Origin of the sequence: Thermanaerothrix sp. (assembly GCA_026417795.1) — a bacterium.
Taxonomy (GTDB): Bacteria; Synergistota; Synergistia; order Synergistales; family Synergistaceae; genus Thermanaerovibrio.
In genome coordinates, this window is sequence record JAOACP010000017.1 from 1 (window position 1) to 40,731 (window position 40,731).

The following is a 40,731-nucleotide window of genomic DNA, read 5'->3' on the forward strand; positions in this document are numbered from 1 at the left end:
TAGGGGATCATATTTCGTTTGGATTCTTAGGTGAGGCAACGTTCCCCTTTCGTTTAGATTTTACGTGAGGCAATTCGCACGCTTGACAACGAAAACACCGAACCCTAAAATCCCCTCCAACATCCAGGTCCAAGGAGGATTAACCTAAGATGCTTTTTCTAAGACTTCAAAACTGGTGGTGGCGGACTCCCTGAGTCCGCCACCAAGGGCCGTATAAATCGCCGACGTCCAAATCAGCGATGGGCCTTGGAGGTGGATCCCTACCGGAACCGCTTCCAAGGCCCCTTGCCTTTCTTCAGCTGATAAAACCGCCAAGCCGGGGGCCTTACCACAAGGACCCCGGCTTTTTAATTTTTAATTTCCAACGAGGAGGATCAAGACATGGGAGTTCACGAAATCAGGCAAAATGAAAATCTTACGCCCATTGAGGATTTCATGCGGCTCTGCTCTCACTTCGAAAGAGTACCGGTGATAATGGAACTAAGCCTCCAGGGACGGGACCCCCTCATGATCTACGAAAGCCTCAAAAGGCCTTCCCAAGGAAGCTTACTCATGGAGACCCCGGACCCACAGGGCAGGTGGGGCAGGTATTCATTCATAGGAACCGAGCCGGACGGGATCTTCACATTTTCCAGCGAAACCTGCATCAAAACCGCCCCCCAGAGCAGGACCTTGGCAGAGTTCCAAGGCAGGGATGGGCTTAAAAAAGCCCTGGAAAACTACCTGGCCGGCACATACCCTCCAGCCAGAGATGACCTTCCACCGTTCCTTGGAGGAGTAGCGGGATACTTCACATACGACATAATAAGCGCCTTAGAGGATCTGTTCCACTCAGACGAAGGCAAAACCCTGCCCTGCTCCTATCTCCCAACGGCGTCACTAATGGGGTTCTCCTCCGTGATAGCCATAGACCGCCTACGGGACAAGATGTTCCTGACGGTTAACCAACACATCCCAAGGAACATGGGAAAGGAAGAGCTGGAGGGCCTATACCGCATGGCCTGTTTAAAACTGGTCGGCCTAAGGGAATCCCTAGAGCCACCCCTAGACCATAAAACGCCCCTTAGTACCTCCTTTTTCCTCTCCCCTCCAAAGCCGTTCATTAAGAAAGAGGACTTCCTTGACATGGTACGAAAGGGCCGGGAACACATAATGGCGGGGGACATATGTCAGGTGGTCCTCTCCCAAAGGTTCTCCGCCAAAACCAACCTTCCCGCCACGCTGATCTACCGAGCCCTCAAAGAATGCAACCCCTCCCCTTATCACTTCCTGCTGGAACTGCCGGACATCACCCTCATAGGCTCGTCGCCGGAGCTTATGGTGAAACTCACGGGATCCAAGGCCGTCACCCGCCCGCTAGCAGGAACCCGTAAAAGGGGAGATACGGAAGAGGAGGACAGGCGCGCCGCCCTGGAACTGCTGGGGAACGAAAAGGAAAGGGCGGAGCACGTAATGCTGGTGGACCTGGCCCGCAACGACCTTGGAAGGGTATGCCAGCCCGGAAGCGTAAGGGTCACGGAGCTCATGGGTATAGAGCGGTACTCCCAGGTGATGCACATCGTGTCTCAGGTGGAAGGGCAAAAAAGACCGGAGGCTACACCGCTGGACCTTCTGATCTCCTCCTTCCCGGCGGGTACCGTATCGGGGGCCCCCAAGATCCGGGCGATGGAGATCATAGGAGAGCTGGAAGGCACCCCAAGGGGACCATACGCAGGAGCGGTGGGGTACCTGGGATTCCAGGGGGACATGGACACCTGCATCACCATAAGGACCATCGTCAAAGAAGGCGACACGGTACACATCCAGGCCGGGGCGGGCATAGTTTACGACTCTGACCCAGAGGCGGAGTACCAGGAAACCCTAAACAAGGCGGGGGCCCTGTTCAAAGCCCTGGAAAGGGCCGTGCAGATAGCGGAGAAAGGAGAAGACACCCGATGATCCTGATGATAGACAACTACGACTCATTCACCTGGAACCTGGTGCAGTACCTCTCGGAACTGGACGAGGTACGGACGGTCCGAAATGACCGGATCACACCTTCAAAGATCAAGGCCATGAACCCCTCCCACATCGTCATATCCCCGGGACCTGGGATCCCAGAGGACGCGGGGGTGTCCATGGAAGTGATCCGGACCTTCATGGAGCGGATCCCCATCCTGGGGGTCTGTCTTGGGCACCAGGCGATAGGCTGCGCCATGGGTGGACGCCTGGTTCGATCGGCCAAGCCGTGCCACGGCAAGACCTCCTCAATCCACCACAGCGGAGAGGGCATCTTCTCCGGACTGCCCACCCCCTTCAAGGCCACCCGCTACCACTCGCTGGTGTTGGAAGAAAGCTCCCTTCCCGAGGAGTTAAAGGTCACCGCCAGGACGGATGACGGAACCATCATGGCGCTTCAGCACCTGAGCCTTCCCCTCTTCGGGGTCCAGTTTCATCCCGAATCGGTACTCACCCAAGGGGGCATGAGGATCATCAGGAACTTCTACCACACAAAACCCACCAGGAAGGAGCTGAGACACCAATGTTAAGGGAGCACCTTGAAAAGATCCTATCGGGAACCAACCTTACACCCCAAGAGATGGCGGACGCCATGGAAAGCATCTTGTCCGGCGGTGAACCCCAAGCCCTGGTGGGGGCCTTCCTGGCGGGGCTTCGCGCAAAGGGGGAGACCGTGGAGGAGATAGCCTCCGCAGCCTCGGTGATTAGGAGCAAAGCCGTCCCCGTGAATCTAAAGTGTAAAACCCTCCTTGACATCGTAGGGACCGGCGGAGACCGGGCGGGAACCATCAACATATCTACCGGCGCATCGTTCATAGCCGCCGCGGCGGGGTCTTCGGTGGCCAAACACGGGAACCGATCCGTATCCAGCCGATGCGGAAGCGCCGATATCCTGGAAGCCCTAGGGATACCGCTTTTGGATAAGCCCCAGGACGTGGAAGCCTGCATCAGCAACACTGGCTACGGCTTCATCTTCGCCCCCCACTTCAACGGATCCATGAAAAACGTCGCCCCAGTACGGAAGGCCATAGGGCTTCGAACGGTCTTCAACATATTAGGCCCCCTCTCAAACCCAGCAAAGCCAACCCACCAGCTGGTGGGGGTCTTCTCCCCTAAGCTGGTCCGGCCCATAACGGAGGTCCTGGCCATACTCGGGGTCAGTAGGGCAATGGTGTTTCACGGACATGGCGGATTGGACGAGCTTTCGCTTAGCGGCCCCAACAGGGTGTGCCTGCTGGACCGGGGGAAGATCCAGGACATGGAGATACTCCCCGAGGACGCGGGGCTGTCCAGAGCACCCCTGGGGTNCGCCTCGGGGGGCGGCCCAGATGAGAACCGCCAGATCTTGCTGGACATATTCAGCGGCATGAGGGGCCCCATGAGAGACGTGGTGGTTCTCAACGCCGCCGCAGCCCTCTACGTGGACGGACTGGCCGCCGGGATATTCGAAGGAGCCCGCATGGCAGAACAGATCATAGACCGCGGCCTTGCCATGAAAAAGCTTGAAGAGGTGGCTCGATTCTCCAGGTCAATAACAGGAAAGGAGGAGGCAGTGTGATACTGGATCGCATAGTGGCTGAGAAAAACCGCCATGTTCGAGAGCTAAAAAGTCCCAAGCTGTCGCTGAAGGCCCGTCTGGCCGCGCCGGGGATCTCCATAATAGGGGAGATAAAGAAGGCCAGCCCCAGCAAGGGCATCTTGGCGGACACATTTGAACCGGATAAACTGCTTGAAGCCTACATCAAAGGCGGGGCTGACTGCGTCTCAATAGTTACCGACCAGCCCTTCTTTCAAGGAAGCCCGGACCTGATGAGGCAGCTCCGCCCTAAGGCAGATATACCTTTTCTTAGGAAGGACTTCCTCGTGGACCCGGTACAGGTTTATGAAAGCCTCTTCCTTGGGGCCGACGCGGTGCTTCTAATAGCCGCCATACTACCTGGCAAGAGGCTACAGAGCATGTTGAAAACCGCAAGGTCCATCGGCCTGGAGGCGGTGGTGGAGGTGCACGACCCAGAGGACCTCCGAAGAGCCTTGGCGTCTGAAGCGGACATCATGGGCATCAACAACCGAAACCTGCGGGACTTCTCCGTAAACCTTAACACCACGTGCCGGATCATGGAGGAACTAAGACGCCTTGAGCCCTCAAGCCGCCGGTATGTGATAGCCGAAAGCGGGATTTCCTGCCGGGAAGACGTGGTCCTCCTCGAGAAGGCGGGGGTTCACGGGATCCTTGTGGGGGAAAGCCTCATGGTCTCCAAGGACCCCTCCGCCCACATAAAAAGGCTTAAGGGGTTGATACGGTGATCCGGGTAAAGGTTTGCGGGATCACCAATGAGGCAGATGCCTTGGAGGCCGCTAAGCTTGGCGCCGACGCGGTGGGCTTCATCCTTACTCAAAGCCCCCGAAGGGTCAGCCTTGAGCGGGCAGCTTCCATAATCCAACGGCTTCCACCGTTCCTCTCCGTGGTGGGGGTGATGGCGGACCCCACCGAAGAGGAGCTGCGGGAAGCCGTCGAAAGCCGCCTGTTCGACTACCTCCAGTTCCACGGAAGCGAACCCCCTTCGCTTCTTGCGAATCTTCCCATCAAAACCATAAAGGCCCTAGGGGTCTCCCGCAGGGAAGACCTTGAAGCCCTGGAAAGATACAAGGAAGCGGCTCACTTCTTCCTATTGGACACGAAGGTAAGGGGCTTTTCCGGGGGCACGGGGCAGCCCTTCGACTGGTCGCTGCTGCAGGGGGTCCGTTTTACCCGCCCCTTCATCCTGGCCGGCGGGTTGGGGCCCCAAAACATAACCAAGGCCATAGGGCAAGCAAGCCCCCATGGGGTGGACATAAACAGCGCCATCGAAACATCCTCGGGAATAAAAGACCACCGCCTCATGGGGATGACGATCATGGCGGCCAAAGGCTGAACCAAAAAACAAGAGAGGTGATCATCCATGATACGAAGTGGATACTTCGGCCCTTTCGGCGGGAGGTTCGTACCGGAAACCCTGATCCCCGCTTTGGATGAACTGGAAAGGGCCTACAATGAGATAAAGGAGGATCGGGCCTTTCAAGAGGAGCTGAAGGAACTGCTCCACCGGTACGGAGGACGGCCTACACCCTTGACCTTTGCGGAGAGGCTGACACGCCACGCCGGAGGGGCAAAGATATATCTAAAGAGAGAGGACCTCAACCATACGGGGGCGCACAAGATAAACAACGCCCTGGGGCAAGCGCTCTTGGCCCGCCGCCTAGGAAAGCGCAGGGTCATCGCGGAGACCGGCGCGGGGCAGCATGGGGTTGCGGTGGCCAGCGCGGCAGCCCAGCTGGGACTTGAATGCCACGTGTTCATGGGGGCTGAGGACATGAAACGGCAGTCCCTTAACGTGGAAAGGATCTGCATCCTGGGAGCTAAGGTCATCCCCGTCTCATCGGGGAGCATGACGCTGAAGGACGCCACAAACGAGGCCATCCGGCACTGGGTGGCTAACGTGGAGGACACCCACTACATAATCGGCTCCGCCGTAGGGCCGCACCCATATCCATCGCTGGTAAGGGGTTTTCAGCGAGTCATAGGGGATGAGACCCGCCAGCAGATCCTGCAATACGAGGGACGCCTTCCCGACGCCCTCATAGCCTGCGTTGGGGGCGGAAGCAACGCCATAGGCCTGTTCTACCCATTCATCCCGGACAAATCCGTCCGCCTAATCGGCGTTGAGGCCGCAGGCAAGGGGCTTCAAACGGGGCTTCACGCCGCATCCTTAACCGGGGGGCGCCCCGGCGTGTTCCACGGCTGCCGCTCCTACCTTCTTCAGGACCAGGACGGCCAGATAATAGAGGCCTATTCCATCTCCGCCGGCCTAGATTACCCCGGCGTGGGTCCCGAACACAGCTTCCTCATGGAAACTCAAAGGGCTGAATACACATCCGTAACAGACCAGGACGCCCTTGAAGCTTTCTTCACCCTATCCCGCCTTGAGGGGATCATACCGGCCCTGGAAAGCGCCCATGCGGTGGCCCATGGAATCCGTCATGCCTCTGCTCTCCAGAAGGACCAGGTGGTAGTCGTAAACCTCTCCGGGAGGGGAGATAAGGACTTGCATACAGTGAAATTCATCATCGGAGGCGATAACATATGAACCGCCTTAAGGAAATATTCGAAAGCCGCAAGGCCCTCATCGCCTTCGTGATGGCCGGGGACCCGGACATCAACACATCCGCGGATATCTGCTCCACACTGGAAAGTTCTGGAGCCGACATACTGGAGCTGGGGATACCGTTCTCTGACCCGCTGGCTGACGGGCCGATCATACAGGCCTCGGGACAGCGATCCCTGAGGACGGGAACCACCCTATCATCGGTGCTGGATTTGGCTGAAACCCTAAGGAACACCGTTAAGGTGCCGCTGCTTCTCATGGGATACCTGAACCCCATCCTGCAATGCGGGGAGGAGCGGTTTGCCCGCCGGGCCGCGGAAGCCGGGATCGACGGGGTCATCGTGGCAGACCTCCCGTTCGACGAAGGGGAAAGCCTACGGGCTGCCCTGGATCGCGAGGGGCTCATAAACATCCCCATGGTATCCCCCAATTCGCCGGAGAAACGCCTCCAAGAGATGGGAAGAGAGGCCAGGGGGTTCGTGTATTGCGTCTCAATGCTGGGGACCACCGGATCCCGCAAGGACCTTCACGGGGACATGGAGGGCTACCTTCGGCGGGTCAGGAGGCATTTCAGCATACCTACGGTGGTGGGCTTCGGCATCAGCACCCCCGAACGAGCCAAGAGGGCGGGGGCGTTGGCGGACGGAGTTGTGGTTGGAAGCGCCATAATGGACCTGGTGGGGAAGCACCTGGAGGACAAGGAGCGACTACTTGATGGAATACGGGATCTTACTATCAAACTCAGGTCAGTCCTAGGGCCTTGAGGACCTAAAGCCCTGAGCAAACCCATGGCTTTTGCAACTTTGTCCACGACAAACCTCAAAAAGCAAGAAGGGGGTCATCCCAAGGGATGCCCCCCTTCTTTTAGTCCTCGTCCTTTTGTAGATTAAAAACCAAAGTAGCGAAGTAGTTTATCTTCTCCCCGTCCCTGTCGGATTTATCCGGGTTTTCCACGTTCACCTTTGAGCCTATCACGTTTAGCCCCGCGGATGGAACTCTTATGATGGCGTAACCATCATCGTCGGTCTTAACCGACATATCCACATCTCCGATAAAATCCGGGTACAGGGAGGCACCCTTAACCGGCTTCCCATGGAGCAGGACTCTTACTTTGAGGCTGTCCCCCTTTTTGAGGGACAGCGGGTTTACCGACGGAACCACCTGCAGGTCAAGGTCAGGCATGACGGCGGGGGATGCGGAAGGGTCGACGTAGGATGTGGAGAACTTAAGGGCCTTCATGCCAGATCCTACGGGGTTGTTGATTTGTGACTTGGGTTTGTTGTGCCACTTGCCGGAACTGTCCTGGGACCAGTATCCGTGGTCGAAGGCCAGGGTGATTATCTGAGCTCCAGGGGCTTTAGTTATTACCACGTGGTCCTGGAGCCTCTGAATTTCCACAGGTACTTGGCCTGCACCGTCTCCATACGCCCTGACCCATTTGACCTTTGACGGATCGTAAGCGTCGTTTGCAGCGCCCTCCCCAAGGATTATGGTCATCTTCGACTGCTGCTCCCCTATCCAAACACCGTGGGCGCTGGCAATGGATGGGACCGTCATGGCGACGGTTATGGCCAATAGTCCGCATAAGCGGCGTGCGGTACGGAACATCTATTGAACACCTCCTTGATCTTGGGACAGCATATGTTTGAGGCCTCAAACAATGGTTAACTTAGCATAAAAGTATCATCCCTGCAACGCTCCCATGAAGGTCTGTATTTTTTAATCATCTAATCAAATCTTCCACGCCGATGCGGTGTCGCTTTAATCACCATGGGAGGCCCATAGCCAAGAAATAAAAAGCAAGCGTCCCACCCCGATCCCGGCGGGGTGGGACGCTTGCTTCGAACCGCCAAAAGCCCTTGGCAATCGGCAAAAGGCTAGAACTCCCGGCGCTCCTTTATCCTGGCCGCCTTGCCGGACAGCTTCCGCAGGTAGTAGAGCTTCGCCCTGCGCACCCGGCCGCGGCGCACCACCTCAACCTTGTCGATGGTGGGACAGTGGATAGGGAATATCCTCTCCACACCCACGCCGTTGGAGACCTTCCTCACCACGAAGTTCTCCCTTATGCCTCCGTGCTGCCGGGCTATCACCACGCCCTCAAACACCTGAATCCTCTCCCGGTTGCCCTCCTTAACCTTCACGTGCACCTTCACGGTGTCGCCGGGCCTGAAAGGGGGCACGGGATCGGCCTTGGAATACCTCTTCTCCACCAAGGCGATGCGCGGATCTATCATCTTCTTTCCCTCCTCGCTGACATTTGTCTCTTCTGTTATGAGCCCAAGGGGCTCCCATAAGACCGGATAAACCACCGATCTTCCGGATCAGATGCCCACACACTGAACCTGTAATCCCCCTGGAAGGTCTCAGCCCTCCTGGGATCTAGGATCATCCACCTGGAAGAACCGGGTGAGCCAGTGGCACAAGGTCTCACCCAAACTCGCCGGCCCCCGCGGGGACCTCAGCGACCCGAGCAGCACGTCTCCTTCAAACCGCCCTCCCAGGGCCATCACCGAGGGGCCTTGATACTCAAGAACCCTCCTCTTGGCGGAAAGCCACCGGAAGTCCCCGTCCTCCGAGACGGCCAACACAAGGGGCTTGGTCTTCTCCCTGGAGGTTATCCACCTCAAGGCGGCCCCGAAGGAGGGGAAGAACTTTACCCCCTCTCCGCCCAGGTCCCCCTTAAGGGACCGGTGGGCCAGAAGCCGCAAGCCGCCGAAGGCGCCGCAAAGCGGAAGCAGCTTGAAGGGGTCGCACCCATCCTCCCCAACGTACACGTAGAAGCCCCCGTTGAGGTGTCCGTTAAGACCGGTCCTAGCCAACAGGTCCGGCCTCCTCTCAAGGGTCCTTCGAACCCTCTCCCCACGGCGGAACTCCTCGATGACCCCATGGTCTCCCCCAAGCAGCTCCTCCGGGGCTTTAATACCCCGCCAGGCCGCGGGCCTCGTGTAGTGGGGATGGTCCAGGAAGCCCCTGTAGAACGAGTCCTCCCTAACCGCCTCCATGCGGCCCACCACGCCGGGTACCAATCGGGCCACCGCGTCCAACACCGCCATGGCTGGCAGCTCCCCGCCGGTTAGCACGAAGTCCCCAAGGGATACCTCCAGGTCCACGTGCTCCCCCACAAACCGCTCGTCCACCCCTTCGTAGTGGCCGCAAACAAGCAAGAGATGCTCCTTGCGGGCCAGCTCCTCCACCAGCTCCTGGTGAAGGTGAACCCCCTGGGGGCTTGGGTATACCACGAAGGGCTCGCAACCGGCGCTCACGGACTCAACCGCCCGGGAAAGGGGCTCCGCCATGAGCACCATTCCCCCGCCGCCGAAGCTGTAATCGTCCACCTGGCGGTAACTTCCGTCGGCAAAGTCCCTAAGATCCAGCACCTGAACGTCCAAAACCCCGGAGGACACCGCCCGACCGATGACGCTGAAGCTCAGGTAACCCCTTATGAGATCCGGAAAGGCGGTAACGACGGTTATCCTCATCCCCTCAAAGCCTCAATCCCAGAGGCCCTCCAGCAGATGGACCCTCATAACCCGAGCCTCAAGGTCCACCTGGATCACCACGTCCTTGATGGCGGGGATCATCTTGAGGGCCCCGTCGGGGGTGCGGACCTCGTAGACGTCGTTGCTGCCGGTGGGAAGAACCCCTTCCACCAGACCCAGCACTTCGCCGCTGTCATTGTCAACCACCTGAAGGCCCAGGATGTCGTCTATCCAGTAGACCCCCTCCTCCAGGGGCACCCGCTCCTCGGGGGCCACGGTGACCATAGCTCCCTTGAGCTCCTCCGCCTCCTCCATGCTGTCCACCCCCTCAAGGGTGACTATGAAGAGGTCCCTCCCGTCCTGGAAGCGAATATCCAGCACCGGCAGCTCCCTGGGAGGGCGCCTGCGGCCCCGGATCTCCGGCAGCTCAAGGTAGAGGCTATCCATGTCCAGGAACCGGTCCGGGTAGTCCGTGAGGGGCTTGAGTTTCAAGGCCCCCTTCACACCGTGGGTACCCACTATCCGTCCCACTATCACCCGGGACCTAGAGCTCTTCTCCATCGACAGGGCCTTCCTCCTCGTCCACCTCAACGTCCACCCGTTCCTTGGCCTTCACCGCCGCCGCCTTGGCTATCAGCCTTATGGCGTTTATGGTGGACCCACGTCTTCCTATCACCCGCCCCATGTCCTGATCCGCCACCTTTATGGTCACCAGGACCGAACCGGAGCCGTTCCTGACCTCGGACACCCGCACCTGATCGGGCAAGTCCACCAGCCCCTTCACTATGCCTTCCACCAGAGCGGCGTAGTCGGGCATGGCAGTCCAAACCCTCTTACGCCTTCTCGGCGGTGAACTTGTCCCAGACGCCGGTCTTCTTGAGAACCGCCCTGGCGGTGTCGGAAGGGGTAGCCCCCTGCTTAAGCCAGTACAGGGCCCTCTCCTCGTTCACCTTGAGATCCGCAGGATCCGTCATGGGGTTGTAGGTGCCGATTAGCTCGATGAACTTACCATCCCTGGGGGAGCGGGAATCCGCCACCACCAAACGATAAAAGGGACTCTTCTTCCTCCCCTGACGGGTAAAACGTATGCGAACCGCCATGGATTTACACACCTCCTGTTTAAATGGGTCTGCGCCCCCGGTGGGGACGAACCTTATCTGAAAAGACCCTTAAGGCCCTGGGGGATCCTAAATCCCTTCTTAGGACCCTTGCCGAAGGCCTTCATCAGGTCCTTCATCTGCTCGTACTGATGCAAAAGCTGGTTCACCATCTGAACCGACGTGCCGGAGCCCTGGGCTATGCGGCGCCGCCTGGAACCCTTTATTATCTCCGGCCTGCGCCTCTCCGCGGGGGTCATGGAGAGGATTATGGCCTCCATGTGCTTTATCCTCTTAGGATCCACCTGGGCGTCCTTGAGGGCCTTCGACGCCCCCGGCACGGGGAGCATCTCGATCACCTTCTCCAAGGGCCCCATCTTCTGAACCTGCCGAAGCTGAATCAGCATGTCCTCCAGGGTGAACCGGTTCTTCTTTAGGCTCTCGGAAAGGCGCTCCACGTCCTCCTCGGAGGCGGCCTGCTGGACCCGCTCCAGAAGACCCATCACGTCCCCCATGCCAAGTATCCGCTGGGCCATGCGGCTGGGGTCGAAGGCCTCCAGGTCCTCCACCCGCTCGCCAACCCCCGCGAGCCTCACGGGAGTGCCGGTGACCGCCTTTATGGTGAGCGCCGCGCCGCCCCTGGCGTCGCCGTCCAGCTTCGTGAGCACCACGCCGGTAAGTCCAAGGCGATCGTTAAAAACCTGGGCCACGGACACCGCTTCCTGACCGGTCATGGAGTCCACCACCAAAAGCACCTCGTGGGGGTTCACCGACTCCTTGAGGACCCGAACCTCCTCCATGAGCTCCTCGTCTATCTGGAACCTTCCGGCGGTGTCGACGATCACCAGGTCCACCAGGCTCTCGGAACACCTCTCCATGGCCCTCCTGGCCACCTTAACCGGGTCGGTCTCCCCCTCCTCGGGCCCAACGAAGGGAACCCCTATGGAAGAAGCCAACACCCTCAACTGCTCCACCGCGGCAGGACGCCGAAGGTCGCAGGCCACCAGCATGGGCCTGTGGGACCGCTTCATCTTGAGGGCTATCTTGGCGGCGGTGGTGGTCTTACCGGATCCCTGAAGCCCCACCATCATGTACACCGTGGGGGGCTTGGAAGCTATGGACAGGGGCTTCACGTCCCGGCCCATGAGGTCCAGCAGCTCCTCAAAGACGATGGCGTAAACCTGCTGGGCGGGGGTTATGGAGGAAAGCACCTCCTGACCGGTGGCCCGAACCCTTACTCGGTCCACGAAGTCCTTTACCACCTTGTAGTTCACGTCCGCCTCAAGAAGCGCAAGCCTGACCTCCCGAAGCGCCAGGTTCACGTCCTCCTCGGTCAGCTTTCCCTTGCCCCTAAGGGAGGTGAAGACCTTCTCAAACCTATCCTTCAGGGAGTCGAACATCTACCTGTCCCTCCTTGCGCCCCAAGATACCCAACAGCTCATCCGCAAAGCCGGAAGGCAGATCCCGCCGGTAACGATCCAGCAGTTTCTCGATCTCCTCCCGCAGGCGCTCCCTCTCCGCAAGAAGCCCCATGGACTCCTCGGCGGACAAAAGGTGCTCCCTGGAACGCTGCACCAGATCGTGCGCCCCCTGACGGCTCACGTTGAGCTCCGCCGCCGCCTCGGAAAGGGAGCAGTCCTCCAGGACCACCAGCTCAAAGGCCCGCCTCTGCTTAGGCGTCAAAAGCCCCCCGTAGAGGTCGTAAAGGTCGCAAAGCCTCAACCGCTGGTCCAAAAGGTCGTCCATGAAGAGAACCTCCCCGCCACAAAGCAGCCAGTGTACTCTAACACCCACCGCAACATCCGTCAAGACATTTACCTTGACAGGCTCCGGATGCTTGTAAAAAGACCAAAAAACGAAACGGGCCGGGGCAAAACCCCGGCCCTTGCATATCAAACCACGCCGCAGAACTCCCCCAAAAGCGCGGGAATACGCCGCCCCTCAAGGGGCTGCAGCTGCCAGAGGGCCTTAAAGCCTTCCGCAGTCGCACTCCCCGCAGCCGGAGAATATGCCCTCGTCCATCTCCTGCAAGGCGGTCCAGAGCTCGAACAGGGCCTGCCTCTTGCAGGCCAGCGCATGGGCTATGGCAAACCTCACCCCCGGCTCCCTGGAGGAGGCCATGCTCCTCAAAAGGCCGTCAATGGACATGAGCTCCTCCGCCACCGCCTTGCGAAGCACCGACGATTCCTCTACCAAATCCGGCAAATCACGACCTTCCGGCAAGGCCATCAGCCCTCCTGGCCATCACAGTGGCACTGGCTCTCGATGTAGTCCTTCAGCTCGTCCATGAGGAACTCCCTTAGGATCTCGCAGGCCTCCTTGCGGACCTCATGGCCCCTCTCCTTGATGAACTTCTCCCGGACCTCCTCAGGCGCCACGTCGATGCCCTCCCAGTCGATCTCCTCCATGAGACCCTCCACGAAGGACTCGTTCACGTCCGGCACCTGCACACCCCAGTCCTGCACCTTGCCCTTAATCTCCTCCCTCCCCACGAGGACCGAAGGAACCACCACCACGGTGGGGCAACAGGATGAGCAGGAGCACACCCCCTCGCCGCCCAGCCTCTCGTTGGCGTAGTGCTCCGCATCGCTCCGGCTGGTGAAGACGTGGGCGTCGTACCTGTCCCCGTCAACCTCTATGACAACCCATACCTTGTCGCTCATGCCCATCCCCCCTGGAGAAAAGGTTGAATTTGACGGAAACCAAAAGGATAAAGGGAAATAAGGTAGATCCCCAAAACCGCCAAACCCGGTTAGATATTACCCCCTAAGGGGCCCCAGTTCAACGGCCAAAGGCATCAGCAACCCTCACAGTAGTTAACAAGACATCCTATGCCCTCCACGGACACCTCCACCCGGTCGCCGGGCCTTAAGGGGCCCACCCCAGCGGGAGTGCCGGTGGCTATCACGTCCCCGGGCATAAGGGTGGCAAAGCGGCTTATGTGGGATATTATCCTGCCCACCGAGAAGACCATGTCCGCCAAACGCCCCCGCTGCACCTCCACCCCGTTCACCCTGGTCACAAGATCTCCAAGGCCCTCCATGGAGGACCCAAGAAGCAGCCAGGGGCCCAAGGGGGCAAAGGTGTCAAAGCCCTTGGCCCTGGTCCACTGCCCGTCCTTCCGCTGCAGGTCCCTGGCGGTAACGTCGTTGAAACAGGTGTAACCCAACACCGCATCCAAAGCCTCATCCTCCGACAGGTTCCTGCAGCTTCTTCGGATCACCACCGCAAGCTCCCCCTCGTAGTCGATCCTACCAGCCCAGGACGGCAGCCCTATGGCGTCCCCATGGCCTATCAGGGCGGTGACGGGTTTGAGAAAGACCAGCGGCTCCAATGGAACCTGGTTCCCCAGCTCCGAAGCGTGCTCCACGTAGTTGCGCCCAACGCAGTATATGGACCCAGGCTTAACGGGGGGAAGAAGCCGCACCTCTCCAAGGCCGAAACTCGATCCGGTCCTCTCGAAAGGCCCAAAGGGCCCGGCGGACACCTCCTCCAGAAGCATCCGCTCCTTTCCACCATAGCCCTTGAGCACCCCGAAACGCTCCCCGCCATCACCGGGGAGACAAAACCTGCAGAACCGCTCTAATTCCATCCGCAAGACCCAACACCTCCTCCAAAGGGGTGACGCCGAAGGCCGGATATTTTAGTTCTTGCCGTAACAAGATCAAAGGAGCCCAAGCTCTTCCGCCCTGCCGCGGATCCGCATGAGCCCCTCTACCAGCATGGACCTGGAACAGCCGAAGTTCAGCCTGCCGTAAAGCTCAAATCCCTCCCCAAAGGACTCACCCTTGTTCAACGCCACCCCAGCGCCCTTCAGGAACTCACCGGCGGTGAGATCCGTATCCCTCAGCATGGAGCTGAAATCTATCCACATGAGGAAAGTCCCCTCCGGGACTGTCACCCGCACCCCCTTCATGGCGCCCAACGCATCCGCGGCAAACCTCCGATTGCCGTCAAGGTACCTTACAAGATCCTCCAGCCAGCCCTCCCCCTTAAGGTAGGCGGCCTTCATGGCCACCTGCCCCAGCTCGTTGCCCTGGTCCATGAAAAGACGGTTCAACTCGCTCTCATAGGCCTTCCTCATGGCGCCGTTTGGGATTATGGCGTAGGCGGTGTAGAACCCCGCCAGGTTGAAGGACTTGCTCGGGGACCCGAAGACCAGGGAGTTTTCAAGACACCACTTGGAAACCGATGGGAAGGGGGTGTGTGAATTGGAACTAGGATAAACAAGATCCGAATGGATCTCGTCGGATACGACCAAAACCCGGTAACGCTCCGCAAGCTCCGCCAGGGCCCATAGCTCGTCCCTGGTCCAAACCCTTCCCACCGGGTTGTGGGGGCTGCAAAGGAGCATGGCCTTGGCTCCACCCTTAAAGGCCCTCTCGAGCCCCTCAAGGTCCATCCGGTACACCCCGTCCTCTTCCCTCAAGGGGTTCTCCACCAGCCGCCGGTGGTTGGTCTCCACCACCCACCTGAAAGGAGGGTAGATAGGGGTCTGCACCACCACCGGGTCCCCTGGGGAGGTGAAAACCCTAAGGGCCACCGCTATACCCCCCATGACCCCGTGGCTGTGGCATACCCAGCGGGGAGCCACGTCGAAACGGTGCCGCCTGCTCCACCAGGCCGCCACCGCCTCGGGAACTGATGGATCCCTCATGGGATAGCCGAACACGGCGTGCTCAACCCGCTCCTTAAGCGCCCCTACGACCCCCTGGTAAGACCTGAACTCCGTGTCGGCTATCCAGAACGGCAGCATGCCAAGGGGATGTTCCCCGAATATCTTGTCCAGCAGGTCCCACTTCTTGCACCCCGTACCCCTTCTCTCCACCGGGCGGTGGAAATCGTACGGGGACCAATCATCCAAGCTCTCCATTCGTCGCACCCCCTCTTCAATCCCATTATCCAATTGATCCAATATCCAGGTTACCCCAGGTTGCAAAGGCCCATGATATGAGAATATCATTTACGGGAGTCCCAGAGACCAGGAATACAACACCAAAGGACGGTGACATGGATTGTACAAGATAGTTCTCGTAAGGCACGGTGAGAGCCAGTGGAACCAGGAAAACCGTTTCACCGGCTGGACCGACGTGGACCTCTCCCCCAAGGGCATCGAGGAGGCCCGGCGGGCGGGCAGGACCCTTAAGGAGGAGGGGTTCACCTTCGACTTGGCTTACACGTCGGTGCTCAAGAGGGCCATAAGGACCCTCTGGCTCATCCAGGAGGAGATGGACCTAATGTGGATACCCGCCAAGCCCTGCTGGCGGCTCAACGCGCGCCACTACGGGACCCTGCAGGGGCTGAACAAGGCGGAGACCGCCGCCAAGTACGGGGATGAGCAGGTGAAGATATGGAGGCGCAGCTACGACGTAAGGCCCCCCATGCTGGACGAGGGGGACGAGAGGGACCCCATCCTGGATCCCCGCTACTCGGGTCTTCCAAGGGACCTAGTGCCCCTGGGCGAGTGTCTTAAGGACACGGTGGCCCGGGTGCTGCCCTGCTGGAACGACGAGATAGTGCCGTCCCTCAAGGAGGGAAAGAAGGTCATCCTGGTGGCCCACGGCAACAGCATACGGGCCCTGGTTAAGTACCTGGACCAGGTCTCCGACCAGGACATACTGGAGCTCAACATACCTACCGGCATACCGCTACTCTACGAGCTAGACGAGAACTTCAAGCCCATATCCCACCGTTACCTTGGAGACCCCGACGAGATCGCCAAGGCCCAGGAGGCGGTGGCCAACCAGGGCAAGGCTAAGAAGTAAAGACCTTCAAGCCCCATCCAACGGGGGAAATGGGACGGGGGGTAAGCCTCATCCCCCCTTACCCATTCCCCCGTTAAGCCGCCATCCAGGGCTACGAGACCTCTCCGAGGTAGGCCCGCCGCACATCCGGGTCTTCCATCATGCAGCCGGAGGGGCCTTCCTTTACCACCTTCCCACCCTCAAGCACGTAGGCCCTTTGGGTTACCTCAAGGGCCCTGGCCACGTTCTGCTCCACCAAAAGCACCGACACCCCCCGGCGGTTCACCTCCGCCACCGCCTCCATCACCCGGTCCGCCATAAGCGGAGACAAACCAAGGGTGGGCTCATCCAGCAAGAGCAGCGCCGGATCGGACATGAGGGCCCTTCCTATGGCCACCATCTGCTGCTCCCCTCCGGACAGAGAGCCGGCCCTTACGGACAGCTTGTCCCATATGGGGGGGAAGAGCTCCAGCACCTCCTCCATGGAGGCCTTGGCCTGTTGACGGGTCCTGGCGTAGGCCCCCATTAGCAGGTTCTCCTGGACCGTGAGGTCCTGGAAGAGCCTTCGGCGCTCCGGAACCAGGGCTATGCCAAGGCGGGACACCAGGGACGCCTTGGGCGGTACCGGGCGGCGCCGGAACGACACCTCCCCCTCCGAAGGGGACAGCACCCCCGCCAGGGTCCATATGAGGGTGGACTTGCCGGCCCCGTTTGAGCCCACCACCGCCACCGCCTCGCCGTCTCCAACCGCCAGGGAGACCCCCCTTAGGGCCTGTATCTTGCCGTAGCTCACCCAAAGCCCTTTAACTTCAAGCATGGCAAAGCACCCCGGACTTCCCAAGGTAGGCCTCCATCACCAGCTCCGAACGGACCACCTCGGAAGGGGTTCCCTCGAAGAGGGTGGAGCCGAAGTTCATCACCGTTATACCGTCGCATATCCGCATGACCACGTCCATGTGGTGTTCTATGAGCACCACCGTAAGCCCAAAGTCATCCCGCACCCGGGCGATGAAGTCTGCAAGGTTCCTGGACTCCTCGGGGTTCATCCCCGCCGCGGGCTCGTCCAGGAGCAGCAGCTTGGGGGACGACGCCAGGGCCCTTGCTATCTCAAGCTTGCGCTGCAGACCGTAGGGCAAGGTCCCGGCGGGACGGTCCGCCAGGCTCCCAAGGCCAACCCTTTCAAGAAGCGCCATCCCCCGGCGGTCCCGGTCCCTATCGGCGGAGAACCCCCAAATGGACCTTAAGGGCCCTGCGTAAGGCAGCATGGGGATGCACACGTTCTCAAGGCAGGACAGGCGCTGGAAGAGCCGTATGTTCTGAAAGGTTCTGGACACCCCCAGGCGGACTATCCGGTGTGGCATGAGGCCGGTTATGTCGCGGCCCTCGAAGGTTACCCTTCCGGAGTCCGGGCGCACCGCCCCGGTCACAACGTTGAACACCGTGGTCTTCCCAGCCCCGTTGGGGCCTATGAGCCCCCTTATGGAGCCCTTAGGGACCAAAAGGGACAGGTCGTTGAGGGCCTTGAGCCCCCCGAAGCTCTTGGAAACTACCTTAAGCTCCAGCACCGGGAATGCGCCTCCTTCCCTTAAAAGCCCCGGGCAGCAGGTCCCACAGCTCCCGGTAGCCCATAAGGCCCGAGGGCCTTAGCACCATCATCACCACCAGCACCAACCCGTAAGCCGCAAGGCGCCATATCTGGGCCACCCTCAAGGCCTCCGGCAGGGCCACGAAGACGAAGGACATTATCATGGGGCCCGTGAGGCTTCCCATTCCCCCCGCTATGACCGCCGCCAGCAGCATGGTGGACTGGGTGAGGGTGAACATGGAGGGCTGCACGAAGGATAGGTAATGGGCCATGAGACCCCCGGAGAGGCCGCAAAGCAGGGCGCTCACCACAAGGGACCCAAGGCGCGCGCGGAAAAGGCTCACCCCCGCCATCTGGGCCGCCACCGGGTCCTCCCGCACCGCGGCACAGCATCGGCCCAGGGGGGAGCGGACGAAGTTCACCGCCAGGACAAGACACACCCCAAGGGAACCGAAGATCCAAAGGGGGGTGGACAGGGGGTCCAGGCCGGGGAGCCCCCTGGCGCCGTTGGTTATGTCCAGGTTCTCCACCGCCACCCGGAAGGCCTCCCCGAAGCCCAGTATGGCTATGGCGAAGTAGTCGCTCCTAAGGTCGGCCCTCAGCGCCGGGGCCCCAACCAGACAGGCCACCAGCCCGGCGGAAAGGCTCCCCGCCAAAAGGGCCAGCGGGAAGGGGACGAACCAGTAGTAGGTGAGCACCGCGGACACGTAGGCCCCTATGCCCACGAAGGCGGAGTGCCCCAGGGAGAACATGCCGGTGAAGCCGGTGAATATGGAAAGCCCCAGCACCGCTATGGCGTTTATGGCCCCAAGGGACAGTACCGACAGCAGGTAGTCCATGGCCTATATCCTCTCCGCGGAGCGGCGGCCCATAAGGCCGTTGGGCATCAAGAGGAGCAGCAAGACCAGAAGCCCGAAGCTGAATATGTCCCGCATCACGCTTGATACGTAGACGGACACCAGCGTCTCCAGCACCCCCAGGATAACCCCCCCTAGAAGGGCCCCCGGCAGGCTCCCAAGGCCGCCTATGACCGCCGCTATGTAGGCCTTGTTGGTTATCCAGCCCATGGTGGGGTAGACAAGATACCTCATGCCAAGGAAAACGCCGGACAGGCCGCCGAAGAGGCCCGCCATGAAGAAGACCAGGGATATCACCCGATCCACGTCAACCCCCATTACGGAGCACATGGTCATGTCCTGCACCGCCGCCCTCACCGCCATGCCGGTCCTCGAACGGGTGAGGAAGAGGTGAAGGGCCACGATGGCAAGGATTGAGAAGCCGAAGGCCCAAAGGTCCATGAGGCTAACCGAGGCTCCGAAAACCCTTACCACCCGGCGGACGAAGAACTCCGGGTACGAGTGAAACCTTGAGCCTATGAGGGCGTATACCAGGTTCTCAAGGAGCACCGCGCACCCCATGGCGGATATCATGAGGTACAGAGGCTGAGAGCCCTTGCGTCTTATGGCGGAGTAGGCCAGCTTCTCGTTCGCCACCGCGATGAGCCCAGCGCCAAGGGCGCTGGCGCAGAGCATCATTCCAAGGCCGAAGTTGAGCCTCACCGCCGCCCCAAGGCCTATGTAGGCCCCAAGCATGATGACCGCCCCGTGGGCGAAGTTGCTGAAGTTAAGAACGCTGAAGACCAAAGAGTATCCAAGGGCCATCAGGGCGTATACGCTCCCAACCGAAAGGCCCGTAATAAGCGTCTGAAGCAACAAGGATTCATCACTGCCTCTCGAGCTGCTAAATTAATGACTTTAAGTTTTAAAATCTCAAAAAAAGAACCAAGCCCTCCCCGGGAGTGGGTCCTCCCGGGGAGGTTTAAGCGTTGCACGTACTTCCTTCGCCAAAGCTCAGCGCTGGCGCGGATCGAACTTCTTCACGAACACGAAGGCCTTTGCCTTGGCGTCCACCTTCTGGATAACCGCCGGCTTGTCCTGCGGGTCGTGGGTCTTGGGGTCGATGGTCAAAACGCCGCTGGTGACCTTGAGGTTCCGGGTGGACTCCATGGCCCTTACGAGGGCCTCCCCGTCCAGGCTCTTGGAGGTCTTCATGGCGTTCACCAGCAAAAGCAGGGCGTCCTGGGCCATCACCGGGTTGGGGAGCACCGGATCCGCCCCGTAGGCCTTCCTGTACTCCTTGACGAAGCCCACTATGTCCGGGTCCGACAGGTCCGTCAGGTTGACGAAGTAGCTCCCGTGGACGGCGCTGCCCCCAAGGTCCATAAGGTCCGGGCTTCCCCAGTTGTCGGTGCCAAGGAGCCGGGCCTTTATGCCAAGGTCCCTGGCCTGCTTGGCCGCCATGGCGGCCTCCTTCTGGCTGGTGGGGATGAAGATCACGTCCGGGTTAAGCTGCTTTATCTTGCCGAGCTGGGCCCGGTAATCGAGCTCGTCGGTCCTGAAGGCCTCCTTGGCCACCACCTTTCCGCCCTCCTTGGCGAAGGCCTCCTCGAAGTACTTGGCAAGCCACTGGCCGTAATCGGAGCCCACGTCGTAAAGTACCGCCGCCCGCCGGGCCTTGAGGTCCCGGTAGGCGAAGCGGGCCGCCACGGTGCCCTGGAAGGGGTCTATGAAACAGGGGCGGAAGACGAACCTACGGGTCTTGCCGGTCCTCTTGTCCACCGTGACGTATGGGTTGGTGGCGGTGGTGACCACCATGGGCACCTTGCCCCTCTCCACCACCGGGGCGGCGGCGATGGCGTTGCCGCTCTGGGCGGGGCCTATTATGGCCACCACTCCCTCGTCCACAAGCCGTCGGGCCACGTTGACCGACTCCACCGGGTCGTTGCGGTTGTCATAGCTTATCAGCTTCAGCTTCTTGCCCATGACCCCACCCTGTGCGTTTATCTTCTTCACCAAAAGCTCAAGGGCCAGCTTCTCCGACTGCCCCCACATGGAGGCCCCGCCCGTGAGGGACACCGAGTGGCCTATCTTTATCTCCCCTCCCGCCATGGCACAGGAGGCCCCAATACCCAAAGCCAACAAAGCGGCGGCAACGCTCCTTAGAATCCTCAACGAAATCCCCTCCTTATTTACGATTTTGCAGGTAAATTACCCCACATGGACCCCGGCGCCTAAGGAAATCGATGTATCTATCCCGTCAGCTCCCCGACTCGGCGGTCTTGGTCCCTATAAGCGCCCTGCAGTCCGCCACCAGGTTGTCTATGTGGCGGCGCATGGCCATCTCCGCTTCGTCGGGGTCGTGGTTTGACACCGCCTCCATTATGGACCGGTGGTCCGAGTTGGAGAGCCTCCCAGCCTTCCGGCGCACCATCTCAAGCTCCCTGGCCTCAAAGGGGTTCTGCCGAAGAAGCTCCACCACCGACACCAAAAGCCGGTTCCCCGACGCCATGGCCAGCATCCGGTGGAACCTGGAGTCCTCCTCCCACACGGGGTTTCCCATGCGGACCGCCTCCTCCATGCACTCCACCGAGGACCACAGGGCACTTATCTGGTCCGGAGTTCCCCTCAAGGCCGCAAGGCGGGCCACCTCCTGCTCCACCGCCCGCCGGGCCTCAAGGAGCTCCAAAATCCGCTCCCCCTCCCTGGACAGGATCGAATCCACCAGGCCCATGGCCATGGCGCTGCTCAGGCTGTTTCTCTCCAGAAGCGCAAGACGGTTGAGCCCAAGCTCCGTCATGTGGCGGCCTTTGTTCCTGTCCTTCCGGAGCATCCCCCTCACCTCAAGGTCCGTAAGCAGCCGCCCCACCGTGGCCTCGGAAAGGAACATGCCCCTGCGCTCAAGCTCGCGCCTTATGGCCCCAGCCCCCATGGGAACCGGTGAGTCCCTTATGATCATCAAAACCTTGAGCTCCACGTCCAAAGCCCTGTCCATCCAAAAACCAGCCCCTCGAACTTAATCTCAATCGTGATGATTGATGAGTGATGAGTGACAAGAACTCCGAAGAAGTTACCCCCTAAGGGCCGGTATGTCAACCTTCCAAACCTAAGCTGTACCCGGCCAGTGATATTGTCACCCTATAAGGGGACGGGGAAAATGTCACCATGAGAAAGGATGGCGTTTTCTTGAGTGAGAAGGGATCCGGTGAGGATACGGCGGCCGGGGCAGCCGGATGCCGGGAGGGAAAGCGAAAGGCCGCAAAGTTTAAGGGCCCCTCTCAAGAAGGGCCCTAGGAGTCCGCGGAAATCTGATTCAACCTTGTCATCACCATCTCACATTTTATTTACAGGGAAAGGGGCGCCATGACTATGAATGACACGCACAGACTTATGGCTCCGAAGAGGGCGTGGCGGATCCTGGGGGGCACCAGCATTGACAATCCCATCCCCCCAAGGTCCAGCAGCTCGAAAAGCCCGAACACCGAAAGGCAGAACACCAACACCGACAGGTAAGCCATCATCCTAATCTACCTCCTCTTCCCAAGCTCATCTTTTGCCAGATACTTTACAGCCTCCAACCTTGAGCGTATGTTACGCAAACCCCAACAAAAGAAAAAGATTTACAACCATTTCTGACAATAAAAGCCATAAAAACCACCATAGGAGGTCAAATCCTAAAAAAATAAGCCTCCCGGTTCCCTTGCTGGGGGGTACGACCGGGAGGCGGACCTACGTTTTTAAATCAAAACACCTCAACCGGGGAGGGCCAGCGAGACCCCCGACGAACAGGTCCTGCTCAGCTGCGTAAGAAGCGATATAAGCCTTGAGCTCACGTCCTGAGCCCTCCTGTAGAGTTCCTGGACCAAGTGGGACTCCTTGGACTCCACGGCGTTCTGGATCTGATGGCCTATGCGGTGGAGCTCCTCATGAAGGCTCAAAACCTCGCCCCAGCGGCCCTTCACCGACCCCGGGGGCTCCGCCACGGACACGAAGACCCCAAAACGGCACCTGGTGGGGTCAACCTCTATGGAGAAGTCCCCTCTGTCGATGTACTTCTTAAGGTTCTCCATCCACATCCTGTGGCCCGCCACAGCGGCGTCGCACATGGAGGCGAAGTCTTCGCAGGTGGTGTACTTGAGCCTCGATAGGTCGTTCAACACGTTCTTCCCCATCTCCAACGCGTCGCCGAGTCCCGACACCACGGACCTCATGCCCTCCCCAAGAAGCACCGCCACCTGGTCCGTCTTAGCCACCAGGGACGTGAGCTCAGCCACGTACTGGGACACCCTCTCCGCCCCGGCGGCCATCTCCTGGGAAGAGGCGCTCAGCTCCTCCGCCCCGGCGGCCACGCTCTGGGAGGCATCGTTCACCGAGCTCATCCCGTCCAATATCTGGGACATGTAGGAGGCCACGCTAGATATGCCGCCCGCCACCCGGTCCATCTCCTCCGACATGACGGATATGTCCTTGGACGTATCCCCTATCCCTCCCACTATCTGGCCCAACCTCTCCTCTATCTTGGACGCCGCCCCCTTGCTCTCCTCCGCAAGCTTGCGGACCTCCTCCGCCACCACCGCGAAGCCCCGGCCCGCCTCTCCCGCCCGGGCGGCCTCTATGGCGGCGTTCAGCGCCAAAAGGTTGGTCTGCTCCGCTATGCCGGTGATCACCTGGACCACCGAGTTTATCACCTTTGCCTGCTCCGCCAGGGAAGAGGCCCTCTGGGACACGTTGGACACCCGGTCCTCCATGCCCTTTATCAAATCCACCGCATCCTTGAGCCTCTCCTCCCCGTCCCTGGCCCGGGAGACCACCATGGACACCGCCTCATTAAGCTGCTCCGCCGAGTGGGCCAAGGCCTGGGCAGTGGAGGCTATCTCCTCGGAGCTGGCGTACTGCTGCACCACCGCATGGTTTATGTTCTCCGCCGCCCGGGAACCTTCGGAGGCCTTAGTGCGCACGGCGTCAAGCTCCTTGGAAAAGGCGTCCAAAGACCGCTGCACTCCGTAAAAGGCCGCCATGAAGTCCTGGAAGGCCTTAGAAAAGGCGTAGAACTTGGAGCGGGCAAACTCGGCAAAGCGGTTGAGCCCCTCCGCAAGGGCGCCGGTCTCATCGATGGACTCCACCGGCACCCTTACTGTGAGGTCCCCGTCGGTGGATCCCATCTTGGAGGCCCTTTCCGCCATCCTTCTTATGGGGGACACCATCCGCCGGAAGTAAAGGATCCCCACCACCAGGGTAAGTAGGCTCAGGAGAAGGGAGATCTCCTGAATACGGATTACCCGACGAACCCTTGCCTCCGAGTCCTTTTGAAGAGCCCCGGTGGCCTGGTCCATCGCCTTAACAACTTGAGGGGTCATGTCCATGACCTCCTTAAGGGCCCCCTGGTCCCCTTGGGCCAACCTCCCCAGGGCCCCCTTCAGGGCATCCCAAAGTCTTAGGCCCTCCTCAAGGTAGGACCGGACGTTGCCTGAAACAGGCGGGATCTCCACGGAGGAGGAGCCGTCCAGGGTCAAGGGGACCCTACCGCCCTTTAGCAGGGCATTAAGAGTGACCTCAAAGACCTCCCCGGTGCTCCGCGCTTGGTCCCAAAAGGAGGTATCCTGGGAGACGCTGTACATAGCCACTTCCTTGGCCATCTTCTGGGCCAACATCCTCTGACGTCCCGCGAGATTTATCAAAACCCCGTCCTCCGAGCTGTCCTGGGCAGATTTGAGGGTAAGCCAAATGGAAAGTGCAAAGAGGGAAAAAACCGCCAACAAGGGCAACATCATGCGATAGATCATGCTCCTCTTCAAAGTCCATTCCTCCTCCCCCATCTGAAAACCTGGAATCCCCACTTGCTAGAAAAAATCCCTTTAGATTATACACCAAAAACACAAAGAGCGGGACCTAAGGTATCCGCCTATGGGTCCCGCTGCTCCATCAAGCTGCTCCATTAAACCGGGTAGGCCGCTTCCTCCTTGAGCTCCCCGAGCCCCACGTCCCTCAGGGTGACCCGGGCGTACTTGCGGGGCAGGAAGTCCTTGGCCACCTGGGGGAAAAGAACGTAGGACAACACGTCCTCCGGTTGAAGTATCCAGGGCTCCACCTCTTTCCTGGCCTTATCAAGCTCCGGTTCCAGGAGCTCCCCTGGGCGGCAGGTTATGGGTTCCTCGTCTCCCAGAACCTTCTTCAGTATCTCCGGGTCAACCGGGGCGGGAGTCCTGCCGTAGTAGCCCTGGAACACCTGACGCACCTCCTTGGGAACCACCTTCCACCTCTCCCCCACAAGCACGTTGGCCGCCGCCTGACTTCCCACTATCTGGCTGGTAGGCGTCACCAGGGGAGGATACCCCATCTCCTTCCTCACCCTGGGAACCTCTTCAAGGACCTCCTTGAGCTTGTGAAGGGCCCCCTGTTCCTTGAGCTGGCTCTGCAGGTTGGAGTACATCCCCCCCGGGACCTGGTAGATGAGGATGTTTATGTCCACCCCTTGAACTCCCATTATGAGCTTGGAGTACTTCTCCCTAAGCTTTGAGAAGTGCTCCGCCACGGGAAGCAGCTTCTCCAGGGAAAGGCCCGTGTCATAGGGTCCTCCCGCAAGGGCCGCCACCATGGTCTCCGTGGCGGGCTGGCTGGTGCCCATGGAGAAGGGGGATATGGCACAGTCCACCACGTCCGCCCCGGCCATTATGGAGGCAAGGTACGTCATGGCGGCAAAACCGCTGGTGTAGTGGCTGTGAACCTGCAGTGGCACCTTGCCTATCCGGGACTTTATGGCGTGCACGAGCCGCCCCGCCTCGGTGGGGGACAAAAGCCCCGCCATGTCCTTGATGCATATGGAGTCCGCCCCCATGGACACCATGTCCTCCGCCTGCTTGACGAAGGCCTCCAGGGTGTGGACCGGGGATATGGTGTAGGAGATGGCCATCTGAAGATGCGCTCCCTCTCGCTTCACCTGGTCCGCCGCCACCTCCATGTTCCTCAAGTCGTTCAGAGCGTCGAATACCCTTATGATGTCTATGCCGTTGCCTATGGCGCGCTTGACGAACTCCCGAACCACGTCGTCCGCGTAGTGCCTGTAGCCCACCAGGTTCTGACCCCTAAGGAGCATCTGGAGCTTGGTGTTGGGCATCCGGCGGCGGATCTCCCGGAGCCTCTCCCAGGGGTCCTCATCCAGGAACCTCATGCAGGCGTCAAAGGTGGCCCCTCCCCACACCTCCATGGAGTGGTAACCCACCTGGTCCATGGCCTCCGCTATGGGTATCATGTCCTCGGTCCTAAGACGGGTGGCCATTATGGACTGATGGGCGTCCCTGAAGGCGGTCTCGGTTATCCCGACGGTCCGTTTGGGCACGTCAAAGGGGTCCTTGAAGCTACCCACTTCCCTCTTGTCCTCCCGAGGGGCCTCCGCCACCTTCACATAGGCCCTACGCTGTCCGTTGCCGTTAATCCTGTTCTCATCCGACAACTCAAAACACCTCCAGGGTGGTTAAGCTTCTTTGGATATCTTTTGAACTTTCCGCAAACTTAAAGGGCGGGGGGAACCTTCCCCCCGCCCGGCATACCATCAGGGCCTTTAAAACCTAGCCCTCCACCGGCATCTCCGCCAGGTGCTTGTAGAGGCGCCAGCGCTGACGAAGCTCCCTCTCCTCCTCCGCCAAGAGGGCCTCCGCCACCTCGGGATGCATCTTCTTGAGCACGTTGTAACGGGTCTCGTTGTAAACGTACTCCTTGAGCGGCAGGGTGGGCTCCTTGCTGTCCAATATTAGTGGGTTCTTCCCCTCTTTGGCAAGCTCCGGGTTGTACCGCATCAAGATCCAGTGCCCGGACTCCACCGCCCGCTTCTGCTGCTCGAAACCGTACCTCAGGTCGAAGCCGTGGTTGATGCAGTGGCTGTAGGCGATGATTATGGAGGGTCCGTCGTAGGCCTCCGCCTCAAGGAAGGCCTTCACGCACTGGCTGTCGTTGGCCCCCATGGCCACCCGGGCCACGTAGACGTGGCCGTAGGTCATGGCCATGAGCGCCAGATCCTTCTTGCCGGTCCTCTTGCCGCCGGCGGTGAACTTGGCCACGGCGCCCCGCGGGGTAGCCTTGGACATCTGGCCTCCGGTGTTGGAGTAGACCTCCGTGTCCAGCACCAGGATGTTGACGTTCTTGTCCATGGATATCACGTGGTCCAGCCCACCGTAGCCTATGTCGTAGGCCCAGCCGTCGCCGCCGACTATCCACACGCTCTTCTTCACCAGCGCGTAGGCCACGGAGAGCAGCTCCACCGCCTCGGCGGTGCCTATCTCGCAGAGCTTGTCCTCCAGGATGGCCACCCTCTCCCGCTGGGCCTCTATCTCCTCCTCGGTCACCTGCCTAGCCTCCAGTATGGCGGTCACAAGGTCGTCCCCTATCTGGAGGGCCAGCTTCTTAAGCAGCACCTTTGCGTAGTCCGCCTTCTGATCCAGCGCCAACCTGAACCCAAGGCCGAACTCCGCGCAGTCCTCAAAGAGGGAGTTGCTCCAGGTGGGGCCCCTGCCGAAGTCGTTGTAGGTCCAGGGGGTGGTGGGCAGGTTGCCGCAGTATATGGAGGAGCAGCCCGTGGCGTTGGCCACCATCATCCTGTCTCCGAAGAGGGCGGAGGCCAGCTTCAGGTACGGGGTCTCGCCGCAGCCGCCGCAGGCCCCGGAGAACTCGAAGAGGGGGCGCAGGAGCTGGATGTCCTTAACGGTGGACTTGTTCAGCTTGCTCCTGTCCACGTCCGGAAGGGCCAGGAAGTAGTCCCAGTTCTCCGCCTCCTGGTCCCTCAAGGGCAGCTTGAACTCCATGTTTATGGCCTTCCACTCCGGGTTGGCCTTGTTCTTGGCGGGGCAGTTCTGTACGCAAAGCCCGCAGCCTATGCAGTCCTCCGGCGCCACCTGCACGGTGTACTTCATGCCCTGGAAGTCCTTCCACTTGGCGTCCGCGGACTTGAAGGTCTTAGGGGCCCCCTCCAGGAACTTGGGATCGTACACCTTGGCCCTTATGGCCGCGTGGGGGCACGCCAGGGAGCACTTGCCGCACTGGACGCACACCTCGGGGTCCCACACGGGAATGTCTATGGCTATGTTGCGCTTCTCGTACTGAGAAGTGCCGGTGGGGTAGGTCCCGTCGGGGGGCAGGGCGGAAACGGGGACCGAGTCCGCCTCGTCTATGAGCATGGGCCCCAGGACCTCCTTCACGAAGCAGGGGGCCCACTCGGACATGGGGGGCTTAAGGTCGAAGGTGCTGGTAACCTTGTCGGGCACCTTCACCTCGTGCAGGTGGGCAAGGGTGGCATCCACCGCCTCGATGTTCTTCTGTACCACCGCGTCGCCCTTCTTGCCGTAGGTCTTCTTGATGGACTTCTTTATCTGCTCTATGGCCTCGTCCTTGGGGAGCACCCCGCTTATGGCGAAGAAGCAGGTCTGCATGATGGTGTTGATGCGGCCTCCCATGCCGGTCTCCTTGGCGATGGAAACCGCATCTATCACGTAGAACTTGAGCTGCTTCTCTATGATCTCCCTCTGAATGGTCTTGGGCAGGTGGTCCCAGACCTCATCGGGCCCGTAGGGGCTGTTGAGCAGGAACACCCCACCCTTGGCGGCCCTCTTCAGCACGTTAAGCCGCTCTATGAAGGAGAACTGATGACACGCCACGAAGTTGGCGCTGCCCACCAGGTAGGAGCCCCTGATGGGCTTGGGTCCAAACCGGAGATGGCTTATGGTAAGGCCGCCGGACTTCTTGGAGTCGTAGACGAAGTAGCCCTGGGCGTTGTAGTCGGTCTCCTCGCCTATGATCTTTATGGAGTTCTTGTTGGCCCCCACGGTCCCGTCGGAGCCAAGGCCGTAGAACAGGCACCTGACGGTCTTGGGATCCTCGGTGACGAAGGAGGGATCGTAGTCGATGGAGAGGTAGGTCACGTCGTCCTCTATGCCCACGGTGAAGCCGTTCCGGGGCTCCAGACGATCCAGCTCGTCGAAGACCCCCTTCACCATGGCGGGGGTGAAGTCCTTGGAGGACAGCCCGTAACGGCCGCCCACCACCATTATCTCCGGCCGGTTGGCGAGGGCCTCCACCACGTCCTTGTACAGGGGCTCGCCGCCGGCGCCGGGCTCCTTGCAGCGGTCCAAAACCGCCACAGACCTCACGGTGGCGGGCAGAGCCCTAAGCAGGTGCTCCACGCTGAAGGGCCTGAAGAGGCGGACCTTGATGAGCCCAACCTTCTCGCCCCTCTCCACCAGGTACTCCACGCACTCGTGGGCCACCTCGGCGCCGGAGCCCATCATGATTATGACCTTCTCGGCGTCCCTAGCCCCCACGTAATCGAACAGATGATATCGACGCCCCACTATCTTGGCGAACTTGTCCATGGCCCGCTGCACCGCGTCGGGCATGGCCATGTAGTAGGGGTTCCTGGACTCCATGGACTGGAAGAAGGTGTCCGGGTTCTGGGCGGTGCCGCGGATTATGGGGTCGTCGGGGTTAAGAGCCCTCTCCCGGTGGGCGCGCACCAGGTCCTCGTCTATCATGGCCCTCATGTCGTCGTAGGTGACCTGCTCAACCTTTGACACCTCGTGGCTGATCCTGAAACCGTCGAAGAAGTGGAGGATGGGAATCCTACCCTCCAGGGTGGCCGCCTGGGCTATGAGGGCAAGGTCCATGACCTCCTGGACGGAGCCGGAGCACAGAAGGGCCCACCCGGTGGAACGGGCGGCCATAACGTCCGCGTGGTCGCCGAATATGGAAAGGGCGTGGGCCGCCACGGACCGGGCGGACACGTGCATAACCGTGCTGGTGAGCTCACCGGCTATCTTGTACATGTTGGGGATCATGAGCAGAAGCCCCTGGGAAGCGGTGAAGGTGGTGCCCAAAGCTCCCGCCTGAAGGGCCCCGTGATAGGCGCCGCTGGCCCCCGCCTCGCTCTGCATCTCCACTACCGTGGGAACCGCACCCCATATGTTGGTCCTTCCCTCGGCGCTCCACTGATCCGCCCACTCCCCCATGTTGGAAGATGGGGTTATTGGGTAGATGGCGATGACCTCGCTGGTCGCATGGGCCACGTAGGCCGCCGCTTCGTTGCCATCCAACGTAACCTTCGGTCGCATCCTATCCTACCTCCTTAATTTCCTCCGTCCCAAGGGGCCAGGGACGAGGTTAACGTCTCTCCCCCGCCTCCGCATCCTGCCCCATTGGGATTATTATAACAAACTCACAAAAAAAAGTACCACCCGGAGGAGCTCCCTAAACCGCCGGTTCATGTTGCATTTGCAAGTCAAAAAACCTCAAAACTCGCATAAAAAGTCGGCAAAAAAGGGAATTGCCCCTTACCGGCGCACCGATACAAGATAGCACATATTCGAAAAAAGGGGGAGCCCCGGCTCCCCCAAGAAAATTATCAGATTCACTATGCTGCCGCCCCAAGGGGCCCTAGATCTCCTCCTGGGCGGTCCTGGCTATTATCTCCTCCTGATGGTAACGGTCCAGGTCCACGAAGTAGTCGCTGTACCCCGCCACCCGCACCAGCAGCCCCCGGTAGTTCTCCGGGTTCTCCTGGGCGTCCCTAAGGGTCTTGGAATCCACCACGTTGAACTGTATGTGGTGGCCGCCGAGCCTGAAGTAGGTCCTTATGAGGCGGCAAAGCTTCTCAAGCCCCTCCTCGCCGGCCAACACCGAGGGAAGGAACCGCTGGTTGAGCAGGGTGCCCCCGGACTTCACCTGGTCCATCTTGGACAGGGACTTTATGACCGCCGTGGGCCCGTTCCTGTCCGCCCCGTGGGAAGGAGACGTGCCGTCGGACTCAGGCATGTGGGCGAAACGGCCATTGGGGGTGGCCCCTAGCTTCTTGCCGAAGTACACATGACACGTGGTGGACAGCATGTTTATGTGATACGTGGGCCCCTTGGGGGAGTTCTTGCCCTCTATGGCCCCCACCAGGGACTCGTAGACCCGCCTCATTATCTGGTCCGCGTAATCGTCGTCGTTGCCGAAGAAGGGGGTGCGGTTCCACAGGTACTGGCGCATCTCATCGTACCCCATCCAGTTGCTGTTGCAGGCGGAAACCATCTCCTCCAGGCTGTAGCGGCCATCGTCGAACACGTGCTTCTTGATGGACGATAGGCTGTCGGTGACGGTGCCTATGCCGCAGCACTGGATGTAGTCGGTGTTGTACTTGGCCCCCCCGTCGTAGTAGTCCCTTCCGCTCTCTATGCAGCCCTCTATGAGCACCGACAGGAACGGTGCTGGGGCATATTCGGCGAACATGGCGCTCAGGTAGTTGTCCACCCGGATCTTCACGTCCACCACGTACCGAAGCTGCCTCTCGAAGGCCTCGTAGAGCTCGTCGAAGCTCCTGAAGGCCGAAGGACCGCCGGTGGGGATGCCTATCCTCTTGCCCGTTAAGGGGTCTACCCCGTCGTTAAGGGTTATCTCCAATATCTTTGGCACGTTGAGGTAGCCGTGCAGTATGTAGGCCTCCCTGCCGAAGCACCCGGTCTCTATGCACCCGCTGGTGCCCCCCTCCCGGGCGTCCTCCACGGACTTGCCCATCCGCACCTGCTGCTGCACCACAAGATCCGAGTTGAACACCGACGGATAGCCGGAGCCTCGGCGGATGACCCTGGCGGCGGCCTTCAAGAACCTGTCGGGGGTCCTCTGGGATACGTGGACGCTCACCTGCGGCTGCAGGAGCTGCAGCTCGTCCAGCACCTCCAGTATAAGGTAGGAAGCCTCGCTGGTCCCGTCGGAACCGTCCCGCCTCACCCCCCCCAGGTTTATCTGGGTGAAGTCGTTGTAGGTGCCACTCTCCTGGGCGGTCACGCCGACCTTAGGCGGCGCCGGGGTGTTGTTCACTTTTATCCAGAAACAGGACAGGAGCTCCTTGGCGGCCTCCCGGGTAAGGGTCCCCTCCTCAAGCCCCTTGCGGTAGAAGGGCTCAAGGTGCTGGTCCAGGTGCCCCGGGGACATGGCGTCCCAGCCGTTTAGCTCCGTTATGGTGCCCAAGTGGCAGAACCAGTACATCTGAAGGGCCTCCCAGAAGTCCCTGGGGCTCTTGGCGGGAACCCTCCTGCACACCTCCGCTATCCTCAAAAGCTCCCGCCGCCTTTGGGGGTCCTCCTCTGCGGAGGCCATCCGTTCCGCCTCCTCCGCGTGCCTTAGGGCGAAGATGATGGCCCCGTCGCAGGCTATCTCCATGGCCTTGAGCTCCTCGTCCTTGGCCATGGCGTGGGGGTCGTTGAGCCAATCTATGGAGCTCCTGGCGGACCTTATCCTCTCCTTGAAGTCCTCAAGCCCCATCTGGTAGATGTTGCCCCCAAGGGCGGTGTGCCCCGGGGCCCGCTGCTCCATGAACTCGGTGAAGCAGCCCGCCTCGTACAGGTCCAGCCACTCCCTGGGCATCCGCTCAAAGGCCTTGTCCCGCAGGGACCTTCCCCTCCAGTAGGGGATCACCCGCTCCTCGTAAACTTTTATGTCCTCCTCGGACACGGAGTAGCTGGTCATGGGGCGGGAGTTGAGTATGCGCAGGTCCTCCGCGGAGTGGCAGTTGAGCTCCGGGAAGGTGGACACCGCCTTGGGCCTTGGCCCCCTCTCCCCCACTATGAGCTCAAGGGGGCCTATGTAGATGGTCTTCTTCTCGCACAGGTTCTTGAAGTTCATGGCCCTCATGACCGGGGTGGAGTACTTGCCGTAGTTCTCCCGGTAGAAGTCCGTCACGATGAGCGCCCGCTCAATGGAGACGCTGGGCTTCGTGGAAAAACTCTCCTCCCTCAACCTTGCTATCCGCTCGTTCATCCTCATCACCCTCCCACCTTGACTTCCAAGCCCATCTCTTCAAGGATCCCCGCCACCTCCCACATCAAATCGGCGGACGGGGGGGCCACCTCCGGCATTTCCGCAAGCCCATACTCCAGCCCACAGCGGCGGTACTTCTGCATCCCCGCGGAGTGATACGGAAGCACGTGAATCCTTTTAAGCCCAAGCTCCAACATGGTCTTCCCCATGAGGCTTACGTTGGAAGGTTGATCGTTCAGCGATGGTATGAGGGGGAACCTTATCCATATCTTCCCGCCGCAGCCCCCTTCAACGAGGGCCCTAAGGTTCTCCAGCACCGGGCCGTTGCCAACGCCTGTGAGGCGCCGGTGCTGCTCGTCGTCCATGTGTTTAAGGTCGTAGAGGATTAGGTCCGATGCCCTGCCGGCCGCAAGGGCCCCCTCAAGGGGGGCGTAGCCGCTGGTGTCCAAGGCCACGTGGACCCCCGCGTCTTTGAGAAGCCCCATGCAGGCCAGGAGGAACTCCATCTGCGAGAGGGGCTCCCCGCCGGAGAAGGTGACCCCTCCGCCGGACTCGTCGAAGAAGATCTCGTCATCAAGGGCCTTGCGCAGCACCTCCTCGGGGGTCATCTGAAACCCCACTTTCTTGAGGGCCTCGGTTGGGCATTGATCGGCGCACGTGCCGCAAAGATCGCAGACAGCGCGGTCTATCAGCAATCTCTCCGCGATCTTAAGGGCCCCCTTAGGGCAGGCCCCTACGCACCGCCCGCAGGCCACGCACCTCTCCACGGAGTAGGAGAGGGAGGGGCCGAACTCCCAGCTCTCCGGGTTGTGGCACCAAAGGCATCTCAAGGGACACCCCTTGAGGTGGAACGTGGTCCTTATGCCGGGACCGTCGTGGATGGAGTAGCGCTTTACGTCGTAAACTAAACCCTTCACGCGGCACACCGCCCCCCTTGGGCGGTCGCCAAGGGCCGCCCGTCGTTACATGGAACCTTCTTCCTTGGTCTCCTTTATAGGGTCCAGCTCCCATTGACTTGCGAAGTAGTACTTTCTTATGAACCGCTCCTGCACCTCAAAGGACCAGTGCACGTCCCGTATGTACTCCGCGGCTCCGTTGAAGTCCTTCCTCCCAAGGAGGTTCACTATCTCCTGGTGCTCCTTAACTGAGTTGAGCTCCCATTCCTTCACGAACCCCTTGCTCCTTGGGAAGTCATAGAGCCGTTCCTTGAGTATCCTCACCGTGTGGAGCAGGTCCTGGTTCTCCGAGAGCCCAAGGTAGGTGTTGTGGAAGTCCAGGTTCAACCGGTAGAAACGATTGAAGTCGTCGTCCCCAAGGGCCTCCTCCATCTCAAGGTTCAAGGCCTCCATGCGCTTTACATGCTGATCCGTGATCTTGAGGGCCTCGTTGACCACCACCGCCCCCTCCAGGGCTCCCAGGATCTCGTAGATGTTCTTTATCTTCTTGAGATCCAGAGGGTTCACCATGATGCCCCGCCTTGGGTATATGGTCACGAAACCCTCCGCCTCCAGCTGGAAAAGGGCGTCCCGCAAAGGGGTCTTGCTCATGCCAAGGTTCCTGCTTATCTCGTTGAGGTCGAGAAACGAGCCCTGTTTAAGCCGCCCCTCGTTCATCTCCCTTTTCAAGTACTCGTACACCTGCTCGCGGAGCGACTTGAGGTTAAGCTCCAATGGAAAGCCCCCCTTGTGTATTCTAACACAGATATATCAGATATCAAGCACCATGGGATCCACAAAAGGCGGGGCCCCCTCCATGGCCGGCACGCCAGCGTGGAAACCCAAGTTATCCCGCTAAAACCGGGGCTCCAACGGGGAAAGCCGAGGGGTCTGCTGATACATCAGTAGCCACAAGATCAAGCCCCCTCCCGCCTTAGGATTATAGGATTATAAATTTAGCGGTCAGGGGCTTCAAGTTTGAGTTAGCTCGCTCCGGGGGAGCAAAAGATCAAAGCCCTCTCTTCTTAAGAACCCTCGACAGGGCCCCCGCCCCGGCGGACAGGGCGTAGAACCCCGGAAGGTCCGTGAGCGCCGCCGCTCCCAGGAGGATAAGGCAGGCAAGCCCCACCAAGGTGGAGGCGGAGGGCCTCACGGCGGTCATCACCAGGGCACCCCCAGCAGGACGTGGGGTAGGAAAAGCACAAGCTTGGGCACGTAGGCGGTGAAGAGCAGGACTGGCACCCAGCACAGGAGCATGAACTTAAGGGCCGGCCCCATCATCTCGTTTATTGGGGCCCTGGCAAGACGCCCTCCAAGGTAGAGGACCGGCGCCGCCGGAGGGGTTATGCACCCAAGGGCGGTGTTGACCCCCACCACCGCCGCGTAGTGTATGGGGTTGAAGCCAAGCTTGGCTATTATGGGCATCATTATTGGGGTGGTGAGCACCACCACGCTTATGTCGTCCATGAGCATGCCCATTATGACCAGGAAGACGTTTATCATCCCCATTATGACCCACCGGTTGGTGGATATGGACTCGAAGAAGTAAAGCATCTTGCTGGGCAGGTCCTCCAGGACGTAGAGGCGGGACAACATGGACACCGAGTAAAGCATGGCCATTATGACGCCGGTGGTTATGGCGGACTCCACGACGACCCCCGCAAGCCCCCTCCAGTCGGTGCCCCGGTAAACCCAAAGGGCCACCGGTATGGAGTACAGCACCGCCACGGCGGAGGCCTCGGTGGTGGTCATTATGCCCCCGTAGACCCCGCCAAGCACTATAACGGGCAACAGCAGCGCCGGGATAGCCCCCTTGGAGCGGAGCTTAAGGAGCTTCAACCTCTCGGGCAGGCTCCTGCGCTGGGACACCAGGACCGACGGGTCGTCCTTAAGTATGTACAGGTTGACAAGACATATCAGGGTCGTGGCAAGCAACCCGGGCACCACGGTGGCGAGGAAACAGGCCAATATGGACTGCCCGCTTATCCAGGCGAAGATTATGAGCGTGGCGTTTGGGGGTATCAGAAGCCCCAGGAGGGAGGCGTTGGACATAAGCGCCGCCGCGTGCCCCTTGGGATACCCTCCCGCCTCGAAGCGGGGGAACATTATGCTTCCTATGCAGGACAGGGTGGCGCAAGCGGCGCCGGATATGGAGCCGAAGACCGCGCAGGATATGGTGCCCACTATGCCGAGGCCTCCCTTGAGGTGTCCCACGAAGACGTCCACCAGGTCTATGAGCCTCTCCCCTATTCGGCCCCTCTCCATTATGCCACCAGCCATTATGAACATGGCGATGGCTATGAGGGACACGGAGTTCATCTGGGCAAAGCCGTAGGGCAGCAGCTGGCTTGGGTCGTACCCCAGGCCGTCGGGGCCTCCGAAGAAGATGAGCCAGGCGGCGGAGGCCATGAAGCTCACCGGCACCGGGACGCCGATGAGAAGGCAGAACATGAGCACCACAAGGGCAACGTATATCATCTCTTCACCCCTCCAAGCGATTCCAGCAGGAGGACGAAGCTCACCCAGAGGTCCCTCACAAAGTAAAGGACCATGAAGGCCAACCCGCCGAATATGGCGCCGTAAGAGGTCCAAAGGGGTATCCGCCAGACGGTGGTCATGGGAACGGCGATCCCGTTGCCCAAAGGACCCTTGAAGCCGAACATGAAGAAGTCGTAACCGTAGTAGAGGAACAGGGAAGACACCCCCACGGTTATGAGGTTCTTAAGGAGCACCAGCGCACGCTTGAAAACCCCCTCGGGCACGTAGGAGTTCACTATGTCGGCGGACACGTGGGTGCCGTTGAGGGCCCCGTAGGCGGCGCCGGAGAAGTAGAGCCAGAAGGCGAAGAGCTTAACCCACTCCTCGTAGCCGTAAAGGTCGGTCTTGAATACGTACCTCATAAGGGTGGCGGCCCCTATCATGAGGGCCAAAAGGATCGACATGGCCATGCATATGGCGCCAAAAAACCGCTGCCCCACAAGCTCAAGGACAGGCCACCCCTTGGACCTCCTCTCGGAGGCCTCGCAAGGGGTGGGGGAGGAATCGAGAACTGCCTGGGTCAAATCCTCCAAATCCGGCACTCTCCTTTCTTCGACAATCCATCGGTCCTGGAAGAGGGCCTTCGAAGGGGCCCTGCATGAAGGGAACCCATAAGAAGGCCTCGCCGGGCGGGGGACAGGGCCATGGGGGATGACGGCGCCGCCCGGCGGGGAACTTAGCACTTACCTACTTCGGAGCCAGGTTCTTCCTGAACTCGACCATGAGCTCCCGGGTCATCTTCTTCTCCAGCTTGGGCCAGCTCTCCGCTATGGCCTTGGATATGGGCAGCAGCTGGGCCTCGCTGTAGCGAAAGACCTTGATGCCCTTCTTCTCCATGGCCTTCATGGAGGCCTCGTCCAGGGCCTTGGCCTCGTCGATGCTCTTTATGGTGGCCTTAGTCATCACGTCCGCTATGACCTTCCGGTCCTCGGGCTTGAGCTTGTCCCACACCTTCTTGCTCATGAAGAAGTTGATGCACTCCATGGAGTAGTTGGTGGCGTACCAGTACTTGATCACGTCGCCCAGGGCGGTGAGGGCCGCGGTGGTGGCAAAGCCGTTGACCCCGTCGCAGACCCCGGTCTGCATGGCCTGGTAGACGTCCGCGTAGGGTATGGTTATGGTCCTGTAGCCCATGGCCTCAGCCCCGAGCTTGTACACGTCCATGTTGGGGACCCGGCAGAGGATGCCCTTGTCCACCTTGGGGTTCAAGGGGTCCTTGGCGGGCTTGGTGGTGCCGGTTCCTATCATGCCCTCCACGTAGAAGCCCAGCAGCTTGACCCCGAGCCTTCCGTTGAGCTCGTCCATCTTCTTGAAGAGCCACCCGTCGGGGGAGAATATCTTCTTGGCGGAGTCGTAGCCCCGGACGTAGCCGTTCACGTACATGAGCTCCAGGCGGGGATCGAACTGGCTGGGTACCGATATGAGGGCCATGTCTATGGTGCCCTTTATGAGCTCCTCGTAAACCAGCGTGTAGTCCCCCAGCTGGTTCCCCGGGTACACCCTCACGGCAATCCTTCCGTTGGTGCGCTTGAGTATCTCCGACGCTATGTCCCTCATGAGCCGGCTTCCAGGGTGGTCCGCCGGGTACTGCCCCGCGAACTTGAGGGTGACCTCCGCGCCGAACGCGGCGGGCACGAACGCCAAGACCAGCAAAAGCCCCGCAAGCAACCTTCTCATAGCAGCAACCCCTCCCAAGTTGAAATGTAAAATATCAAACTCCACAGCGATCAACCCAACGCCCCGGCACACCACCTCCAATCTCAAGAAAAGGCCAACAAAACCGACGGACATCACCGTAATTTGGGAATAAAACCCCCGACCTCCCCCCCATAAAACGGTGGAAAGCAAACTAAATCGAATTTATTTTAAATAACTATTGATATTTCAGATATTACTGGAAAACCATACATGGGCTTTGCTGATACGTCAAGCGCCCACGCCACTCTTCCATCGATGAAGCCAAAGCCGCAAAATCATGAAGGCCGCACCTTAAGGCTCCAAAGGCAAAGCCGCCAAAGGGGACCAACACAAATAAGACGCAAGGGAATGCAATTCCAGGCCTTTTGTGATAGTTTCTCCTTAAGTCATACGAGGAGCCGCCGACGGGCAAGGACAAAATCAAATTCAAAAATTCAAAAAGGGGTGGTTCCATGAGAGCCCTTCTGGTGGTGGACGTGCAGTACGACTTCCTGCCCGGCGGAGCGCTGCCGGTGCCCGAAGGAGATCAGGTCATACCGGTCATAAACCGCATGATGGACCGCTTCCCCCTGGTGGTGGCCACCCAGGACTGGCACCCCAGGGAGCACCTGAGCTTCGCATCAAACCACCGGGACACCCGACCCTTTGAGGTGATACAGCTCGACCAAGCACCCCAGACCCTATGGCCGGACCACTGCGTTCGGGGGACCCACGGGGCCATGCTCTCAAGGGACCTAAGGCAGGAACCGGTGGAACTCATAATCCGCAAGGGCACCGACCCCTCCGTGGACAGCTACAGCGCCTTCTTCGATAACCTCAAAAGGCGCTCCACGGGACTTGCAGGGTACCTCAGGGAACGGGGGGTTTCCGAGCTGTGGGTCGCGGGCCTGGCGGGGGACTACTGCGCCTTCTACTCCGCCATGGACGGAGCGGAGGCGGGGTTCTCGGTGTTCTTCGTGGAGGACGCGGTAAGACCCATAAGCGCCGAGGGGTTCGCCAAGGCCAAGGAGGCCATGGGCTCAAGGGGCATAAAGATCGTCACATCAAACCATCTGGTCCCATAACCGGACGCAGATCGCCCCAAAACCCAAAGGACAAGGGACCGGTGAAGCCATCAAAGGCTGGATATGAAATGTAAAACAAAAACCAATTAGCACCGAGGAGTGAGGACACTGAATAAGAAGCCGGAGATCAAAAGAACCAACCACGGGCAAGGAAGCAGGGCGGTGGACAGAAACCCTAAAGCCCGGCGGCCATTCGCCGACTGGAATCGCTTGCGCCTGGTGGCAGCCGTTGTCCTCATGCTGGCGGCATCGGCGGGGCTCTCATGGGCTCCCCAAAAGGCCCTTGGGGAGGAGAAGACGTTGTCCGGGGACTTCACCCCCGCCTCGGAGGGGGAGGCGCTGGTGAAGGACCTGGTCAAATCCCTTAGCCCTGAGAAGATGCTGGTGGTGCTGGACCAGGAACCCCAGGGTGGGGAGGTAAGGCACATGTACATATCAGCCCAAGGGGCAAGGGCGGCGGGAGTCCGGGTGGACCAGGTGGCCATGGAGGCCTTCTTCGTGAAGATCAACCACCAGGCCCCGGGCGGATACCCCTTCAGCGCCATAGAGGGGCTCTTCCAGTGCTCCGTGAAGGACCAGGACGTGAACCGGTTCCTCAAGGACGCGGTGATGGACTCCGGCGATGAATCCTGGAAGGGGCTCAGCGTGGAGTTCCAGGACGGCAGGCTCAAGGCCTCGGGTACGTTCCTCTCAAAGGGCCTGTCGGCGGTGGTGCGCCTTGAGGGGGAGCTCTCCATAAAGGACCAGTCGGCGGTGGAGCTCAAGGACTACACCGTGAAGGTGAACGGCTCGAATACCCAGATGGGGGAGATCCGAAGGGCCATCGACGACGCCCAGCCCCTGCTGGACCTATCGGGCATGCCCTTCCCGGTGAAGCTCAAACGGCTTTCCGCACACCAGGGGGCCCTTACGCTCAGCACCGAGAAGGCCCCGGAGGAGTTCCAGGGCATAAGATACGTCTACCAAGAATAGCGGCACCGGACGGCGCAATATTGAAAAAAGGATGAAGGCCAAAAACCGCAAGGACGAGAGAAACCCCGGCTTTGGGTTGCGCCAAAGCCAGGGTTTCTCAACGAAGTCCGCGCAGGACAAGCGCGAAGGCAAGGGATGAAACCACAAAGGATGATAAAACCCCACGTCCGCCCCATGGGCACTTTTGTCTTTTTTACTTAAGAAGGATCTTTATCTCCTTCACGTCCGCGAAAACCCCAGGCTGCACGTCCGAGGCCTCGGGAAGCTCCTGCCAGTCCGGGTTGTCCCCCATCTTGCACAGCACCCTGCCCACATCCTCCCCGGAGCTCCTGTCGAAGGGCCTTATGAGGCCATAGAACAGCGGATAAGCCCCCTCCAGCCGTTCAAAGGACAGCCCCCTTACGATCATCCACTGCCCCATGTTGCGCACCTTCTGCATCTCCCGGTCGTACACGTGGCCTATGGGGACTATCTGAAATCCCCCTATCTCCCCCAGGGGGCTGGTGCTCACGCATATCACCCCCGGGTGGTTGGCCCTCACCCCTCCCGGAACCTGGTACAGGGTGCCCAGGAACCGCCCGGAGCTGTCAAAGGGCTTCTCCACCACCGCCACGGGGCGCTCCTCACCGTTAACCGCCAGGTAAACCTGCCCCCCCTGCCAGTTCTCAAACCTCAGGTAGGACGCCTCATCCGGCGGGGCCTCCACGTCTATCTCCAGGGAAACCCCGTGCTTTAGCAGGTCCTTGGATCTAAAAGGTATCCGGTACCCCAAGCGGTTCACCACGTAGACCTTGGAGCCCACCGTGGGTGAGTAGCGGCCGAATAGCCCTATGCCCCCCACCCCCCCAACCACCAGGCTTGAGCCGG

General features: G+C 60.1%; 40 protein-coding genes. 10 read left to right on the top strand and 30 right to left on the bottom strand.

Translation table 11 applies throughout. The features are described 5' to 3' along the window. The first annotated feature begins 381 nt into the window (after positions 1-381). From N2315_05020 to trpA, 7 genes are all read left to right on the top strand, one after another. Positions 382-1,938 (top strand): anthranilate synthase component I family protein, encoded by a 1,557-nt coding sequence (locus N2315_05020; protein ID MCX7828556.1) that lies wholly within the window; start codon positions 382-384, stop codon positions 1,936-1,938. Continuing rightward, a complete protein-coding gene (locus N2315_05025; GenBank protein ID MCX7828557.1) occupies positions 1,935-2,528 on the top strand; it encodes an aminodeoxychorismate/anthranilate synthase component II in 594 nt (197 codons plus the stop codon). The genes N2315_05020 and N2315_05025 overlap by 4 nt, the downstream gene beginning before the upstream one ends. Next, the gene (gene trpD / locus N2315_05030; protein MCX7828558.1) at positions 2,522-3,556 is read left to right on the top strand and encodes an anthranilate phosphoribosyltransferase; all 1,035 of its coding nucleotides are present in this window, start codon (positions 2,522-2,524) and stop codon (positions 3,554-3,556) included. Before N2315_05025 ends, trpD begins: the two co-directional genes overlap by 7 nt. Then, a complete protein-coding gene (gene trpC, locus N2315_05035) occupies positions 3,553-4,302 on the top strand; it encodes an indole-3-glycerol phosphate synthase TrpC (GenBank protein MCX7828559.1) in 750 nt (249 codons plus the stop codon). The genes trpD and trpC overlap by 4 nt, the downstream gene beginning before the upstream one ends. Next, on the top strand, positions 4,299-4,910 hold the full coding sequence (locus tag N2315_05040; protein MCX7828560.1) for a phosphoribosylanthranilate isomerase: 612 nt from the start codon (positions 4,299-4,301) through the stop codon (positions 4,908-4,910). The genes trpC and N2315_05040 overlap by 4 nt, the downstream gene beginning before the upstream one ends. A gap of 27 nt (positions 4,911-4,937) precedes the next feature. Continuing rightward, a complete protein-coding gene (trpB, locus tag N2315_05045) occupies positions 4,938-6,122 on the top strand; it encodes a tryptophan synthase subunit beta (GenBank protein ID MCX7828561.1) in 1,185 nt (394 codons plus the stop codon). Further along, positions 6,119-6,904, top strand: coding sequence for a tryptophan synthase subunit alpha (gene trpA / locus N2315_05050; protein ID MCX7828562.1), 786 nt, complete (start codon positions 6,119-6,121; stop codon positions 6,902-6,904). Before trpB ends, trpA begins: the two co-directional genes overlap by 4 nt. Before the next feature lie 100 nt (positions 6,905-7,004). Here trpA and N2315_05055 read toward each other — a convergent pair whose 3' ends face one another. The 12 genes from N2315_05055 to N2315_05110 form a co-directional block, all read right to left on the bottom strand. After that, a complete protein-coding gene (locus N2315_05055; protein MCX7828563.1) occupies positions 7,005-7,748 on the bottom strand; it encodes a DUF4198 domain-containing protein in 744 nt (247 codons plus the stop codon). A gap of 269 nt (positions 7,749-8,017) precedes the next feature. Next, a complete protein-coding gene (gene rplS, locus N2315_05060) occupies positions 8,018-8,374 on the bottom strand; it encodes a 50S ribosomal protein L19 (GenBank protein ID MCX7828564.1) in 357 nt (118 codons plus the stop codon). Between the two features lie 129 nt (positions 8,375-8,503). After that, positions 8,504-9,619, bottom strand: a complete 1,116-nt coding sequence (gene trmD, locus N2315_05065) for a tRNA (guanosine(37)-N1)-methyltransferase TrmD (GenBank protein ID MCX7828565.1) — start codon at positions 9,617-9,619, stop codon at positions 8,504-8,506. A gap of 12 nt (positions 9,620-9,631) precedes the next feature. After that, positions 9,632-10,180 (bottom strand): ribosome maturation factor RimM, encoded by a 549-nt coding sequence (rimM, locus tag N2315_05070; GenBank protein MCX7828566.1) that lies wholly within the window; start codon positions 10,178-10,180, stop codon positions 9,632-9,634. Then, a complete protein-coding gene (locus N2315_05075; protein ID MCX7828567.1) occupies positions 10,164-10,436 on the bottom strand; it encodes a KH domain-containing protein in 273 nt (90 codons plus the stop codon). Before N2315_05075 ends, rimM begins: the two co-directional genes overlap by 17 nt. Positions 10,437-10,452: 16 nt before the next feature. After that, complete coding sequence (gene rpsP / locus N2315_05080) at positions 10,453-10,719, bottom strand: 30S ribosomal protein S16 (protein MCX7828568.1); 267 nt, start codon at positions 10,717-10,719, stop codon at positions 10,453-10,455. A 53-nt stretch (positions 10,720-10,772) separates the two neighbouring features. After that, positions 10,773-12,116: a signal recognition particle protein gene (ffh, locus tag N2315_05085; protein MCX7828569.1), complete on the bottom strand. Its 1,344-nt coding sequence runs from the start codon at positions 12,114-12,116 to the stop codon at positions 10,773-10,775. Beyond that, positions 12,094-12,462, bottom strand: coding sequence for a hypothetical protein (locus tag N2315_05090; protein ID MCX7828570.1), 369 nt, complete (start codon positions 12,460-12,462; stop codon positions 12,094-12,096). The genes ffh and N2315_05090 overlap by 23 nt, the downstream gene beginning before the upstream one ends. Positions 12,463-12,684: 222 nt before the next feature. Next, entirely contained in the window at positions 12,685-12,921 is a 237-nt protein-coding gene (locus tag N2315_05095; protein ID MCX7828571.1) for a hypothetical protein, read from the bottom strand. Positions 12,922-12,944: 23 nt separating this feature from the next. After that, positions 12,945-13,379 carry a hypothetical protein gene (locus N2315_05100; protein ID MCX7828572.1) on the bottom strand — a complete coding sequence of 145 codons (435 nt, stop codon included), beginning with the start codon at positions 13,377-13,379 and terminating at the stop codon, positions 12,945-12,947. Positions 13,380-13,513: 134 nt separating this feature from the next. Continuing rightward, a complete protein-coding gene (locus N2315_05105; GenBank protein MCX7828573.1) occupies positions 13,514-14,308 on the bottom strand; it encodes a fumarylacetoacetate hydrolase family protein in 795 nt (264 codons plus the stop codon). 72 nt (positions 14,309-14,380) lie between these two features. Further along, entirely contained in the window at positions 14,381-15,589 is a 1,209-nt protein-coding gene (locus N2315_05110; protein MCX7828574.1) for a pyridoxal phosphate-dependent aminotransferase, read from the bottom strand. Positions 15,590-15,731: 142 nt separating this feature from the next. On the opposite strand from N2315_05110, the gene gpmA reads away from it, so the two are divergent. Continuing rightward, entirely contained in the window at positions 15,732-16,481 is a 750-nt protein-coding gene (gene gpmA / locus N2315_05115) for a 2,3-diphosphoglycerate-dependent phosphoglycerate mutase (GenBank protein MCX7828575.1), read from the top strand. 91 nt (positions 16,482-16,572) lie between these two features. Here the strand turns inward: gpmA and N2315_05120 are convergent, their stop codons facing one another. The 17 genes from N2315_05120 to dctP all read right to left on the bottom strand — a co-directional run bounded on the left by N2315_05120 (position 16,573) and on the right by dctP (position 37,807). Continuing rightward, positions 16,573-17,277, bottom strand: coding sequence for an ABC transporter ATP-binding protein (locus tag N2315_05120; protein ID MCX7828576.1), 705 nt, complete (start codon positions 17,275-17,277; stop codon positions 16,573-16,575). Continuing rightward, positions 17,270-18,025 (bottom strand): ABC transporter ATP-binding protein, encoded by a 756-nt coding sequence (locus N2315_05125; GenBank protein ID MCX7828577.1) that lies wholly within the window; start codon positions 18,023-18,025, stop codon positions 17,270-17,272. The genes N2315_05120 and N2315_05125 overlap by 8 nt, the downstream gene beginning before the upstream one ends. Next, on the bottom strand, positions 18,012-18,884 hold the full coding sequence (locus N2315_05130) for a branched-chain amino acid ABC transporter permease (protein ID MCX7828578.1): 873 nt from the start codon (positions 18,882-18,884) through the stop codon (positions 18,012-18,014). The genes N2315_05125 and N2315_05130 overlap by 14 nt, the downstream gene beginning before the upstream one ends. Positions 18,885-18,887: 3 nt before the next feature. After that, entirely contained in the window at positions 18,888-19,757 is an 870-nt protein-coding gene (locus N2315_05135) for a branched-chain amino acid ABC transporter permease (protein MCX7828579.1), read from the bottom strand. A gap of 138 nt (positions 19,758-19,895) precedes the next feature. Further along, positions 19,896-21,056: an ABC transporter substrate-binding protein gene (locus N2315_05140; GenBank protein MCX7828580.1), complete on the bottom strand. Its 1,161-nt coding sequence runs from the start codon at positions 21,054-21,056 to the stop codon at positions 19,896-19,898. 85 nt (positions 21,057-21,141) lie between these two features. Further along, positions 21,142-21,876: an FCD domain-containing protein gene (locus N2315_05145; protein ID MCX7828581.1), complete on the bottom strand. Its 735-nt coding sequence runs from the start codon at positions 21,874-21,876 to the stop codon at positions 21,142-21,144. A gap of 349 nt (positions 21,877-22,225) precedes the next feature. Beyond that, the gene (locus N2315_05150) at positions 22,226-22,402 is read right to left on the bottom strand and encodes a hypothetical protein (GenBank protein ID MCX7828582.1); all 177 of its coding nucleotides are present in this window, start codon (positions 22,400-22,402) and stop codon (positions 22,226-22,228) included. A gap of 231 nt (positions 22,403-22,633) precedes the next feature. Next, the gene (locus N2315_05155) at positions 22,634-24,676 is read right to left on the bottom strand and encodes a methyl-accepting chemotaxis protein (GenBank protein MCX7828583.1); all 2,043 of its coding nucleotides are present in this window, start codon (positions 24,674-24,676) and stop codon (positions 22,634-22,636) included. A 140-nt stretch (positions 24,677-24,816) separates the two neighbouring features. Then, a complete protein-coding gene (locus N2315_05160) occupies positions 24,817-26,331 on the bottom strand; it encodes a pyruvate carboxylase subunit B (protein ID MCX7828584.1) in 1,515 nt (504 codons plus the stop codon). Positions 26,332-26,446: 115 nt separating this feature from the next. Beyond that, entirely contained in the window at positions 26,447-29,974 is a 3,528-nt protein-coding gene (gene nifJ, locus N2315_05165; protein ID MCX7828585.1) for a pyruvate:ferredoxin (flavodoxin) oxidoreductase, read from the bottom strand. A gap of 322 nt (positions 29,975-30,296) precedes the next feature. After that, entirely contained in the window at positions 30,297-32,657 is a 2,361-nt protein-coding gene (locus N2315_05170; protein MCX7828586.1) for a glycyl radical protein, read from the bottom strand. A 5-nt stretch (positions 32,658-32,662) separates the two neighbouring features. After that, complete coding sequence (locus N2315_05175; protein ID MCX7828587.1) at positions 32,663-33,574, bottom strand: glycyl-radical enzyme activating protein; 912 nt, start codon at positions 33,572-33,574, stop codon at positions 32,663-32,665. 45 nt (positions 33,575-33,619) lie between these two features. Beyond that, the gene (locus N2315_05180; protein ID MCX7828588.1) at positions 33,620-34,327 is read right to left on the bottom strand and encodes a GntR family transcriptional regulator; all 708 of its coding nucleotides are present in this window, start codon (positions 34,325-34,327) and stop codon (positions 33,620-33,622) included. A 274-nt stretch (positions 34,328-34,601) separates the two neighbouring features. Further along, positions 34,602-34,754 carry a hypothetical protein gene (locus N2315_05185; protein ID MCX7828589.1) on the bottom strand — a complete coding sequence of 51 codons (153 nt, stop codon included), beginning with the start codon at positions 34,752-34,754 and terminating at the stop codon, positions 34,602-34,604. Further along, positions 34,754-36,070, bottom strand: a complete 1,317-nt coding sequence (locus N2315_05190; GenBank protein MCX7828590.1) for a TRAP transporter large permease — start codon at positions 36,068-36,070, stop codon at positions 34,754-34,756. The genes N2315_05185 and N2315_05190 overlap by 1 nt, the downstream gene beginning before the upstream one ends. Further along, on the bottom strand, positions 36,067-36,663 hold the full coding sequence (locus N2315_05195) for a TRAP transporter small permease (protein ID MCX7828591.1): 597 nt from the start codon (positions 36,661-36,663) through the stop codon (positions 36,067-36,069). The genes N2315_05190 and N2315_05195 overlap by 4 nt, the downstream gene beginning before the upstream one ends. Positions 36,664-36,817: 154 nt before the next feature. Beyond that, complete coding sequence (gene dctP, locus N2315_05200; protein MCX7828592.1) at positions 36,818-37,807, bottom strand: TRAP transporter substrate-binding protein DctP; 990 nt, start codon at positions 37,805-37,807, stop codon at positions 36,818-36,820. Positions 37,808-38,280: 473 nt separating this feature from the next. On the opposite strand from dctP, the gene pncA reads away from it, so the two are divergent. Continuing rightward, positions 38,281-38,892 carry a bifunctional nicotinamidase/pyrazinamidase gene (gene pncA / locus N2315_05205; GenBank protein MCX7828593.1) on the top strand — a complete coding sequence of 204 codons (612 nt, stop codon included), beginning with the start codon at positions 38,281-38,283 and terminating at the stop codon, positions 38,890-38,892. A 219-nt stretch (positions 38,893-39,111) separates the two neighbouring features. Continuing rightward, positions 39,112-39,864, top strand: a complete 753-nt coding sequence (locus N2315_05210) for a DUF2993 domain-containing protein (GenBank protein ID MCX7828594.1) — start codon at positions 39,112-39,114, stop codon at positions 39,862-39,864. Positions 39,865-40,057: 193 nt separating this feature from the next. Here the strand turns inward: N2315_05210 and N2315_05215 are convergent. Then, positions 40,058-40,731: hypothetical protein (locus tag N2315_05215; GenBank protein MCX7828595.1), on the bottom strand; the 674-nt coding region annotated here is incomplete at its 5' end.

Coding starts and splice junctions, on each gene's coding strand:
- trpA (MCX7828562.1), top strand. CDS start 6,119: ATGAACCGCCTTAAGGAAATATTCGAAAGCCGCAAGGCCCTCATCGCC.
- N2315_05150 (MCX7828582.1), bottom strand. CDS start 22,402: ATGATGGCTTACCTGTCGGTGTTGGTGTTCTGCCTTTCGGTGTTCGGG.
- N2315_05100 (MCX7828572.1), bottom strand. CDS start 13,379: ATGAGCGACAAGGTATGGGTTGTCATAGAGGTTGACGGGGACAGGTAC.
- N2315_05075 (MCX7828567.1), bottom strand. CDS start 10,436: ATGCCCGACTACGCCGCTCTGGTGGAAGGCATAGTGAAGGGGCTGGTG.
- N2315_05185 (MCX7828589.1), bottom strand. CDS start 34,754: ATGACCGCCGTGAGGCCCTCCGCCTCCACCTTGGTGGGGCTTGCCTGC.
- N2315_05025 (MCX7828557.1), top strand. CDS start 1,935: ATGATCCTGATGATAGACAACTACGACTCATTCACCTGGAACCTGGTG.
- N2315_05110 (MCX7828574.1), bottom strand. CDS start 15,589: ATGGAGAGCTTGGATGATTGGTCCCCGTACGATTTCCACCGCCCGGTG.
- N2315_05020 (MCX7828556.1), top strand. CDS start 382: ATGGGAGTTCACGAAATCAGGCAAAATGAAAATCTTACGCCCATTGAG.
- trpB (MCX7828561.1), top strand. CDS start 4,938: ATGATACGAAGTGGATACTTCGGCCCTTTCGGCGGGAGGTTCGTACCG.
- N2315_05105 (MCX7828573.1), bottom strand. CDS start 14,308: ATGGAATTAGAGCGGTTCTGCAGGTTTTGTCTCCCCGGTGATGGCGGG.
- pncA (MCX7828593.1), top strand. CDS start 38,281: ATGAGAGCCCTTCTGGTGGTGGACGTGCAGTACGACTTCCTGCCCGGC.
- N2315_05090 (MCX7828570.1), bottom strand. CDS start 12,462: ATGGACGACCTTTTGGACCAGCGGTTGAGGCTTTGCGACCTTTACGAC.
- rplS (MCX7828564.1), bottom strand. CDS start 8,374: ATGATAGATCCGCGCATCGCCTTGGTGGAGAAGAGGTATTCCAAGGCC.
- dctP (MCX7828592.1), bottom strand. CDS start 37,807: ATGAGAAGGTTGCTTGCGGGGCTTTTGCTGGTCTTGGCGTTCGTGCCC.
- N2315_05170 (MCX7828586.1), bottom strand. CDS start 32,657: ATGAACGAGCGGATAGCAAGGTTGAGGGAGGAGAGTTTTTCCACGAAG.
- N2315_05190 (MCX7828590.1), bottom strand. CDS start 36,070: ATGATATACGTTGCCCTTGTGGTGCTCATGTTCTGCCTTCTCATCGGC.
- ffh (MCX7828569.1), bottom strand. CDS start 12,116: ATGTTCGACTCCCTGAAGGATAGGTTTGAGAAGGTCTTCACCTCCCTT.
- N2315_05120 (MCX7828576.1), bottom strand. CDS start 17,277: ATGCTTGAAGTTAAAGGGCTTTGGGTGAGCTACGGCAAGATACAGGCC.
- N2315_05055 (MCX7828563.1), bottom strand. CDS start 7,748: ATGTTCCGTACCGCACGCCGCTTATGCGGACTATTGGCCATAACCGTC.
- N2315_05145 (MCX7828581.1), bottom strand. CDS start 21,876: ATGGACAGGGCTTTGGACGTGGAGCTCAAGGTTTTGATGATCATAAGG.
- nifJ (MCX7828585.1), bottom strand. CDS start 29,974: ATGCGACCGAAGGTTACGTTGGATGGCAACGAAGCGGCGGCCTACGTG.
- trmD (MCX7828565.1), bottom strand. CDS start 9,619: ATGAGGATAACCGTCGTTACCGCCTTTCCGGATCTCATAAGGGGTTAC.
- N2315_05130 (MCX7828578.1), bottom strand. CDS start 18,884: ATGGACTACCTGCTGTCGGTACTGTCCCTTGGGGCCATAAACGCCATA.
- rimM (MCX7828566.1), bottom strand. CDS start 10,180: ATGGAGAAGAGCTCTAGGTCCCGGGTGATAGTGGGACGGATAGTGGGT.
- rpsP (MCX7828568.1), bottom strand. CDS start 10,719: ATGGCGGTTCGCATACGTTTTACCCGTCAGGGGAGGAAGAAGAGTCCC.